Below are 56,799 nucleotides of genomic sequence, written 5' to 3'. Positions count from 1 at the left end.
CCATCGCCTGCTCGTTGCGGGCCTGGTGGTACGGCATCAGGCCCGGCTGGTCGTGGTGCAGCTGCTGCAGCGCCTGGCCGATGCCGGCGACGTTGCCGTGGCCGAAGATGCCATACACGCCCGGGATCGTGCGTTCCCGGTGGTCGCCGTCGACGGTCCATTGATTGGCGAGGAACTCGACGAGCGCCTGCGCCACGGTCATGGTCCGGGTGCGCGGCCCGGAACCCCCTTTTGTGGTCGGACGGGATTCGATGACGGTCATCGTTGCTCCTTCGCAAGATAGGGCAGGCGTGGGTCGATGTCCTGGCCGTCCCAGGTGGCGCGGACCCACGCATGTGCGGGGTCGTCGCTGATCTTCCAGGCCCGCTGCTCGTCCGGGCCCGCCATCACGTTCAAGTAGTACAGGTCGTAGCCGGGTGCGGCGACGGCGGGACCGTGGTAGCCGAACGGGACCAGCGCGACATCCCCGCTACGCACCAGCGCGTTGACGTCGATGCGGCCGGCTGGCGAGCTGTAGGTGGCGAACATGGCGAACGGGTCAGCCGCGGCGGGGGCTTCGGTGCCGCGGGTGACTGCGGTCTCGAAGTAGTAGATCTCCTCGAGGCGACTCTCGGTGCCGGTGGCTTGGTCGTGCTTGTGCGGCGGGAACGATGACCAGTTCTCGGCCGGGGTGATGACCTCGCACACGATCAGTTTCTGCGCGTCCAGCGCTCCGGGGGTGCCGAAATTGTGAACCTGGCGGCTGGAGCGGCCCGCGCCACGCAGCTCGACGGGCACCTCGGCGCGGGGCAGGTATGCAGCAGGCCGGACGGCGGTCGCGGGCGCTTCCGCCACTGCGACACGACCCGAGCCGCTGATCGTTGCGGCCGTGCCCACGGGCAGGTACATCACATCGGTCGGCCCGTCGAAGACGGAGGCGCGGCCCTCGAGCTGCACCACCCCACCAGGGCCGGTGACCGCGAAGGAGCCGGCGAGCGGAACCACCATCCGCTCGACCGGCCCGGCTTCGAGGTCGACTGACGTGTCATCGAGTTGCGCGATGCGCAGGCCGGTGTGCTGCCAGCCCGTCACGTGGTCGTCGACGACCGTCTCCCATGGCCCGCGCGCGAGTGCGCCGCGGGGGTGGTACCACTCGCTCATCAGTTTTGCGGGAATCCGAGGTTGATACCGCCGTGGCTGGGGTCCAGCCAGCGGGAGGTGATGGCCTTCTGCTGCGTGAAGAACCTCACACCCTCGGCGCCGTGGGCTTTGGTGTCGCCGAACAGGGACGCCTTCCAACCGCCGAAGGAGAACGTCGCGACCGGGACGGGGATCGGCACGTTCACGCCGATCATGCCGACTTCGATCTCATTCTGGAAGCGTCGTGCCGCTCCCCCATCGTTGGTGAAGATGGCGGTGCCGTTACCGAACGCTCCGTCATTGATCAGCTGCACCCCGTCCTCGTAGCTGGGCACCCGAACGACCGAGAGGACGGGGCCGAAAATCTCTTCGGTGTAGGCGCGAGAACTGGTCGGCACCTGGTCGAGCAGCGTCGGGCCAAGCCAGAACCCGTTGGCATCTCCGTCGACCTCGATGTCTCGGCCGTCGACCACGACGGTCGCGCCGTCGGCGGCGGCGATGTCGATGTAGGAGGCGACCTTGTCGCGGTGCTGCGCGGTGACGAGCGGGCCCATGTCGCAGTTGCGGCGCCCGTCGCCGATCTTCAGCGATGCCATCCGGGCGGTGATCTTGCCGATGAGTTCGTCGGCGACCGGTTCGACGGCGACGACGACGGAGATCGCCATGCAGCGCTCCCCCGCCGAGCCGAAGCCGGCGTTGATCGCGGAGTCCGCCACCAGGTCCAGGTCGGCATCCGGAAGCACCAGCATGTGGTTCTTCGCCCCGCCCAAGGCCTGCACCCGCTTGCCGGCTTTGGTGCCGGTCTCGTACACGTATTGGGCAATCGGGGTGGAGCCGACGAACGAGATCGAACGCACGTCGGGGTGGTTCAGCAGCCCGTCGACGGCGACCTTGTCGCCGTGGAGCACGTTGAACACGCCATCGGGCAGGCCTGCTTCCTTCCACAGCTCCGCGAGCCAAATCGCTGCGGAGGGGTCCTTCTCGCTGGGCTTGAGCACGACCGTGTTGCCGGCGGCGATCGCGATGGGGAAGAACCACATCGGCACCATCGCGGGGAAGTTGAACGGGCTGATGATCCCCACCACGCCGAGCGGCTGCTTCGTGGAGTAGACGTCGACGCCGGTGGATACCTGCTCAGAGTATTCGCCCTTGAGGTGGTGGGCGATGCCGGTGGCGAACTCGACGACCTCCTGGCCGCGGCTGATCTCGCCGAGAGCGTCGGAGAGGACCTTCCCGTGCTCGCTGGTGATGATCTCGGCCAGCTCCCCCTTGCGCTCGTTGAGCAGTTCGCGGAAGGCGAAGAGGATGGTCTGCCGCTTGGCGAGGGACGTGTCCCGCCAGCTGGGGAACGCGGCCGTCGCCGCAGCCACCGCAGAATCGACATCGGCCTGATCGGCCAGAAGGACCTGTTTTGTTGCCACGCCCAAGGCCGGGTCGTATACGGGTGCGGTGCGTGTGCTGCTGCCGGCGGCGGGGGCGCCGGCGATCCAGTGCGGGATCACGGCGGCGGTCGTCTGCCGGGCGGTGGGGCTGGGGGCGGTGGTGGTCATGTGTTTTCCTCGGTTGGTGGCGGACGGGTCAGGCGACCCGGGACGTGGAATGGACAAGGGATGCGACGGTGTCAACCGCGGAGGCAACGTCGTCGTCGTCCGGGTACAGCAAAGTCCGACCGGCGACGATGCCTCGGACGCCGGGCAAAGCGAGTGCGGCGGACCAGGTTTCGAACAGCTCGACCTGCTCACTGGCGGGATCCCCGCCCAGCAACAGTGTCGGCAGGGTCGTGGCGGCCATCACCTGCTCCATGTTCGGCACGACGGGGAGCTTCAGCCACGAGTAGGCAGAGCTGGCGCCGAGCCCGGAGGCGATCGCGACGGACTTGATGACCGCTTCGGTGGTCAGGTCGTTGTGGACGGCGTTGTCGCGCCATTCGCTGACGAATGGTTCGAGCATGATTGGCAGGCGCGCTTCCGACGCCGCGGTGACGGCGCGCGCGCTGGCTTCGAGGGTGTTGGCGGTGCCAGGGTCGGCCAGGTTGATGCGGATCAGCAGTTTGGCGAAGTCGATGCCGTCGCGCAGCATCGTGGGGACGTCGTAGCCGGTGAAGCGGTCGTCCATCTCGAATCGGGCCCCGCGCAGACCTCCCCGGTTCATCGAGCCGACCACCACCTTGTCGTCCAAGACGCCCAGGATGGCGAGGTCTTCGATGATGTCGGGGGTGCCGAGAACCCCGTCGACACCGGGGCACTGCAGGGCGATGACCAGGCGGGAGAGCAGGTCGTACCGGTCTGCCATGGCCGTCTCGCGGCCGCCGGCGGCCAAGGCCCCACGTGCCGGGTGGTCCGCGGCGACGATGAACAGTCGGCGCGAGTCTCGGAGGATTTCGCGTCGCGTTCGGCCGCGTAGCAGCTCCCCTATCAGCGACGGCTGTTCGGCGCGCACTGCCCGCAGCCGTTCCGCGTCGAATGCGTCAGTGAACATGGGCAGCCTCCTCGAGCACCGCGGTGACCTCGTCGGTCGTTGGCATTGCCGTCGAGCATTCGCGACGGCCGGCGACGATGGCGCCGGCGACGTTTGCGAAGCGGAGGGTGCGCTCAAGCGACCAGTCCTGCAGCAAGCCATAACACAGCGCCCCGCCGAAACCGTCGCCGGCGCCGAGGCCGTTGACGACGTTGATCGTGTGGGGCGGGACTTCGACCCGCTCGGTTCGGGTCTTTGCGAGCACGCCACGAGGTCCTTGCTTCACGATCGCGAGTTCGACGCCGCGCTCCAGCAGTGCGTCGGCTGCCCGGTCAGGATCCGTCTCCCCGACCGCGATCTCGCACTCCTCGCGGTTGCCGACGGCGACGGTGACCTGCTCGAGCGCGAGGGCAACCTCCTGGCTCGCCTTTTCCGGGCTCGGCCAGAACATGGGGCGGTAGTCCAGGTCGAGTACCGTCAGTGGGCTGCGCCCGCGAGCCTGCCAGGCGACGTGGTGAGCAGTCCGGCTGGGCTCATGGCTCAGCCCGGTGACCGTGGACCAATAGATCCTTGCGCGGGTGATCGCGTCGAGGTCAAGTTCATAAGAGTTGATCACCAGGTCGGGGGCGAGCGGCTGTCGGTAGAAGTAGAGGGGGAAGTGGTCCGGGGGGAAAATCTCGCAGAACGTCACCGGGGTCATCAGCCCGTCCACCGCCGATACGAAGCGGTCGTCGACGCCGAGCCGGGTGAGTTCCTTGTGAATGAAGCGGCCGAAGGGGTCGCCGCCGGTGCGGGTGATCACGGCGGCGCGCAGGCCATGACGCGCGCCCGCGACCGCGACGTTAGTCGCGCTACCACCGAGATACTTGCCGAACGTCTCCACGTCTTCCAGCCCCACGCCGTCCTGCAGCGGGTACAGGTCGACGCCGACTCGTCCGATGGTGATCAGATCGAAGCGGTCGCTGCTGGTGTCGGTCATACGTCGATGTATTCCTCGCCGAAGGTACGGATGGGCTGGCGGGTGGACAGGCGCGCAATCCTCCCGGACACCCTTTGTTCTAACATATACCCAAGCTTACAGAGCCGTCGAGGCTGAGGCAAACTTTGTACTGACATACTCACCTTTGGTCGGTAAGGTTTTCTTCTGACGGCACCAAGCAGCCGATCACTTTGAGTTCAGAGGAGAACCGCCATGCCCATCACCGCCGCAGGGACGAAGCGCGCGAAGGGGGCTTCCCACCTGCCTCTGCGTGTGGCGTCGGAGACGACGCCGACCGCTCTCTGGAATGACTCGGCGGATCCGGATGAGCTGGCGCGGTCCATCGGCTTCGGCGCGGTCGGCGCCACCTGCAACCCGGTGATCGCCTTGGCGGGAATCACCGCTCACCTGGCGGAGTGGCGCCCCCGCATCCAAGCGCTGGCGAAGCAGAACCCCACAGCCGGCGAGAGCGAGATCGGCTGGCTCGCCGTCGAGGAGATGTCGATCGCTGCGGCGAAGCTGCTCGAGCCGATCTTCCACGAGACGGGGGGTCGCAACGGCCGCTTGTCTATCCAGACCGATCCGCGCCTGCACCGGGACGCCACCGCGCTCGTCGAGCAGGCCGTGCACTTCTCGACTCTTGCCCCGAACATCATCGTGAAGATCCCGGCGACCAGGATCGGCATCTACGCCATCGAGGAAGCCACCTACCGCGGCGTCTCGATCAATGCGACCGTGTCGTTCACGGTCGCGCAGGCGGTCGCTGTGGCCGAGGCGATCGAGCGCGGCTTCGGTCGTCGCGCCGCCGAGGGACTTTCGGTCGAGGGCTTCGGGTCTGTGTGCACGATCATGGGCGGGCGCCTGGACGATTGGTTGAAGTCCTGGGCGGCGAGCAATCGCATCCTGGTCGAGCCCGGTTATTTCGAGTGGGCGGGCGTCGCGGCGCTCAAGGAGGCGTACCGGATCTATCGTGAGCGCGGCTACCGGGTGCGCATCCTGTCCGCCGCGTTCCGCAACGCGCTGCAGTGGAGCGAACTGGTCGGCGGCGACCTGGTCGTCTCTCCCCCGTTCGATTGGCAGGAGCGCATCAACGAGAACGACATCCCCGTTCGCCCCCATGCGATCGATGAGCCGGTCGATCCGGTGATCATTGAGACCCTGCTCACCCACGTGCCGGAGTTCGCCAAGGCATACCGTGAGGACGGCATGAAGCCGGAACAATTTGAGGAGTTCGGCGCGACGGTACGCACCCTGCGCCAGTTCCTGGAAGCCGACGCCGCGCTCGACGCTCTCGTGCGCGACATCCTGGTGCCGCCGAAATGAGCGCCCCGTTGCGCGTGGTGATCGCCGGCTACGGCGCTGGCGGGCGCAGTTTCCACGCGCCCTTTATCGATGCCGTTCCCGACCTGAAGCTGGTCGGCGTCGTTACCCGGTCCGCAGAGCGACGAGCACAGCTCGCCGCCGACCGGCCCGGAGTTCCGGCCTACGACGATCTGACCTCGGCTCTGCCGCACGCGGATCTGGCCGTCATCACGACCCCGCCCGAGACCCGACGCCAACTCGTGCTCGAAGCGGTCGCCGCAGGCGTCTCGGTCGTGGCCGACAAGCCGTTCGCACCCGACGCGGCGACCGCCCGGGAGCTGCGCGACGCGGCCGCAGCGGCAGGAGTGCCGCTGGCGGTGTTCCACAACCGACGCTGGGACGCTGACGTGCGCACGCTGCGCCGCGTCATCGAATCCGATGCCGTCGGCGACGTGTGGCGTTTCGGGTCACGGTTCGATGCCGACGACCCGGGCACCCTCGAGGCCACCCCGGGCGGCGGGCTGCTACGCGACATCGGCAGCCACCTCGTCGACCAGGCCCTGTGGCTCTTCGGTCCCGCCCACCACGTCTACGCCGAGCTCGACTGGGTGCCGGTCGACGGTGGCCGCGTCGATGCCGGCTTCACCCTCGCGCTGACCCACAATTCCGGTGTGAGGTCGCTGCTGACCTCGAGCAAGATCAACCACGCCGCCCAACGGGAGCTTCGCGTGCTGGGCTCCCAGGGCTCCTACCGTTCCAACAGCGCCGACGTACAGGCCGAGGCATCTCTCGCCGGCCTCACGCCGGCGTCCGAGGGCGACCGCTGGGGCTACGAGCCGGAGGATCACTGGGGCGAGCTGCGAACTGCCAGCGGAACGGAACCAGTGCCGTCTGCTCAGGGCGACTACCGCGACTACTACGCCAGGATGGCCGCCGCGGTACGCGGGAATGGTCCGGTCCCGGTAACGCCGCAGGAGGCAGTCGACACTCTCGAAGTGCTTGACGCCGCCCGTCTCAGCGACGCCGAATCGCAAGTCGTCACCCTCGAAGCCTGACCAGGCGATGGCATCCCAGTCCTCCGACGCTGCGATCAACTTCCGAACACGGAAGTGGGTGCGTCCTGAGGATTTGAACGCCAACGGCACCCTGTTCGGCGGGAGCCTGCTGCGCTGGATCGACGAGGAAGCCACGATCTACGCCATCGTCCAGCTTGGAAATCACCGAGTTGTCACCAAGTTCATGTCCGAAATCAACTTCGTCAGTTCGGCGCAGCAGGGAGACATCATCGAAATGGGCTTGCGCGCAACCGATTTCGGCACCACCTCCCTCACCATGATGGCCGAGGTGCGCAACATGTTCACGCGCCAGAAGATCCTCACAATCAACCGGATCGTGTTCGTGAACGTTGATGGGAATGGGCGCCCCCTTCCCCACGGCTACTCCGAGATCACCTACGCGCGCGACCGTCTGCCCCAGACTCACTAGGCCAGTTACGCCCAGGGCCACGGTGTGGCAACGAGATCCGACGACTCCAACGACTGCGGCCGAGCCGACCCTGCCGCCACGTCCGTCGACAGCATGTCGAGGACAGTCAGTAGCGTGTCCGGTGTCCGCCAGTTCGACGCCGCCCCACTTCGGGTCTTCCTGACCGCGCGCCACTACCTGCCGACGCGAGACCACCCCAGCCTCGGCCCCCGTTTGGTCTAGTCGCAGCGCGCAACTTGGAGTCCGGGATGTGAGCGCGAGCCCAGCCAGAGCAATTGAGTACACCGTGGTCGCCGCAGGCTGAATTCACCGCACTACTGCATGATGTGAGAATGTGCTTACATTAACCGCGTGCATCACGCGTTTTCAAGCGAATCGACCAATGTGACTCGCGTCTGGCCAACGGAGGGCCGTCAGAGTTCGCCGCGGGACTCGAAGAAACTCATCGACCTAGGCGTCGACGGGATCGTGCTCTCCAACCACGGTGGCCGCCAACTCGACCGCGCGCTGGTCCCGTTCCACCTGCAACCCCACGTCGTCCGCGAAGTCGGCAAGGACGCCAACATCATGATCGACACAGGCATCATGAACGGCGCCGACATCGTGGCAGCCATCGCCCTCAGCGCGAGCTTCACCCTCGTCGCCCGCGCGTATCTGTGTGGGCTGATGGCGGGCGGCCGCGCTGGGGTCGACCGCACAATCGCGATCCTGCGTGTCGAGATCGTACGCACGATGAAGCTCCTCGGCGTCTCGTCGCTCGAGCCGAAGCATGTCACGCAGCTGCAGTGGCTCGCTCCGCGCGCAGGATGCGAAAGCGGCCCCGAGGGGTAGCGATGATCTCGGGGGACGCCGAACTCGATGACGGGCATCTGCCCGCCGTCTCGGAAGCTCCCGGCCTCAACGCCGTCGCAACGGGGCAACTCCTCCAGGGTCTTGAACGGTCAGACCTCGCCGATCGCCTGCCCGAGTTGCAGATACATGCGGCTGACGCGCTCCTCGTTGACCGAGTACTTGACCCACTGTCCGCGGCGCGGATTCGGCGGGTCCACGAGCAGCAACTGGGCCTCGAGCATCGGCTTGAGCGAGAAGCTGACGGTCTGCGCCGGCAGGTCCAAGGCGGCCGCGATCTCGGCACGCGTGGCCGGGCCGCGCTGGCGCAGATGGCCGATGATGCCCGCTCTCACGAGGCTTCCCAAGGCTTCGATGGGGTCCTCCAACCATTCGGACCACTCACCCGCGTCGACGCGCTTCGGCATGCTGCTCCTTCCTTCACGGAGGGAACGCCTCGTCCCGTCCACTCGAAAAGTGAATGGAAAAACTCTACACTTCCGAAGTGTATGGCTATACCATTCACTTACGCAAGGCACGCCGCACCCGGCAAACGCCGCCTGACACGGGAAGGGAGACCAGCAGAATGGCCGATGCAAGACCGCGCAAGGCGCGTATCACCTGGGCTGTACTCGGGGGCATAGTGCTGGTAGCCGCGCTGATTGCCGGCATTCTGGCGATCCAGCAACGTCCGAACAGCAGCCCGACGTCTGCGCCCTCGACGACCGGATCGAGCCCCTCTCCTTCTGCCCCTCCGCCGTCTTCCGGTGATGTCGTTGACCCGACGGTGGCCGAGCGGGGGTGGGTACCGGAGCCGATCACCCGCGATCAGGACGCCTACGCGAGAGCAGCACTTGAGGCGGCCGGCTCCTTCGACACGCGCAAGGCCACCCGCACCGAATGGTTGGCGTGGCTGGACACCTGGTTCACCCCCAGCCCCCTGTACGAGAAGCCGCAGGATGCGCTCGATCAGATGGCCGGATACCAGGCGGAGCTCGACCAGTCGGTCGTCCTCCCGCAGGACATGTGGGACAGCCTGACCAGTGAGGACGGTCGCGTGACCGCGCAGGTGAAGGGCGACATCAGCTACCTCGACCTGCCCGAGACCTCGGCGCAGCACATGTGGACGGCTTCCGCGGACATGGTCATGCACTACACCCGCACCGCCGACGGCCAAGATGTCAGCTACGACGAGACCGTCCGCGCGAGCGTGCAGGTCGTCTGCGGCGGCAAGTCCGTCCCGACCCCAGGTTCAGCTCAGCGGGCAGGGGACTGCAAGGTCGTCCGATACTTCGACTCGGCGGTGGGCTGAGCATGGCTGCGCCGGCTCTGCTGATCGCAGCACGGTCGAAGACTGTCCGCCGCCTGGTCCTCGCGGTGGTCGTGTTCATCGTCGTGCTGCTCCTTGCGGTGCTCTCGCCGCTGTTTGCGGTGCCGTCGATCCTCGGCGGAGCCAGTGCCGCCGGCGCCGCGGCCGGAGGGCCGACCGTGGTCGGCCAGTGGGGATACCCGCTGGCCGGCAACTACACCAAGAGCGACGGCTTCGGCCCCAGACATGTCCCCAACTGCGCGCTCTGCAGCACGTTCCATCAGGGCTACGACATGTACCAGGGGTGCGGAGCGACGATCTACGCCGCCGGCCCCGGCACCGTGATCCGGGCCGGCGCCTGGGGCAGCTTTGGCAACGCCGTCGAGATCGACCACGGCGGCGGAATCATCACGATCTACGGCCACATGATGTGGGGCTCCCTGATGGTCTCCCAAGGCATGGCTGTGGTCGCCGGGACGCCCCTCGGCTTGGAAGGAGAGACAGGCGTCGCCACTGGTTGCCATCTCCACTTCCAGGTCGACGTCAACGGCACTCCGGTGGATCCGGCGCCGTTCATGGCCGCGCTCGGCCTGCCTCTCAAGTAGCCCTTCGAATCTGACAGGAGACACCATGACCAGCAGACCGGTTCCCACCGTCGACGTTCCACCGATCAACCCGGACTTCAACGCGCCGTTCTTCCACGGGCTTCAGGTTGTCGCCTCGTACCTGCTCGGGGCCGCACTCATCGTCGTGTTCATCATGCTCGTGATCGCCATCGGCGCCCTCGCCTTCCGCGGCCTCGCCCCCGAGCGGGTGCGCACCTGGGCCGGCGAGAACATCGCGTGGATCTTCCTCGCGGCAGCGCTCCTGGGCGGCGCGAGCGGCGTATTCCAGTGGTTCGTCAACTTCGACTTCGGCTTCTAAGACCATGACTCGGCTTCCGCTGCTCTCCGCGCTCGCCGCCGCGATCGCGATCACAGCGATCCTAGGCGGCGCTCAGTCAGCGGCGGCGGACGCCGCGACCACGATCGGGGCTGCCCCGGCGAACGCTTCCACGATCCAGGCGCCCCAGGCCAACGATGACGGCCCAGTGACCGGGATGCCCTGGTCGGCTCCCGCGTTCCCCGTCGACTGCTTCAACGCCAGCGGGCAGATCAGCTGCACACCGCAGAACCCTGCCGACGTGCATGAGCAGGAATGCTTCATCGGCGTCCCGTTCCACGGCAGCACGGCGATGGTGTGCACCACTTACCAAGGCCACGAGGACGCCCTGCGCGCGGTCGGCGGCCGCGCCGCGACCGTCTCTTATGGGTGCAGCATCGGCGACCTGGTCTGCACCACTTTCGAGAACTTCGGCCGAGGGATGGCGCTCGGCGCGACCGCAGCCGGCTATGCGATGGCCAGCAGCATCTCCTTCAACACGGACTCGACCCTGTGGTCCGCCGCGGTGGGCGAGTGGTCGTTCTGGCAGTGGGCGGTGCTCGTTGTCTTGTTCGGCGCGATGGTGTGGTCCATCGCCGCCGCAGTCGTGTCTCGGGATCGCGAGCAGCTGGTGTCGGCTATCGTGCGCTCGTTCATCGCCGTACCGGCCGTGCCGTTGAGCTTGTGGACCATCGGGAACTTGGTCAACGCGCTGGACGGGATGACCTGGTACATCCTGAACCGCGACGGGCCTGGCTCGCTGTTCATCACCCTGCAGAAGGTGATGTGGGCCGGCGGCCAGGCGAACTACTTCTTCGCGTTCCTGATCGACGGACTGCTGCTGCTGGGAATGCTGCTGCTGGTGCTCGTGTTCATGTTCCGCAACCTCTCCCTCGCGGTCCTGATCGCCGTCGGCCCGGTGGCGTGGATGCTGTTCCCGGTCCGCTCGATCGGCTCGCAATGGGTCATCCGCTACGTCTCCGCCGTCGTCGCCCTGCTGCTCACGGGCCCCCTGACGATCGGATTCCTTGCTCTGATCGTCGATGGGCTCGCCGGCGTGAAGACCATCTGGGATCCCCGGTCATGGCCACTGCTTCTTGGGCTCGTGATGGTCTCCTTCGCCCCGTTCGCCGTGTTCAGCCTGTTCAGCTTCATCGGCGGCGCCGCCGTCGACTCGGTGGGATCGCGGATCGGTGCCGGCGGCGCCAGGGGAGCCAACTCGATGGCCCGGGGGCTGACGAGAATGCCATCCCGCGTGAGCTCTCACCCCGCCGGCCGCCCCGTGAGTGGCGGCGGCTCGGGCGGCGGACAAAGCGCCCCGCCGACGCGGGTGGCGTCCGCGCCCGCGTCCCGCCCGTCACCCCAACCCAAGCCCGCTACTCCCGCGCCCGCGACATCGACCCCGAGGAGGTCCTGATGAGCTCGACCGCGCACTCCCCCGCCGACCCGACGCGTCCGGTGCGGCTGCCGCACCGATCCCGGCAAGGCATCGTGCTGGGCCTGGACGGGTGGCAGCTCACCTTCCTCATCGCCGCTGCAGCTGTCCTCCTGATCGGCGTGAACCGATTCGGCCCGCCCGGCCTGCTCTACGCAGTTCCGATCTACGTCCCGCTCGGTGCGACCGCCCTGATCACCGTGCACGGTCTGTCCGCGCCGAAGATGCTCGGCCTGTGGCTGTCCAAGCAGGTGCGCCATTCCGCCGGCGCCACGGTCCATCGGTACCGGCCGGAGCAGCAGCACCTGGAGGGAACGCTGAACCTGCCCGGCACCCGCGCGTCCGTGCAGTTGTGGGGCGTGGACGGTATGGCCTCCGCCTATCACGCGGGCGAACGGACCGTGTCGATCACCGCCGAGCTGGAGGTGCAGGGCTTCCTCATGAAGGACGCTCCCGAACGCCTCGACCTGGCGCAGCAATGGGCGCCCGTGCTGGCCTCCCTCACCCAGCGACCGGGGATCAAGCGGGTCACCCTGCAGGAGCGCACCACCCGCACCACGATCCGACCGGCACGCGACCACTACGAGGCCGCATCCCGAAAGCGCATGGTCGACCCGGCCGGTCCCGCCGCGGCGAACTACCGGGAGGTGCTGGACGCGTCGGAGCAGTTCGCGGTCGGGCACCGCAACTACCTCACCCTCACCCTCGACCTGGTCGCGCTCGGCGCGCAGCTGAAGGCACTCGGCGGCGGCAAGCAGGCCATCCAGGCACTGTCGGCGGTGGAGGCCGGCAACCTCGCCGAGGCGCTGCGCGCGGCGAGGATCACCGTGCGCGCCTGGCTCGGCCCGCGCGAGCTCGCGGAGCTAGCGCGCACCGCCTTCGACCCGGAGTCCATCCCGGTGCTGCGAAACCGCACCGGCGACCAAGCCGGCGTGGACCCGTCGGCGATCGGGCCGATGTACCTCGAGGAACCCCGCGGGCGAAACGGCATCGTCTACACCGAGTCGGCCGTGCACACCACAATGTGGATCCACGAATGGCCCCGCTCCGACGCACCCGTTGGTTTCCTCGCCCCACTCGTGTTCGCCCGCCACCCGGTCACCAACGAAGCGGTGACGCACATCCTGTCCATCGTGGCCGCACCGATCCCGGTCGGACGCGCACTGAAGAACATCCGCGACGAGAAGAAGGTCTGGCGCGGCAACGAACGCCTCCGCGCCAAGCGCGGCACGCACGGCTCGATCGTTGACGAGTCGGACTGGCTCGCTCTCGAGCAGCGCGAGCAGGAGCTCGTCGCCGGGCACGGCGAGTTCTCCTACGGCGCATATCTCACGGTCTCGGCCGACACGGAGCAGCAACTCGAGCAGGCCATCGCCGGGGCTCGCAACGCCCTGTCGGTGGTGGGGATGGAGGCGCAGATCCTGTACTGCCAGCAAGCCGAGGCGCTGCTACTGAACGCGATCCCGCTGGGCTTGGGGATGAAGTGATGACCCGCCGCATCGTCCAGTTCACGCCGCCGAAAGAGACCCGCGCACAGCGGCGCGAGCGGCAGGCCGCCGTCCGCCAGCTCGAGGACGCCGTGCGCCCGCAGCCCGTCTCGAAGCGCGAACGCGGCCTGCCCGAGGCGCCCGTGCCCGGCCCGTTCGGGCCGGGATTGCTCGAGGGCGGTTACTGGAATCTCGCCCGTCTGGCCGTGCCGCCTCACCGAGCGACCAGCCAGCACCTCGCCGGGATCTACCCGTTCGTGGCCGACACCGGGCTCGGACACGTAGGGCCAGTGATCGGGGTGGATCTGAACGCGGACGCGCTCTGGCACTTCTCCCCCTGGGACGCCTACGCCGACACCAGCGAGCGCGGCGCGTTCTCCACCAACGTGCTCGTGCTCGGCGCCTACCGATCCGGCAAGTCCGCAGTGGTCAAGACGCTCGCGGTCCGCTCGATCGCGTTCGGACACCAAGCCGTCGTCCCTTCCGACTCCAAGGGCGAATGGGTCGTGGTCGCGGAAGCGGTCGGCGGAACCGTGATCCGGCTCGGCGGCGGCGGGCAGGCGCGACTGAACCCCCTGGACCGGGGCCCACGACGTACCGGCGCCACTGACGAGCAGGACGAGCAACTCGTACGCCAGCGCCGCGCAGCGACCCTGATCTCGCTGGTGGAGATGACCCTCGAGTCCGGCCGGCTAACCGCCGCAGAGCACGCCTGCATCCACCTGGCCCTGGAACGCGCCGTCGCCGGAAGCGAGGGTGAGCCGACGTTGCGGCGGGTCCACGCGGAGCTGGAGGCCATCGCCGCCGGCAAAGCGGCGGGGGATCCCGATCTGAAGGCGGCGGTCTCTGGGCCGCGGTTCGCCCTGCGCCGTTTCGTCGACGGGGACCTGTCCGGCCTGTTCGAGGACGAGTCCACCGTCTCCTTCGACGAGGACGCACCGATGGTGGTCGTCGACACCTCGGAGCTGTTCGCCCGCGGCGACCTCGTCGCACAGCTCACCCAGGTGTGCACCACGGCGTGGGTGCAGGCCGTCATCTCCGACCGGAACGCGCGGCGCACCCGATACGTGATCCGCGAAGAAGGCTGGCGGGACATGTCGTCGCTGGCCGCGTTGCAGATGTATCAGCAGTGGCTCAAGCTCTCCCGCCACTACGGGATTAGCAACATCGTGATCCTGCACAAGATGGGCGACCTCGACGCCGTCGGCGACGCCGATTCCCAGGAACGCAGCCTCGCCTACAGCGTGGTGGGCGACATCGAGAACAAGTTCATCTTCCGCACCAACACCCAGGGCGCCGGCGACCTCCGGACCCGCCTGGACCTGCCCCTGGTGCATGTGGATATGGCGAGGCAGCTTCGGCAGGGCCAGTTCATCGGGTACGTCGGCCAGTTCGCCTACCTCGTGGACGCGTTCGCGACCTCGACCCCGTGGGAGTACGAGCTGTTCAAGACCGACGAAGCCGTGCTCGGCGAGAAGGCCGACGCCGCACCGATCACCCTCAGCATCGACGACGACGAGCTCGACGCGATCTGGAACATCCCCACAGGCGACACAAGACCGGCCCGGCCAGCCAACAACAGACAGGAGGCGCAGTGAACGGCAGTAAGGCTCCCCAGGCATTCGCCGAGATCACCGGAGGAAACGCCACGTTCCAGAGCCCTGGCGCGGCGAAGTCCGACACGCTCATCGTCCCGCTGGGCGACGACGCGCGCGCGTTCGTGCTGCGCCGAGCGGTGTGGGAGGCGCGACGGCTGGGCGAGCCGATCCAGCTGACCACCGCAGGCGACCACGGTGAGCACCGCATCCTCGTCTCCCCGGATGGCACCATCGCACCTGGAGGCACAGGCCAGGACATCGACGCGTTCGTCGAAGCCGTTCCCGAAGCCGCGGAGGGCCCTGGCACGGCTTCCCATTCCACCCGCCCGACGTCCCGCCCGTCTTTCGTCGACGCAGAACCAGCGCCGCGGAGAACCGGGATCCCTGCCGCTCTCGCTCGCCTGGGGATCCCCGTCCGGCCCTCCAATGCGCAGGCGCAGCACGACGAGAACGTGCGCGCCACCTCGAGGCATTGGGGCGGCTGCCGTGTCGTCGCGGTCGTGAATGGCAAGGGCGGCGTCGGAAAGACGATGACCAGCGCCATGCTCGCGGCGGTATTCGCCCGCAACGGCGGCGGGGGCGTGCTGGCCTGGGACAACAACGACACCCGGGGAACCCTGGGGTGGCGGACCGAGGCCAGCCACCACGACGCGACCGTGCAGGACGCCCTCGCCGCCGCCCCACGACTCCTCGACACGGCGGCGGGCGCCGGGGACATCGCCTGGTACGTGCACCACCAAACCCAAGACCGGTACGACGTGCTGCGCTCCAACCCGCAACTGCTCGCCGCCAGCCAACGGATCGGGCAGGCCGAATTCGACCAACTGCTCCAAGTCGCCGCTCGTTACTACCGGTTGGTGATCTTCGACTCCGGCAACGACGAGTCCGCCACCAGGTGGCTGCGGATGGTCGACTCGGCCCAGCAGCTCGTCGTCCCCACCCTCGCCGCGCCGGAATCGGCGGAATCCGCCGCGCTGCTGTTGGAAGCCCTCGCCGGCCGTGACGAACACTCGGCGGAACTCGCCAAGGGCGCGGTCGTCGTGCTCACCCAGGCCGAGCGCGGCACCAACGCAGAGGTGCAGCGCATCGCGGACGCGTTCGCGCCGCTGGTGCGCGCCGTCCAGGTGATCCCCTTCGATCCCGCGCTCAAGTCCGGGCCGCTGCGGTTCGATGCCCTCCGCCCGGCGACGCAGCGGGCCTGGGTCGCGGCCGGCGCAGCGATCGCCGCCGGGCTGCAGTCGTAGGAGCTCAGGGATGGCGCGAGACGGGTTCTGGCCGAAAGCCCTCGCGGTCCTCGTGGCCGCGCTGGTCATCCTGAACCTGCTGTTCGCCTTCCTCGCCGAATCCATCACCGCCGCCGCCTGCGGCGCCCGCCCGAGCGCAACCGCGCCCCTGTCCGGGACCTGGCTCGCGCTCTCCGGCGACCCCTCCACCTACCTGCCGCCCGCCGGATGCGCGATGCCGGTCCTGCCGATCCGCCTCGCCGACGCCGCCGCGCTCGTGGTCCTGGCTGTCCTCGCCGTGTGGGCCGGGATGGTCTGGGCGCGCTACCAGCAGTCGGACGCGAAATTCGTCGCCGACCTGCGTCAACGGCCCGGATTCGCTACCGCGTCCGAGATCCGCCGACACCTGTCCGCGAAAGCGGTGCTGCGCCGGGCTGGAATCCTCCTCACCGGGCGCCGCAACCCGGCGCCCGGTGAGGTCGGCTGGAAAGTCGGTCGCTCGCGCGGCCTGGACGTCTACGTGTCCATCGAGGACTCGGTGGCGCTCGAGGGAGCCCCGAGATCCGGGAAAGGCTACCGGATCCTGATCTCCGCAATCCTGGACTGGTCGGGTCCGCTGATCACGACATCGACCACGAACGACAACCTGACCGCCACCCTGCAGATGCGCCGCCGCCGCGGGGAGGTGTTCGTGTTCGACCCCCAGCAGCTCTCCGGCATCCGCGACACCCTCCGCATCAACCCGATCGCCGGCTGCGAAGACCCGCTGGTGGCGGTGCAGCGCGGCACGGCGATCGTCACCGGCACCGCCCTGGGCGCATCCGCGACCAACCAGGAGTGGGCCGCCGCGGCCGGCACGGTGCTGTCGCGGCTGCTCCACGCCGCCGCGGTCGGGCACCGGAATGCGGCCGAGCTGTACCAGTGGGGCTCCACGCCCGCGCTGGCCCGCACCGCGGTGGAGATCCTCCGCTCGGACGGTGCTCCCGGCTGGGGCGACGGACTCGAGGCGGTCCTGATCGGGGACGAGAAGCTGCTGTCCTCCACCTGGTTCGGGGTGCAGGCCGCGGTCGCCCCGCTGGCGATCCCGCAGATCCGCGAGGTGCTCCAACCCACCCCAGGCGGTCCCGTGTTCGACGCCGAGGCGTTCCTGAACGGCGAGAACACCCTCTACCTGCTCGGCTCCGGTTCCGGGGCCGGGGCGATGGGCGGGTTCCTGTCCGCGATCCTGGACGACACGGTCGAGGTCGCCCGACGCAAGGCGCTCGCCTCGCCGGGAGCTCGGCTCGAGCAGCCGCTGGGCCTGATCCTGGACGAGATCGCGAACATGATGCGGTGGGCGGCGCTGCCCAAGGTGATGGCGGACGGTGGCGGGCGCGGAATCTGCACCTTCGTCGTCTTGCAGGCTCTCTCGCAGGCGGAGACAGCCTGGTCCCGGGCCGAGGCTGACACGATCTGGGCTGCCGCGACCGCGAAGGTGCTGCTCGGCGGCGCATCCCAGGTCGCCCACCTGCGCGACGTGGAAGCGCTGCTCGGCTTCCGCGAGCGCCGCCGCACCCAACGGTCCTGGCACACCCAATACGCCGGCGTGAGCACCTCGGAGCAGCAGGAGCGGCTGCCGCTGATGACCGCCGATGAGATCCGCCGCCTCCCGCAGGATGTCGGGCTGCTCACCTACCGCAACCGCCGCGGCGTGCTGCTGGACCTCAAAGCGTGGGACGAGCGGCGCGATGCCGCCACCATCCAAGCCGCTAAGCGGGGCACCGAGGCCGAGCAGCACGAGGTGTTCGCCCAGCGCTACACGCGACCGACCAACACTGCGGACGCGGCAGGGTCGGCACCGGCCGAGGAGGAGTCGTGAGCAACGCCCGCAAGCCCGGCGCGGCGACCGCCTACCGCAGCGGCTACCTGCGCTCCGCGGCGTGGTTCCGTCGGCGTGACACCTGGTTCGCAGAGCAAATCCAGCGCACCGGCGCACTGCGGTGCGCGGTCTGCTTGCATGTCGCGACCGGGCGCGAGCTCGAGTTGCATCACCTCGACTACAGCCGCGTCACCCACACTTGGCGAGGCTGGGTCGCTGGTGAGGAGCACGAGGATCTGTGCGCGATGCATCCCAGCTGCCACGAGTTCGTGCACCGCATCCTCGACGCCGACCCGGTCCTGCGGCGACACCGCACTCGGCCCGTCGCGACGGTCCAAGCGATCCGGATCGCCCGCGTCCGCATCGCAGCCTTGCAGAGGACGGGCCGGTGAAGAGCGAGTACGACGACGGCGAGGAATGGGGACCGATCGAAGAGCTGATCGGCAACCTCGACCTCGACCCGTTCGACCCGCTCGCCCGCGGCGGATCCGACGCCGCCCCCGGCAGCCGCGCTGTCCGCTGGCGCGACCTTCCGCCAGAACAGGCGAGGGTCGAATGGGACACTCTGCGACAGTGGGTCGAATGGGTCACCGCCCGGTTCGACGTACCCGTCACTCTCGTACCGGACTGCTGGTGGAGACATCCCGCGTTGGTGGAAGAGCTCTCTGCCCTCCATGTCGCTTGGCGCACCGCCTACGACAAGCAGGACACCGGCCTCGGTCCGGTGATGTGGCTGGAGCGCTGGCACAACGCCAAAGCCCGGCTCCGCGCCGCCTATCCCGGGTCCTGCACCAACGGGCACCAGCCCCACAAGAGGCGTTCTTGGGAGGACACCACCTCTCAGGACGAATGGAACGCCTGGGCGAGCGACGCCCATGGCGACTGACACAAGAAAGGAAAGAAGCACATGAGCACGAAGATCCCCGTGACCATCAAGGGGAACCTCACCGCCGATCCCGAGTTCGGCGCCAGCGACGACGGGACCGAGTACGCCCGGTTCTCCGTTGCGGTCAACGACCGGCGACTCAATGAGCAGACGGGCCAGTGGGAGGACGGCGACACCGTCTTCCACCGGGTCGTCGCGTTCAACGAGCAGGCCCGCCACGTCACCGACAGCCTCCACAAGGGCAACCAGGTGCTCGTGAACGGCGACCTGCGGTTCCGCAACTACACCGACAAGGACGGCAACGCCCGCGAGGGGCGCGACATCATCGCGGACACCGTCGCCGCGTCGCTGCAGTTCGCGAATGTCACCATCGAGCGCAGCCCAAAAGCTAGCGGCCCCGACGCATACGCGGAGGGGCCGGTAGCCGCGCCGGAGGCAACCGGCGCAGGGATCCGCTGACGGCTCCACAGCCGAGAAGCGGGCGAGAGTCAGCGTACTCGCGCCCGCTTCTCGCATTCCACCCTCGCGGACGCCCGGTGTCCGAATGCGCGGGTAGGTAACCGATTCTGTTACCTACATCCACGTTGCGACACCACCCACCTTAGTGTCAGAATGGTGAGGAAGGTAACCGATTCTGATACTAAGGAACGCAGAATGACACGCTCGATCGCACCGTCGCTCGCGGGGGTGCTGGAGCGGCTTGAGCTGGACCAGCCCGAGCTGGTCACCAGCGACGATCTCGCGCGCCTTGTGGACGAGGCAGGGCTGCGCACTCCCGCGAAGGTCGTTGCGGGACGGCTGCGGGACGCTGGGTGGCTGCTTGCCACTGGTCGGCGAGGCGTGTGGGAGTTCGCGCCGGCGTCCGTGGCCGGGCCGTACTCTCGCCGCGACCCGGCGATGCCGCTGCGCGCATTCCTTTCGCAGCGGCCGCAGGCGCGCTGCGCGCTCACCTTCCAGGCGGCGGCGTGGGCGCACGGCATCGCTGACCGCGCACCGGCCAGACTGGAGGTGGCCGTCGCCGATCGGGAGCTGGTCCGCCAATTGCCGGAGGCTCTCGCCGCATCCGTGTTCGCCCCGCATCTGGAGTACGTGCAACGGCGGGACGTGCCGACGCTGCAGCCGGAGAGCGTGCTCGTTCACATGGTCAGCCGACCCGCTGCGGTGCGCTCCTGGGAGAGCGCGCGCGAGTGGCTGCCGGGGCTGGCCGCCGAACTCCAGTCCGATGCGCTCGCACGCGAGCTCGACAAGCGGCCTGCGGCCGTGTGCGCGCGCGCCGGCTATCTGCTGCAGGGGATGCGCCCGGAGCTGGCCGATCGGATCTTCGCGGCAGACCCGCCGCGCGGCAAGACCTGGTTCGGTGCGCACGGGCCGCTGCGCCGCCACGACAACCACTGGCTGATCGCCGACACCCTGCTTCCCTTCGACCCGCGCCGGCTTCCCGTCGCCGGATGAGCGACATCTTGCTGACGCGCGGGCATATCGCGCGGCACACCCCGCGCGGCGCCGGCGCGCAGGGCCAGGACGCCGCCATCGTCGACATTGCCCAAGATCTGCTGCTGCGCGACCTGCACGCTCGCGGCGTCCTCGATCCGCTCGCCTTCAAGGGCGGCACGGCCATCCGCAAGCTCTATGCCGGCAACGCCGGCCGCTTCTCCCTCGACCTGGACTTCTCCACCGTCCCCATTGGCGAGGATCCCGACGATGCACTCACCGGCCTGATCGCCGCGATCGACGGGCTGGAGGTCGGCCCGTTCCGCTACTCGGTCACCGAACGGCGCGGCAAGTGGACGCTCGGTTACGAGCACCCCTTCGGAGGTCAGGCTCTGCACAGCAAGCTCGACCTCAACCCGCCGCCCTGGCTGGAGCCGACCGCGCGCGGCTGGCAACCGCTCCCAGTCCACGCCCAGTACGGGGCACCGCGGTTGCCCGAGCTGCAGGTCGTCCGGCTCGAGGAGAACATCGCCGAGAAGATCGCCCGCCTCAACCGCGCCACCCCCGCCCGAGACATGTACGACCTGAGGTGGGCGATCACCACCCCGGCCATCGCTCGTTCGCTCGACCTCACATTGATCCGCCGGCTGGCCGTTTTGAAGATCTGGGTCGACGCCAACGGCGCCCATGCCGGCAACACGTGGTGGAAGCCCGGGCACGAAGGCCCGGCGTTCGACCCCGACCGCTGGCTGCGAGATCGCAGTCACGGCGAGTTCGACGAGGAAGACATCGGCGCCCTCGCCGTCCCCGTTCCTACCGCGGCTGAGCTGTCCGAGGCGCTGCGCACTCACTTCGGCTTCCTAGCCGACCTCGACCCTGACGAGCAGATTCTCGCCGCGGCCCGCGAACAGGATCGGCCGCTCGCCCTCCGCCTGCTCGCCTCTCTCCCCGGCGCGCGCCTGTCCGGCGTCGGGCTCTACTGATAATCGGCGCAGCGTCGGCACGCCGTCGGACGCCGAGCTATCGCCCGATGGTCGGCCCGCGGGAGCCAGGTTCCGGTGCTGCGAAGGGATCCGTCTCCCACGGATTGGCCGATGCCGTGACGTCCTCGCGATTGCCAGCACGAACCGTGCGAATGCCCCGCACGAGGGCTTCCCTCCTGACGTGCGCGGCCGCAAAGGCGGCGTGCAGGATCTCTCGATCCGCAGCGGTCTCCTGGATCACGTCGTCGAGGGAGTCGGGTCGGCCGTGGCCAGCCGCCTCGAGGGTCGCGGCGCGCGCGTCGATCTCGCGCAGCGCATCCTGGAGCGCACGAGCGCGCGCGTCCGCCTCGGCCGCCTGCGCGGCGAGCCGTTGCCGTTGCGGTTCGCGCGCGGCGTGTCCGAGCTCACGGTAAGCGGCGCGGCGGGCGTCGTCGAGGGTGACTTCGAGTCGGCCGCGCAGCATGGTGTCGGCGAGCTGCTCGATCGCCTTCTCCGCGTCGCGGGCGATGGTGAGGGCCGTGTTGGAGGCGCGGCCGCGGGTCATGCCGACGTACAGGCCGGCCGCGTCCACGCCCGGGCCGGTGTAGGCGGCGTGCACGGTCTCGCCTTGGATGCCGTGGACGGTGGAGGCGTAGGCGAGGTGCACATGCTCGGCCGCATACGACGCGGTGATGGTGCGCCGGTCGCCGGAGTCGCCGACCGCGGCAAGCTCGATGCAATCCTTCCGGATGCGGGTGATGGTCCAGGTGGCGCGATTGTCGACGCCGGTGTCGGTGTCGTTGCGGCGGGTCTGGACGATGTCGCCGACCAGCAGGGCTTGGCCGTGCTGTCCGATCGCGACCTGGCTTGCGTCGAGCTGGCGGCGGTCGAGGCGCTCCTGCTGGATGCGGTCGTTGATCTGCTGCGCCTCAGCGTTGGTCGCCGTCACCAGTGCGATCCGTTTGCCGCGGGCGGCGTGCTCCAACCAGGCCGCCACCATCCGTTCGCGCGCCTCATGCTCACTGCCGAAGATCTCGACGTGTCCAGCTGCAGCAAGTTCGCGGGCGGCGGCGACCGCTTCGGCGTGGTCGGCCGGGTTGCGCAACCGAAGCGTGAGCGCAGCGTAGTCGGGGTCGCGGAAACGGTGGACGGCGGTGAGCTCGACGACGCTGCCGGAGCGGCGCTGCATGGTCGCCATCGCGCCGGAGTGCCCGACCGGCAGGGCCTGGAGGTGGTCGCCGATCATCGCGATCCCCGCCCCCGTGTCCAGGGCAAGCTGTGCGAGCGCGTTCGCGGCCTGCAGGTCGACCATTCCGGCCTCGTCGACCACGATCCGGTCCCCAGCCCGGATCGGGTACCGGCGCGGACCTCGGAAGACCGCCGCCGTCACGGGGTCCGTGTCGCCCGGGGCGAGCCGGGTCCACACGGTCCGGCCGGTGGCGTCGTCGGCGAACCGGTATCCGTGGTCGACCAAGAGGGCGTGCAGGCTGGACGCGGCCGTGCCGATGTCGCGGCCCGCGACGGTGGCGCCCTTCCGGGTGGGGGCGACCACGATCATGCTTCGACCCTGCTCCTGCAGTCCGCGGCGGGCGACTCTTAGGAGAGTGGTCTTGCCGGTGCCAGCCGGGCCGGTGACCGTCACGAGGCGGCTGGTGCCCGCGACCGCGGCGGCCGCTGCGGTCTGGCCCGGGTCGAGCGGAGTGTTCTCTTCGAGGATTTCCGTGGCGAGCTGGCTGATCGCCTTGGCGGGCACGTCGAGACCGGATTTGTTCAGGTGGTCGAAACGGTCGGCGAGGTCGAGCTTATCCTGGGCCGTCGGCAGCGACATCAGATGCTTCACATGCGACGGCACGTCCGGTTCGCCGTCGAGGAAGTCGACGACGTTTTGAAGGGCACGCCCGACCACATCATCGACGACCTCGCCAAGCACATCGCGGTCGGCGATCACGCCGGAGGCGGCGATCGCGCGGACTGCGCCGGCGCGCACGTCGTAGCGGCTGAACCGACCCCCGCAACCGGCGGAGCGGCGATCCGCGTCCGCGACCGCTCTGGCGGCGAGCAGGTCCCGGTCTAGCTCCCCCACGCGCACCGCCTTCACCTGCACGGGACGACGGATGCCCGCCGCGTTCGGGTCGAGGACGGCGATCTCGGAGCGGATCAGGTCCTGCCATGCTGCCTCGTCCAGATCCTCGGGTTTGCCGGGTCGGTGCTGCGCCCACGCCCAGCGGTCGATCGCTGCCAGCACAGCATGGTCCGGCTGTTGCCCGGGGTGGGCTTGCCGCCAGTGGGCCAGCTGCAGGGCACGGTTCGCCTCGATCTGGTTGGAGCGGCGCGACAACGGCCGCACCAGGTGGGCGAGCTCGGCGATCTCCCCATCCGCGTCCAGGGTGAAGCCGTGAGCTGCGAGCGACGCGATCCAAGCGGGGTCAGTGCGGGAGGCGAGGTCGCCCTCGGCGTTCACGACGGTGTGCAGCTTCATCGCCACTCGCGAGTCCACGTTGGACCATTGGCCGTCGTCCCCGAGCACTTTCACCCCCAGCCACAGGTGTCGGTGAATGTGCGGGTCCAAGGCGCGGGACCGCTCGTGCCGCAGCTCGACCACCTCGAGGCGGGCGATCGGCTCGCGGATCAGTCCGCCCGCCCCGCGGCGCGCGTTCAACTCCCGCTGCCAAAGAGTGAGCGTGCGGTCCCGGATACGGTCCTGCATGGCCTCGAATGAGTCGCGCAGTTCCGGGTCGAGGAGCACGGCGAGGCTGTAGGACTTGGGCATGTTCATCGTCGCGTCCAGGAACAAGTCCGCGTCCGGGCTGGTCAGCACCCGGCCGCGCGGCTGCCCGGTCTCGGGGTCGGCGCCGTCGACCCAACGAGCCAGCGACTGTGCATCCAGACGGTCCTGGTCGATGCCCGAGCCCGTCACCGTGAAGCGGTCAACCGTCCCGGTACCGGCATCGCCGTAGCCCACGGCATGCTCGACACCGAGGGGCCGATGCCCGCGAGCCGCGTCACAGATTCCCTCGAACGCGTAAGACACCGCCTGACGCACGCCGTCCGACTCGGCGCCGCGCTTCCATCGCTCCAGCCCGCCCCTCATACCCCCACGCTAGGCGCGCACCACCTCGCTGAAGGCGAGTGCCTGCGTGCATCACCCCAACTCTGTTCCTGGCGCCTCAACTCTGTCGCTGCGATCCAGTTCGTGACCTCGCTCGGAGGTGAATGTTGTCGGATTGGTGCCGTATGGCCGCGCCTTATGCGGCGACGTGCCGAGTATCGCCGCTGCGCAACTCGGCAGGTTTTTCCATCATGTCCGCGAACACGTTGCAATATTCTGTGGGGATGACACCGAAACCCGAGTTCGACCCCGCCGACTATGAGAACCCCGACGCTCCCGAGGACCAGCGGCGGCTCCGCGCCGACCACTTCCAGGTCCGCGACTTGTCCTACGAGCGCAGCCGAATGCGACAGCTGATCGACCTCTACAAGGGCGCTGTGTTCGATCCCGGCTGGGAGAAACGCGATGACCTGGACCCAGAGGATGAGAGCACCTGGCAGACCGAGCGGCTCGAGATTTACATCAAGGAGCGCGCTCGCGGCAAGGGCTATGTTGCCGACTTCGTCTACGACAGCAAGGAGCTGCCGATCACCGTCTACGGCATCCTCATCAACCGTGGCCGCGGGCTGGAGGTGGCCGAGCTCGAGCTGTTCCGCAGTAGCTGGGGCTACTTCGACGGATGGAGCACCTTCATCGACCCCGGCACCGATGGCGCTGGCGATATCGATGAGGACGACGACTTGCCGGAGGCGGAGCAGCTGATCACCAGCGATGTGCTGCGCCGGATCCCGATCGGGCGGATTGTTGCGATGGCCCAGCAGTCGCTGGCGCAGGAGGGGTGGCGCACCGACGGCATCCAAGTCCTCATGGGGGCAGATCGGGGTGCCGACGAACTGACGCTGCCCGAGACCACTGCGCTCGAGTCCGCAGTCCTCGCCGCGAAGCAGACCCGGAGGGGTCGCCCGCCGATCCCCGACGAGACCTTGGCCGCGGTCGCGCACGCATACCTAGAGGAGGCCCCCGCCGGCGTGGGTCTGCTGAAGCGGCTCTCGCAGCGGTTCGCCCGGCCCGAGCCCACCGTGCGGGACTGGATCGCGACTGCGCGTCGGGAAGGCTTCCTCACTGCGGCCGCGCCCGGCAAAAGGGGAGCCGCGCCGGGGCCACGATTGACTACCGCTCCCGCAACCAGCGCCGCTACCCCGGGCTGAACACATCTGCTCCTCCGGTCGCATCCACCACTGATCAGAGCGCGCTCAATATCCGGACGCTGACTACTTGGGCGCGGCGTTCAAACGCTTGCAGATGAACTCCCCGGCGGCGCCCTCGATGATGAACTCTTCGCCGGGCAGGTCCTCGTAGGCTTTCGCGATCGCCTCGGCGGGACCGGACATCCGGACGTGGGCACCGTCGCGCTCGGTATGGACCAGATAGGCCTCGCCGCACGCGCACGTCGTCATGAACGCATGGGAGCGTCCGCGGAGGCCCTCGAGCGCGAGCGTCCGCGGGTAGTAGACGGCGTGCTTGCCGCAGAGCGCCGGGAGCCTGATCGTGTCGCCGACTTCGACGCTCTCAGGGAGATTCGCAGCGGGTCCCCACGGCACGATCCGCACGCCGTCGTTGAGAACCAAAAGGTCCTTGCCTGCGACGAAACCGAGGAGGTCGTCGTCGGAGATATCGCTGCCGGCGGGCCATCCGATCGGGGCATTGGGCGGCCAGAGTCTCGGCATCCCTTGTCGGGTCATGAGCTCCAGATCCATCGCGGGCGAGGTGAAGCGCACGCCCTGCACGACCAGTGCTCCGACAGCAATCGTCTCGATGTAGCCGTGCGGCAGCGTCGGTTCAGGGAGCCCGTTCAGCTGCACGACGAAAGGCGTCACCCAGGTTAAAGATTGCCTAGTCCCGACATAACGGCCGATCCATAGGGAGGAGGCGGGAAGCGGCTGTGCCGTGCCGCGCTCTTCGTAGAGAGCTCGGTACTCCGAGGCCGGCAGCCCGTATCCGTCGTCGCGATCGGCCTCGCGTGAGAGGAGCATGGCCGTCAGGGCTGTCTTCTGCGCCCACATCGCCACCGCGCCCTGCCGATCCAGGGGTAGGGTTCCAGGCTCGCCCAGGATAAAGGGGGTGAGGACCTGCTGGGCGGTCGCCTCGACGTCGCCCATCCACCCGTTGTTGCAGGTGGCGCAGACGTCGCGGACTGTGCGCGTGTAGGGCGCGCTGACACCGAGATCGCGACCGAGCCGGTTCAGGAAGCCGGTCCGATGCTGCGCGGGCGTGGAATCCAGTCCGAGACGTCCGATCCAGGCGCCGAACACGTGCTCCTTGGTGAGGTTCCCGACCGTCCCGCAGAACACGCATGCCCGGCCCTCTGCGGCGAGATCGGTCACAGGCCTATCCCCACCGTTGGTAGCGGACGAGCACCTCACGATGGGCGATAAGCGCCTCCTCGAGCTCGTCGGTGCCCCCGTAGTAGTCCGACCAGACGTCGGATCCGCTCCGCGCGAGCTCCCGTCGAAGCGCATTCTCCGTCCGAGGTACATCGCCGTCCCAGGCCCATTCCCCGACGTACTCGCCGTCGATGGCGTGGTAGCCGCGGGTGCGCTCCTGGATGAGGCCGAGCCGATACTCGAAGTCGCGGTAGGCCTGAACGAAGTCCTCGTCAACCGGGATGAAGTCGGCGAAGTACACGCGCAGGTCGGTGACAAAGAGGTGGCTCGACGGATACAGCCACTGGCTCTCCCAGCGCGGCAGCTTTTTGATCCAGTCCGGGTCGGCCAGCCGTCGGTAGTGGAGCAGTTGCGCGGCCTGCATGAGCTCGTCGGCCCCGATGCGGTCGCGTCCTTCGACCTGGGTGGCGAGCTTGATGAGCAGTTCGTCGCGTCCCCGACGCATCCCAGCCACACCCATGACGGCGAGGGCGATGAACGCAGGGAACCGGCGAGCCTTCAGCAGGGCGTCATTGAACGCGCTGGTCGGCAGGATGAGGGCTGCGTCCGTCAGCCGTTGCAGGACGTCGAGCCACAGCCGATCGTGAACACCGCTGTCGTCGTGCCAGACACCGGTGATCAGCAGTGCCGCGAGCTGATTCATCGCGCGGAAGTGTGCCTCGTAAGTCGACTGCAACAGTTCGAAGGTGACCTGACCGGTCACATTCATCGGCTGGGCCGCGATCTCGCCCACGACCTCGTCGACCGTGCGCATGACGAGGTCGTGGAGGTCGATGCGTCGCACCGGGTCAGGTAGGTAGCGCTTCAACCGGGCCACGGCCATCGCGGTGGATAGCGGCGGGTCAGCCAGACGCTCCAGTGCGTCCAGGCTCCCCAAGAGTTCCGTGAACAAGTCATCGGCGCTCGCGGTCGGGATGGGCAGGCCCGCGCGACCGGCGAGGATCCGCTGCGCCGTTTCGCCCCGGCTGCTGCGGCCGTCCCAATACAGCGGGTAGCGCCGACTGGGCGTGGACTCGATCGCGGCGACGAGCGCGTCATCCCACTCGGCGGACCATCCGGCGATCACCACGCCGTATTCGTCGAAGACCTGGGCGAGCAGCCGAGTCCACTCCTCGGGGTATGCGCCGAGCTCCTCCGGCGTGTTGCGGGTGCCGAGGTCCTTGTAGTCGCCGTGCAGCTTGATCACCGTGGCTGGCGCATGCGCCAGCGGTGCCATTCCGTTCACAGCCTCCGGTCGGGCGATGACCTGCGGAGAAACGCCGACCGCCTCCAGGGCCTGTTCCATGAGCCGGTCGAAGTTCGTCGTGATGACGACGCGCACATAGCCGCGCTTGACCAGTTCGGCGATCGCGATGTGCGCCTTGGTCGGCTGCTTGAGTCCTTCCTCGCGTTCCTCGTAGCTGGGCTCGAAGAAGGCTGCCAGCAGGCCCTGACGTGCAGCGGCGGTCGGTCCGAGCTGCTCGAGGAGCGTCGCGTAGCCAAGCTCTCCCTGCCCGTGCTCGGCCCACCAATCAGCCGGGTCCTCCCACGCGAGCTGGGGAGCGTCGTCATCGTCCGGCGTCGCGGCGGCGACACGTCGCACGAGCTCCCGCACGACCCCCCAGCCCGTCGGGATGCCAGCCGCCGTTGACACGCCGGATCCGAGCAGCACCGCATAGACGCCGGGCTGCGCCTGCATCGAGGTCGCAAGCGCGACCACCGGCGACAGCGGAACAGCCATTCTGCACCTCCCTCATCCAAGCCTGGCACGGCGGCCAGCCACACTACGGACGGGATGCGATCCGGGTTCGTGTGGCGCGAGATGCATTTCTTCGGAACCGGGTGGTCGGCGCGTTCGCGGTACGAGCTCACCCCTTCTCGCGGGCACTCGAGAAGCTCGAGCACGGAGGGGCTGGCGTGTCACGTAGATGCGGATTACCGTAGGCGATCTATCGAACATACTTTCGAGAGTCGGAGGCGACCATGCCAGAGCCGGTCATGCTCACAATGAGCCACGACAAGCCCTCTTCGATGCAGTGGGATGGCCGCGATTTCCGCGTGCTGGACGAGCCGACGCTGCTGGACATGGAATACGGGTCGATGACGCATCTACTGCCGAACTCGGCATGGCGGTTCACCGCGGCTTGCGCCGACGGCGACGTCCGGGTGTTCGATGTCCGCTTCGACCAGGCCGCCGAGCAGTGGCGGATGGTGCGCCGCTATGTCTGAGCGGGAAGAAGACGACGTCCAGGTGCGTCGACTGCTGGCGGCCTCACGGCGGGTGAGCGAGCCTCCGCGCTGGGAGGTGTCGGTGTCGGGCCGCGTGATCGGATGGATCGATGCACATCAACTGCGGGGGGCGTCCGCAACCTTCTACTTCGCCACCGGCATCCATCGCGACACCGGCAAGGGGTACCGGCTGGAGTCCTCGACGGACTTCGAGGAGCGGGTCGAAGTGCTGCGGCAATTCCACGAGGATCCGATGAGCAGCCGCCAACACCTCGGCCTAGGGCTCATGCCGCCATTCGTCGAGCGCCGCGGACAAGCCACGCCCGAGTCCTAGCCGAGCTCGAGCCCCGCGGATGCCGTCTCGGGGAGCAGCCCCTGGTCGGAGTCGAGCTCCACGGGTGCGGCGGCTCGGCGCAAGGCGACCAACTGCTCGGTGACGGACTGCTGCAGGAGCCGGGCCTGTGCAGAGTCAGGGTCGATGCTGAGGTTCGGCACGACCTCGGTGAGGGCGAGGTCGTGCGCCTCGATGAGCAGCTCGGCGGTGTCGTGGGTCAGCTGACCGGAAGCGATGGCGTAGCGGGTGATCTGCTTGAGCTCGCCCAACAACTCGACCGTGGAGTGCATCCCCCAGGACTGCGGGTGCCGCCCCTCCTCGAGGCTGGTGACGGCGTCGGCGAAGGCGTCCTGCCGATCGAAGAGGGTGTTGCCGTTGCGGCTGATGATCGTCACGCGATCGGCGGGCGCGGCCTCGCCGAGGTTGCCGATGAGTCGGGTGGTGCCGTGGTAGCCGCGGTCGTGGGCGGACAGCCGGGTGAACCGGGCGGGGTTGCCGGCCTGACGGTCGCGCAGGTACCGGGAGGCCGCGGAGACCACGCTGAGCACGCGAGGGGACGCGATCGCGACGATGCGGACCTGGAAGCCGGCGTCGCGGAATCGGGCGGCGGTCGCCAAGGTCACGTCTGGGTCACCGAAGGTGCCCTCCAGCAGCAGACTGCGGTGCTGCTCGAGCGCGTCCGTCAGGGCGGCTCGGACCCACACTCGAGTCGACTCCGCCAGCGCTGCTCCGACCTGCTCCGGGTGCTCGGCGACGAGGGTGCGGTAGCCGGAGTGGAAGATCCGCAGGTCGTCACCAGTGACCGCCGCCATACCGGGGTGCTCAGCGAGGATCCGGGCAGTGGCGCGAGACTTGCCGGCTCCGGGCTGACCGCCCAGCAGCACGAGCGTTGGCTTTTCCTCTCCGCCCGCTGCGGCCTTGAACAGGACAGGACGGATCTCGGTCCGGTAGACGGCCTCGAGCTCGTCCGGCGTGAGCGGTTCGGGCTCAGACGCCATCGGCTACCGCCTGCGCGAGTTGCGCGTCGCGGCGCTGGAGCTGCTGCGTGTAGGCGTCGACCGCGGCGCGGTCGTAGCCATCGATGGCGAGGGTCGCGCCACGCACCTCGAGCAGTTCATCGTGAGCGGCCGCGTCGCCGCGCCGCCGGTTCTCGACGAGGCGTGACTGGACGGTGCTGGAGAGTTCGCGCATCAAGTCGTAGGCGACGACATCGTTGACGTGCCAACTCGACTGCTCGGCGGCCATGCGCTGCTCCCTCCGTTCGGCTCCGATTCTACCGGCAGCGTCCCTCACCCGTTCCGGGCTCGTCAGGGAAGAGGGTGATCTCGGTGCGGGGGTCGAGCCAGTAGTCGTCGCTGGTGACCACCACTCGCCTGCCGTCGAGAAGGGTCGCGCGGTATCCGGGTGTGTCACGTCCGGCGGGCTCGATGAAGGTGACGCCGATGACGACGGCGCCTTCGCTGTGGCTGATCCAGTCGAGGGTTCCGATCGGGGTCTGTTCGTCGAACAGAGCTTGAGGGTCGGGTACCGCCCAGCTAACCTGCGACCCGATGTGGTCGTAGGCGAGCCGGGCGGCTGGAAGGGCCTCGGTCATGGTGGTTCTCCTTGTCGGGATGATCGGGACCGACGGGCCGGATTGCGGTCAGTCGGTCTCGGGTTCGTCGTGGCGAGCGATGAGGTCCGCAACGCGGTCGACGAGCGGGTTGGTGGGGCGCCACTCGTGATGCTCAGGTCGGAACTGCCCGAGCTCGAGGCGGGGCTCCCCGTCGACCGTGTAGATGAACAGTTGCCCGTACTCGTGTCCGTCGACCTGGAGGTACAGGTTGCCGCCGGTGGCGGACATGTCGCCGTTGTCGAAGAAGCCGATGCCCTCCGAGGCGCTGGGCTCGTCGAGGTCGATCGGGATCTGTTTCCAGCCGAGGTCGAGGGTGAGGATCATGGTCGTGTTCCTTAGTCAGTGTGGGTGTCGGGGTTGAGGGCTGTGTGGGAGAGGTCGAAGCCTCGCCACGGGCTGCGGCGCGGCACGTGTCGGGTGCCGTAGCGGTCGCGTTCGGTGATGATCGGTGCGCCGGGTAGTTGCCAGGCGGCGGGCTGGTGCTCCTCGATCCAGGCGGCGAGCTTCTTGGTCGGCCGGCTGCGGTCGTCCCACTTGGTGATGCCGAGCGGGGCGACGGGCAGGGTGCGCCAGCCGGGCCATGCGTGGTCGTGCCATGCCTCGACGGCGTGCTGCTCGGTGCCGTCGGCGTGCCAGCGGCAGGTTTCGCAGATCGCTCGGGTGAGCAGGGTTCCGACGCATTGGCAGCGCTCGCCATAGTGGTCGCAGCGCAGGTCCGCGGTGAGCACGGCCAGGTCGTGGCCTGCGGTGTCGGTGTTGGCATCGCCCATCGTGATCGCGGGGTGCCACATGTGGGAGCGGGGGATGCTGCCGAAGCTGCCGTGCTCGAAGCACCACCTTTCGAATGCGGCCGCGAGTTCGCCGGGCGTGTAGTAGTCGGTGGTGAAGTGCAGCGGCGCAGGCCCGCCCCACGCAGGGGCGGCTCGGAGGTCGGCGTCGTGGATGAGGGCGTCGATGTCGAAGGCGATCTGCCCTGGGGTGTTCGCCGTCATCGGGTGCCTCCGGTGATCGCGGTGAGCTGGACTCGGATCGTGCCGTGGGTACGGGCGGTGTGGAGAGCGAGCGCATCGGTGGCTGCGGACAGGTTCATCCCGTCGGGAGTGATGAGCCACCGACTGCCGCAGTAGTCGCATTCCAGGGCGCGGACTTGTTCCGGCCGGAGATGCCCGGTCTTGTTGCCTCTCACCGGCCGTTCTCCTGGGTGTTGGGCGCTTCGGCGAACGTGTAGTGGTCGTCGGCGAGAAGGTCGGGCAGGGCCTTCAGCGAGAACTGGTCGCGGTCGGTAGCCACCGTCCACGTGTCCAGGACCACGCGCCCTTCCCAGATGTAGGCGATGAATACGTCGTCGTCGCTGCGCTCGGTGGATGGCCACAGGTACTGGCGGTAATGAGCGTCGGCGCCGGTCCAGGCGTCGAGGATCGCGCACACCTCGTCCACCCCGATGCACGGCTCGAGCTCGTCGCGCCAGGTGGCGGCATAGGTCGCGGTGACCGTGATGCTCGCGCCTCCGGTGGCGGTGAAAGTGAAGTCGCGGCGGTCGCCCTCGACGGGCTGGGCGCTGTGCTGCTTGGTCATGGTCGTGTTCCTCTCGATTTCGCTGATGCCGTTCCGGCACCCCTGCTGGACCCGGGACCGGTGGTGGCCCGCTCAAGGGCCTTCAGAGCGAAAAGTTCTCGGAGGGAGCGCAGCGAGCGGAGGGAAGTTTTCGCGTGCCCTTGATGGGCTGCCGGCGGTCTCGCACAATCGGGCCTGCCGGACGGCTCCGACGTTGGGGCGCGTTCAGGCCAGGGACGGTCCGGCGCTGGGCTCGTTGCTCGGGGGCGCGTAGAAGTCCGGTGCCGTGGTGACGGCTGCCGGCGTGGCGGCCTCGGACGGCACGCTCGTTGGCGAGGGGGTGTCCTTGGCGAGACCGGCGAGGGCTTCGTCGACGCGGGCGAGTTCGGTTCTGGCGGCGTCGAGGGCGTCGCGGTGCTTGAACGGGGCGCCGAGGTTGCGTTCCGCGTCGGATCGTGACTCCTCGGCGGCGGTAATGCGCTCGATGGTCTTGTCGATGAGGTCTTGGATGTTCGTGGCGCGGTGTTCGAGTTGACGGATCAGGCCGAGGCCGTCGTCGAGCACCTTGTCGACGGGGCTGGATGCAGTGGACCCGGGCACGCCCTCGAGGTTGAGTTCGAGCAGAATCTTGCCGAGGTCGGTGCGGGTGCGGGCGGCGATCGGGAAGCCGCTGATCTGCCCGATGGTGCCGTGGCCGCGGTCGTCGCGCATGGGCCGGGCGTATTGGAGCGAGCGGCTGCGCGCCCACCCTGCGATCGCGACGGCGGCGCCGGTGCGGGAGGTGTATGGCGTAGTGCCGATGGTGATGTGGAATCGGTCGCCGGAGAGGTCCTGCACCTTCGGCAGGGCAAGTTCGAGGGCGGACTGCTCGCCGCGCAGACGTTCGAGGGTGCGGTCGGCGAAGTCGATCGTGCTGCGCAGCGTGGATTGCGCGCGGTGCCAGGCGCGTTCCAGCCGTTCCAGCCGGGTCGCCTCGTTCAAGGCGACGGACCGCTCCAGCAGGAGCGGGTTCCCGGAGGCGAGCGCCTTCGCTTCGGCGGCGGAGAGGCTGTCGGATCCGAGGTCGTCGATCTCGCGCACGTCGAGGCGGCCGCGCATGACCTGGCCGATGAACTTGGATTTCCGTTCGATGGCTTGCCACATGTAGGCGGCGAAGGTGTGCTCGGTGACGTACTGGATCACCTCCACCTCCGCGTTCTGATTGCCTTGCCGCAGGATCCGGCCGTGTCGCTGGGCCACGTCGGCGGGCCGCCACGGGCAGTCCACGTCGTGCAGGGCGACGGCGCGGGCCTGCACGTTTGTCCCGACGCCGGCCTTGGCGGTGGAGGCGATCAGGATGGCGACCTTCCCGTCGCGGCAGGCGGCGAACAGGCGCGCCTTCTCGGCGTCGTTGCGGGCCTCGTGCACGAACCGGATGCCGCCTTCCGGCACCCCGCGGTCGGTGAGTTGTGCCTTGAGGTAGTCGTAGGCGTTCCACTTGTCGGGGTGGGGGGTGCCGAGGTCGCAGAACACGATTTGCAGCGCGCCGGGCAGAGGGGAAGGCTGCCCGGTGCGCGTGTCCAGATACCGGTTGTCGGCGTGGTCGTGGTGGATGGCCGCGATCCGGTCCGCGATGTCATCAAGCGGCACGAGCGCGGGCCGTGCGGTCGGGTCGACCATGCGGATGTCGAGGGCGGCCTTGCGTCCGTCGGTGGAGATGTTGAGCATGTTGTCCTCGGACGGCTCGACCGCGCGGTTGGCGACGAACTCGGCGCGCTTTCCGAGTTGGACCACGTAGTCGCGGACTTCCTCGCCGGGGGTGAGGACGACGGTTTCGGGGATGCGGCGCCCGTCCGGGCGCTCTTTGATGAGGGGGGTGGGCAGGTCGAGGTCTTCGGCGGTCTTTACGTCCGCGAACACCCGCCACATGCGCAGCATCTCGGGGACGTTCTGGAACTTCGCGAAGCGGGTCTTGACGCGGAAGTTGCCGCCGCCGGTGGGAGCCATCTCGACCTCGGTGACGGTCTTGCCGAACGTCGCCGCCCACGCATCGAACGGGAGCACGCCGGCCTCGTCCAGCAGGTCCGGGCGCAGATACCGCTGCATGACGTGCGCTTCGGTGACCGAGTTCGCGATCGGGGTCGCGGTGGCGAACGTCGCGTAACGGGACGGGTAGGTGCGGCGCAGGTAGTCGATCTTCAGAGCCAGGTCGAATGCGCGCGCGGACCCTTCGATGACGGCGTCCGGGATGTTGCTGGTGGTGACGAGGTTCTTGTAGTCGTGCGCCTCGTCCACGATCGCGTAGTCGATCCCGGTCGCCTCGAACGTCACGCCCGGGTCGCGCGGGGTGTCGAGCAGCTTCTTGACCTTCTCCTCCTCGCGGGCGATGGTCTTCTCGATCTGCTTGAGGGTGCGGCGGTCGTCTTCGGCGGTGAAGTCCAGCGCCTGCTTGAGCACGCGCAAGTGGGCGTCGGTGAACGTGGTGAGGTTCTCCGGCTCCAGATTGAGCCGCTGGAACGCGGTGCGGGTGAAGATGATCCCGTCCCAGTCGTTCGCGGCAGCGCGGGCGACGAAGATGCGCCGTTTGTCGCCGGCGAGGGTGTCGCTGCTGGCGGCGAGGATGCGGGCCTGCGGGTAGAGCTGGAGCCATTCGCGGCTGAACTGCTCGAGCATGTGGTTGGGGACGACGATCGCGGGCTTGCGGGCCATGCCGAGCCGTTTGAGTTCCATCGCGCCGACGACCATCTCTGCGGTCTTGCCGGCGCCGACCTCGTGGAACAGACCGACCGCGGGTTCGGCGATCATCCGGGCGACCGCGGCGCGCTGGTGCGGGCGCAGCTCAAACGCGGTCGTCATGCCCGGCAGGGAGAGGTACTCCCCGTCGGCGGTGTAGTCGCGCAGCGTGATCGAGTTGAACCGGCGGTTGTACTCGGCGGCGAGGGCCTTCGCTCGGGTCGGGTCCTCCCATGCCCATTCCTCGAATCGCTCCTGGATGAGGGCGGCCTTGTCCTGGGCGGCAGCGGTCTCGGTCGGGTTGAACACCGTGGGCTCGCGGCCGTCGACATCCTTGTAGGTGTCGTCGACCCGGATCGGGGTCTGGTTCGCGATCAGCTCGAACAGGTCCGGGGCCGGCCGCCGCTCGGTGCCCCATTCCTGGCTGGCGCGGACGGTGAACCGCATCCCGCCGCGCACCTTCCAGGTCGCCGGTAGCGGGCACGCGACCGTAACGCCCTGGTCGCCGAGCAGTTCGCGGAGGAACTGCTGGTGGATCTCAGGGCTGATCCAGACCGCGCCGATCTTCGCGACGATCTCCTCCGGGCCCAGAGGGTCCGGTAGCGCCTGTTCCAGCGCGGCGACGTTCACCCGGAAGCGGTCGTCCGTCTCGGCGGCGACGCGGGCGGCCTCGAGCTTGGGGTAGATCGACCCGGACAGGTAGGCGGGTGCGTGCACGAGCTCGCCGTCGCGTTCGGGGTCGTCGTAGACGAGTTCGCCCAGTAACTGGCGGGCTTGCTCGGGGGTCTCGCCGAGCAGGTCGGCGATGGTCGCGAGGTCGATGCGGCCGTGCCGGTCCAGGCAGATCTGCACGGCTTCCGCCGGGGTGTCCGCTCCGAGGCGTTCCGGGCGGGGTGCGACGACTCGGCGGGTCAGTAGCGCGGCGGGCTCTGCTTCCTGGGTGTCGTCGTCGAATACCTCGAGGGCGAACACCAGCGGGCCGAATGGGTCGCCGCGCAGGATGCGTGTCGCGGCCGGGGTGCGGCGCGCCATGATCGGCTCGCCCTCGTCGTTGACCTGTCCGGTCGCGGTGGGGGTGAAGCGGTTGATGGCACCGTACCGGCGCACATACGACTGCCACTCCGCCCGCAGCCTCGCCCGGCCGCTGCTGATCTCCACGGTGTCGTCCGGGGTGGCGCGCTCCAGGGCGAGCTGGCGGGCGGCCAGGTCGCGCAGCCGCAGCAGTTGCCGAAGTTCCCGACCCGCGGAGGCGGGCACCCGAAGCGGTTCTCTTCGCCCGCCGGCGACGACGGTGAAGCCGCCGTCTGGCGGCGCGTCGATCGTGCCGTCCCACGCCTCGGTCGATTCGGCCATCTCGTCCTCGACGGCGGCGGCTTGCTCGGGCGTGCGTCCAGCGACCCGCAGCCCGGCGGGCTCGGCGTCTGCGATCACCCGGTCCAGGGCGTCGCGGAGCTGGTCGGCGGCGTCGCCGAGATCACTGACGTGGACGTGAAGGGTCTGGGTGCCGTGCATCCCTGTGCCGAGCTGGAGGGTGCCGAGCACGTTCTCCGGATGCGCGTCCAGGTAGGCGTTCAGCTTCACCGTCCCCCCGTCGACCTCGCGCGGCACGACGCTCTCCCAGGCAGTGTCATGCGGGGGCCGGCCATCTTCGCGGCGGCGCAGGATCATCAGGTCGGTGACCGCCTCGGTCCCGGCGGTGCGGCGGTGCGCGCCGGTCGGCAGCCGGATCGCGCCGACCAGATCCGCATGGCGGGACATCTCACGCCGCGCCGCCGGATTCGCGGCATCCAGGGTGAAGTGCGAGGTGAGCGCGGCGACCACCCCGCCGGGGCGGGTGAGGCGCAGCGCCTTCAGCAGGAAGTGGTTGTGGATCGAGTGGCCGTTGGGATTGTCGACCGGGTCGTGCAGGGCGATGTCGCCGAAGGGGACATTGCCGATGGCGGCGTCGAACCAGCCGCCCGGGAACCTGGTGTCGGCGAACGACTCGGCCCGTACCTCGTGCTGCGGGTAGAGCGCCTGCGCGATCTGCGCGCTGGTCGCATCCAGCTCCACCCCGACGACCTGCGCGGTCTCGGAGGCAAGGCCGAGGAAGGTGCCGGAGCCGCAGCCGGGCTCCAGCACCCGCCCGCCCTCGAAGCCGAGTTGCTGAAGGGCATCCCAGATGGCGGCGACATAGGCGGGGTCGGTGTAGTGCGCGTTCAGCACCGTCCGCCGCGCCTGGGTGTACTCGGTTTCCGACAGCAGTTGTCGCAGTTGGGACCGCTCGGCTGCCCATACCGGGTTGCGGTCGTCGAACACAGCCGGGATGGCGCCCCAGCTTGACCAGGCCGCGAGCATTCGCTGCTCGTCCGGACGTGCGGGGCGGTCCTCTTCCTGGAGGGTGCGCAGCACGCGAATCGCGGCGAGGTTCGCGTCCAGGCGTGCCCGGTCCCCGGACGGGACCAGCGGGACGCCGGGGTCGGGGCGGAACGGGACCGCTACCGGTCGGTCGCGTCCTCGTTCAGGTACCGCTCCCAGCGCGCCTGCGCTGACGCCTCCCACGCCGAGGGGTTCGCCTTCCAGAACTCCCAGGGAGAAGAGGCCGTCGCTATCTGCTCCAGATAGTCCCGCGGCAGCATCCAGTCCGCTGCCGCCTGGTCGAAGTCCAGACTCGTGTCCGAGAGGTCCTCCAGCTGGGCTTGCATCCGCCATGCCCAGTCGATCAGCGCGTCCTCCTGCGGGCTGGTCTGCTCCCACTCCTGCCGGGTCGCCTCCGGCGGCGGGAAGAACTCCGAGTCCGCCAGCATCAGTTCCTCCGCGCTCGCCCGCGCTCGGCTCAGCCGGGCGACCTTGTCCTGGTAGTCCTCGCCCGGCAAGTCCGGGCCGGCCAGCTTCGGGATCAGGTCGGAGATCTGCGCCTGCATCTCCTCCCCCGCCAGTGTGAAGTACGCCTCCGGGTCCTTCAGCTCCCGATAGGCGTTTGGCAGGTTCTGGCGCCAGTGCCGCATCGCTCGTGCCCCGTAGGTGTTCATTCCCCGCCCACTTTCTCTGATCCTTGCCACTACCGCCAGCGTCCCCGCCAGCACCGCCGCCCACATCGGGGTCATCCCGTTCACGGTCCTGCTCCTCGTCTCCGTCCGGCTCCTCGCCGCCCCACAGGTCGAACGCCAGCTGCGTCGGGGACGGCTGCGCGCGACGCCGCGGCATCGCTACCGGCCTGGCGCTGTGCCCGGCTCGTCGCCGAACTCGAACAATGCGGGGCCCGCCCACCCCGGCGTCGCGGGCGCGGCGTCGAGCACCGAGTCGCGCAGCTCGGACTCGGTGTCGCCGGCCAGCCGGTCAGCGCGCTCCAGCAGCAGGTCGATCGCGACCCGGATCAGCGTGTTCTCCGTCAGCCGCGGCCCGCTGCGCACCACCCGCCGCCTCGTCAGCACCTGGACCAGGCGCGACAGGGCGACGTACTGGTCCTCCCGGACCCGTGCCTCCTTGCGCGCCATGCGCCGGTAGTACGGGGTCGACGGGCGGGACCGCGGCGTTGCCGCCGTCCCGGTCGCGTCGTCGATCGCCGACGGCCCATTCGTCTCGCCCATCCTCGACCGCCTCTCGTGTCTTTCCGTGTCATGTATTGACACGATGGAAGCACGGTGTGTATAACCGTGTCAAGGATAGACATTGTGTATCCGTGACGCGGAAGGACAAACTAGGGAGGTGAAGATCGACGTGCGTACCCCCGACGGCCAGCACATGACGTGGCAGCACGCCACGCTGCCGCTCGGGTCCGCGTTGCGGATCGCCCCGGCGTTCACCGCCACCGCCACCGCCGAGGACATCTCGGTGGAGACGACCATCCACACCCGCTTCGACACCGACGCCGGCCGCTACATGGTCACGGCAACCGCGCATCGCCCCATCGAGCCAGCGATCGAGATCACTCCCGCGGTGCTACGCCAGGTGCGACTGGGCGAACTACTGTCCGCCGCCGTCCCCTACTGCGTCGCAGTGGACGACAACGACCTCGGCACCGGCACCGTGCGAGAACTGCGCGGCGAGGGCGAACGACTCCTCCCCGCCTGGATGACGGAAATGATCGCCCAGGCCGGGCCCACAGCGAACACCCTCGAGATCGTGCAACTGCTCTACGGGATCGCCGCGCTCGCCGCTCGGCCCCCGATCGTGGCCGTCGCCGCCGAGCTCGGGATCTCCGAACGCACCGCCCGCCACTGGATCGGCAAGGCCCGCAGGGCCGGGCTGCTCGACGGCATCAGGTACACCGTCGGTCGCCAGCCAGATGGAGCCCACCGACCCGAATAGCACCCGCACCGCGCGCCCTCCCTTCGAGGGCGACACCGGGAGCCTGTTCTACTCCGAGACCGAGGCGGCAGCGCGCCTGGGTCTGCACCGCACCACCCTCCGCGCGCTCGCTCTCGCGGGGCTCTCTCCCGTCGAGCCCGTTGCCATCACTCCGCACCGCCGCGTCTATCGACGCATCGACGTCCATCGGCTCGCCGGCATCGAGACATGAGCATCACCACGCGGCGGGTGAAATCGGGCGCTCTCCGATACGACGTGCGGATCAAGCACGCCGGCCAGCTCGTCGCGACTCGCACCTTCCGGCGCCAAGGGGACGCCGAGACCTGGGAACGCGAGCAGTACAGGGCTCTGCAGCTCGGCGAGTTCCTTCCCCCGAGCCAGACCGCGACGCCATTCGCCAAGGTCGTGGCCGCGTTCCTCGAGGCTCGGCGCGACCAGGTCGCCCCGCACACCTGGCGCACCGACAGCGACAACCTGAAGGCCACGCCCCGCGCCTGGGCCGCGCTCCCTGTCGCCTCCATCGGCAAGGGGGACATCCTCCGCCATCTCACCGATGAGCTGAAGACCAAGGCGCGCTCCACGGTGTCGCGCTCACGCACCACCCTGAGCGCGCTATTCAACTACGCCGTGCAGGAAGAAATGCTGCTGCGCAACCCTGTCCGCGAGGTGAGCATGCCGCCCGGCAAGGAGCAGAACTCGGAGGATGTCGAGACCTTCACCGACGCGGAGCTCGCCGACACCCTCCGGCGGCAGTACGCGCTCAATCCGCTCATGGCGGAGGTCACCGAGTTCATCAGCCTCACCGGAGTGCGCTGGTCCGAATTGCGGTCGCTGCGCGTGCGTAACCTTCAAAACCTGACCCACCCGGCCGTCCGCGTCCTCCGAGCCCAATCGGACGGGTACGAGGAGAAGGGCACCAAGACCAGGAAGGGACGCACCGTCCCGCTGGTCGCACGCGCCTATGCCATTGCAGGGCGCCGGGCCGAGGGCCGCGACCCCGACGAGTACCTCTTCGCTTCGAAAACCGGGCGACAGCTGAGCGGCAACCTCTTCCGCCGCTACCTGAAGTGGGGTGAGACGGCGCACGGCTTCACGATCCACGCCCTCCGCCACTACGCCGCTTCCTCGTGGCTGCGGGCCGGTATCCCCGTCAACCAGGTCTCCGAATGGCTCGGTCACAAGAACCCCAACACGACGCTGCGGATCTACGCACACGTGCTCGGGGAAGCACAGGACATCGCCGCGATCGCCCGCCTGAACGCGATCGCGCCACCACCTCCGCCGCCGTCGGACCCGCGGCTCAACTACCAGTACCCACCGGACGCCGGCGATGGGCTCAGCGGTCCGTAGCGCAGCGGCTTCAGAGTCCTTCGAGGCTCCGCCACGAGGTGCCGTCCCATAGCCAGCCGCGTCGCGATCGCTGGTGCACGACCCATAGGTGCGTCACGGCGGGGTCGATGCGCGGGGCGAGCGAGGGGAGCCCGAACTGGCCATCGTCCCAGGTGGGTGCGTCGCGGCTTAGTGGGCGAGCGATGTCGAACCGCGAGTCGTCATCGAGCCAGACGAACAGGTGACGCTGCTCGGCGCCCGACGAGCTGAGCTTCGCAGGGTTGTCGGGCTTCCGGCCGAGTTCGGCGACGAGACCCGCCAGCGCTTCGTCGCTGCCGCCGACGGACCCACCGCCGCCGAGGGACGGGATGATCCGGTGTGAGTGTGACGGATCCGCATGATCATGATGGGGTGCAGCTAATGCGCGCTCGACCCCGGCTTGCAGCAGCGGAAGGTAGATGTCGAAGAGTGGCCCTCGCTCGAGAACATGGACCTGCGCCGGCTGATCCCAGAAGGACTGCTCACCGGCGGCCTCGAGCTGGAGGAGCAGCGGGTGGACGCGCTGCAGGAACGTCTTGAGTCCGGACTGCGTCTCGGACGCGAACACCAGCCAGCAGTTCTGAAGCTCACCCTCCGGTACACCTGCATCTCGAGATGCGCGCAGCGCGCTGCGACTCGCAGCCTTCCATCCGTCCGTGACGCGCGTGACCTCGAGCGCGATCCGCCCATCTACCGACCGATAGTCGACGCCACCGTACTTGTCGGCGTGCTCGAGCAGGACCTCCAGCACGCGCTCGACGATCTCCTTCGCGTCGATCTCGTCGGGGTGCTCGCGGTTCATCGGGTCCTCGTCTGTCAGGTCGTCCGAACTCGCTCAGCCGGCGGGTGCGAGCAGTTCGCGGATCGGCCGGGACGATGTCAGGACGATAGACAGCGTGCGGACACCAAATCCGGTGCGCCATGCAACGAAAACGCTGGCCAGCAAAAGAGCCGCTGACCAGGCGTTTTCTTGGCGGAGACGGAGGGATTTGAACCCTCGGACCCCGTGAGGGGTCTCCACCTTAGCAGGGTCAAGACACTCGGGACGTGGCCGCAAGACTCGGGAGTGGATGCCACTAGTAGAGCGCCATGCACAAAGGGGAGATGACTACAACTGTCCCCCTGCTGTCCCGGCTCACCGCTCCTTGGACCCGCGTAGGCCGTCGGGACGACGTGGCGCGCCCTCGCCACGGGCTAGAAGCGTGCCGGCCAAGAGAAGCCCCGGACGAACCGCACGGACGTGGCCACCATGGCGGCGGAGTAGCCGAAACGGTGCGCGACCGGAACCCGGGTCGCCCAGCCCGGATGCGGCAGCCCATCCCCACCAGGCCGACTGGGGCCCGCGCCCCTCACAAGTCCCCCGCCCATTTGGTCGCGATATTCGGGTCGGGTGGTTGACCAATTTCGCAATGAATACACCGCGCTGCCTCTTCAAGCCGTTGCCTCCATTGAGTTTTCCGTGCCCACGGACGCCGAAGGCAACATTGGCGAAGAAGCGTAAGCAGATTTTGTAGCGCGTTCGCAGAGAGCGACAGCCCTCCAAGACGGTGCAGAGGAGCTGTAAGGGAGTTGGCCCAGACAACTGCCCCTACCTAGCTCAAGCGACGCCTCCGACGTCAGAGAGGTCTCGCTCACTGACCCGCCCACATTTGCGTTTCTCAAGCGCGAAACGGGATGGAAACCTATGGTTCCGTGCAGCCCGCGAGGCTCGACGCCGGGCGGAGGCCAGGTCACCCAACGGGCGATGCGCCTTTCGGTGTCACCACGAGCCCGCCTCCGGGCTCGCACGACAGCTGACTCCCTCGGCCCGAATGTGTGAGACCGCCCGTTTGCGGTAGCGCGCTACCGAGCGTCCCGGACGAACACCTGAGCCTCCCACGGCCCCAGGCGCCCATCCACTCGCGGCACGTTCGCCCCGATGTTCCCGAGCACGGGCTCCGCATCTTCCCACGCCTCGGCCTCCGGCAGTTCATACGTCGCCGCTGTGCCGACGAGATTCGCAAGCACGAGAACCTGCCGCGCCTCCAGAGTCCGCAAATACGCGAACACGGTGGGATGCTCCCGCAGTAGGAGCTGGAAGCTGCCGTGCGAGATGGCACGTTCGGAGTGTCGGAGCGCGACGAGAGCCTGGTAATACGCGAATACCGACTTGGGATCGCGTCGCTGAGCATCCGCGTTGATCCGGTCGAAGTTCGGGTTCACCGGGATCCACGGCTCGGCCGTCGTGAAACCGGCGTTCGGCTCAGCCGCCCATTGGAATGGTGTGCGCGCGTTGTCGCGGCTCATGATGCGCAGGGCGGCGAGGACCGCATCCGGAGCGACGCCGCGCAGCTGCACGGCCTCGGCGTAGTGGTTGAGCGATTCGATGTCGCGGAATCCGGTGATGTCGGCGAACGGCATGTTGGTCATGCCGATCTCCTCGCCTTGATAGATGTACGGAGTGCCGCGTTGGAGGTGGAGGACGGTCGCCAGGGCGGTTGCAGATTCACGCCAGTGTTCGCCGTCGTCCCCGAATCGGCTCACGACGCGCGGCTGGTCGTGGTTGTTCCAGTACAGGCTGTTCCAGCCGGCCTCCGCCAGGCCGTCCTGCCACCGGGCGAACGACTCTTTGAGATCGCGGACGCTAGCGGAACGCGGGTCCCATTTGCCGCCCGGTCCGTGGTCCAGGCCGACGTGCTCGAACTGGAAGACCATGTCCACTTCCCGGCGCGACGGATCCGTGAACAGTTGCGCATCCTCGACCGTGACGCCCGGCATCTCACCGACGGTCAGGAAGGCGCCCTCGCGGTGCCCGAAGACGCGCTCGTGCATCTCCTGCAAGAACTCGTGGATGCGCGGACCCTGGGCATAGAAGGGGAAGCCGTCGCCGTAGAGGGCGCCGGGTGCGACGACGCCATCCGGCAGCGACGGCACCTTCGAGAGGAGGTTGACGACGTCCATCCGGAAGCCGTCGACCCCCCGATCGAGCCACCAGTTCATCATGTCGTACACAGCACCCCGGACCTCCGGGTTCTCCCAGTTCAGGTCCGGCTGCTTGCGCGAGAACAGGTGCAGGAAGTATTCGCCCGACGACTGGTCGTACTGCCACGCGGATCCCGAGAAGAACGACCCCCAGTTGTTGGGCTCCGCCCCCGGCTCGCCACCGGCGAAGCCCTCCCGGGGTGCACGCCACCAGTACCAGTCGCGCTTGGGGCTGTCGGGCCCGGACGCCGATTCGACGAACCACGGATGCTCATCCGACGTGTGGTTCACGACCAGATCCATGACGAGCTTCATGCCCCGCGAATGGATGTCCGCCAGCAGCTGGTCGAAATCGTCGAGAGTTCCATAGATCGGGTCGATCTGCTGGTAGTCGCTGATGTCGTAGCCGTTGTCGTCGCCCGGCGAGGCGTAGATCGGCGACAGCCAGATCACGTCGACACCAAGCTCCTCCAGGTGGTCGAGGTGCTGGGAGATGCCCCGCAGGTCGCCGATGCCGTCGCCGTCCGCATCCGCAAAACTCTGCGGGTACACCTGGTAGACGACGGCAGAGCGCCACCACGGATCTTCCTCGGCCGTCGTGCGCGGCGGAACCGCGGTCGGCAGGAGCGTGACGTCGGTCATTCCATTCCGTTCGGATCGAGATCGATGAGCACGAGCTGCCAGGTGCCGGGGACCGGCAGGGTGACCGTCGCGTGGGTGGTGCCGGCTGCGACGGGAACCTCGACGAGCCGCGGGGAGAGATCCGGGTCGGCGACGCGGACGCGGGGCGATGAACCGGCCACGCTCCGGATGCGCAAGACACCCTCGCCGATGGCGACCGGCGCTTCCTTGGGTCCGTCCCAGAGGGTGTCCGGCTGGCCGGCGAGGTTGATCAACTGCACCACGAGCCCGCGAGGGGTGCTCGTGACACGTCGCCAGACCGCTCCGGCTACGGGCTCGCCCGAGACCGGCGTTGCTGCATACGAGACGTCGATGTCGTCGTTGTACGGCCCCGCGTAGGAACCGGTGACATCGACGATGCGGGGGTCGAACAGCAGCTCGTCGTGCTCCACCATGAAGTCGTACCAGCGACGGAGTAGCTCAGCGGTCGAGGGCTCCACCGTGTGGTTGCGGACATAGTAGGGGTCCACCAGGATGCGGTCGGCCTCGCCGGCGAGGAGCTGGGTGGCCCCATGGGAGAACAGTGTCGCCATCGTGAACGCGGTCGCCCTGTCGGCCGCATCCGCTGGAACGGAGTCGTAGACATGCTGGTAGGCGGCGATGGCGACCGGTTTGCCCTCACCGGCCGCGCGGGCGCGTGTGGCGACCGCCGCCAGAGCGCCGAGGGTCACGTGCGGGTCCCACACCTCCACATACACGGCGTCTTGCGGGCTTGCGCCGGTCACCCACGTCGGGAAGTCGTTCACGTTGTTGAAGACAAGGTGCGCCTCCGGGAGGCGGTCGCGCACCCCGGCGATCAGCGCCTCGAACGAGCTGCCGACGTCGACCACCAGGCCGTCCGCGCGACGAGCGTGCTTAGGGTAGCCGTACTGATCGAGGTGGAATCCGTCGAAACCGACCGTCGCGATCGAAGCCGCGAGCTCCTCACGGAAGTGCGAAAGCCACGACACGGCCGCCGGATCGACGATGAACAGGAAGTCGCCGAGGGCGTACGGCGAGCCCGTGGCGTCGAGGAGCGCCCAGTCCTTCCACTGGTCCCACTCCTGCGGGCCGACGGCGTAAACGGCGGCATAGCCGAGCGCGCGAGCTCCGGCCGCGCGCACGGCGTCGGCGAGGCGGCGGACGGTCCCCAGGGCGACGGGCTGGCCGAGCGCATCCTCGTACTCCTCGCCACCGCCGAGCAGCTCGGCGTGGCGATAGGCCCAGTCGTAGAACTGCACGTCGGTGAGGTGGAGGCGGCGGACAGTGTCGGCGAGCCCCCGTGGATCCCGCCCGGGCGAGTAGTCCACGGTGAAGCCGTAGCGGATACGCGCGCCTGGGTCTTCGGTCACTTCGACCGCGGTTCTCGTGATGGATGCGCCATCCGTCCACTCGACCCCGTACCCGCCGGGAGCGAGCGAGCCGAGCGAGAGATAGCCGGCGCCCTCGGTCTCCCAGCTCCCCGCCTCGACGCCCAGGTGCCACAGCGTCAGCGTGCCCGGGCTGGAAGCTCCGCACAGTTCCACGCGGACATCCTCGCCCGCCTTGAACGAGGAGCGCTCCGGCAGCAACTCGGTGCGCACGATCGTCTCGCTCATCCCTTCACCGCCCCCGAGGTCAGGCCCTGCACGAAGTACCGCTGGAACACCAGGAAGACGACGATCACCGGGACGATCGCGATGATGGATGCGGCGAAGACGAGGCCCCACTGGGTCGCGTTCTCGCCCTGGAACAGCGCGATGGCGATCGGCAGCGTGCGGTGCTGCGGCGTGTTGATGATGGTGAGGGCCCAGGCGAACTCGTCCCAGCAGGCGAGGAACGTGAAGATGGTCGCCGTCGCCAGGGCGGGCTTGGCCAGAGGGATCGCTAGACGCCAATACCTCGTCCACGCATTCGCGCCGTCCACCTGCATCGCCTGGTCGAGCTCGTCGGGGATGGAGGCGAAGAATCCGCGCAGCAGGAAGGTGTTGAGCGCGAGCGACCCGGCGACGTAGAAGACGATCAGGCCGCCGAGCGAGTCGATCAGGCCGAAGAACTTCGCGATGACGAACTGCGGGATGATCAGCATCATCGCCGGCACGACCAGCCCGAGCAACAGGATGCGGAACATCCATTCGCGTCCGGGAAACCGGAACCGGGCGAACCCGTAGGCCATCATCGAACTGATCAGCAGCGACAGGGCCGTGGAGATGACCGCCACGATGACGGAGTTCACGAAGTAGAGTCCGAAGTCCTGCGTCGTCAACGCCTGGGTGTAATTCGCCGTGGTCGCCGGGTTCGGGATGAACTGCGGCGGAACCGTCAGCACGTACGCCTGGCTCTTGAAGCTGGTGGAGAGCATGTAGAGGAACGGCGTGACCATGACTACCGCCCCGACGATCAGGATGGCGATGCGAGCGGCGGTGCCGAGGGACCGGGCTCGGCGGGCGCCGAGCCGCCTGCCTGCTGGGGGCCCGGCTGCTGCAGCGGCGGCGGTGGCGGTCATGCGAGATCCTCTCCGCTGCGGTCACGGAACACGCGCAGCTGGACGATGGCGAGCACGAAGACGATCACGGACAGAATCACGGCGAGAGCGGAACCGTAGCCGAAGTCGAGGAACTTGAACGCCTGGCTGTACATGTAGGTGAGGACGACATCGGTCGCGCCGCCTGGTCCACCGCCGGTCATCAGGAGCACCGACGTGAAGACGTTGAAGCCGCCGATCACGAGCATCACCGTGACGAACAGGAGCGTGGGCCAGATGGCCGGGACGGTGACGGTACGGAAGCGTTGCCAGCGGCCGGCGCCGTCCATCATCGCAGCCTCCTCGAGCGCGCGGGGCACTCCCTGCAGCGCGGCGAGGAAAATCATCATCGACCAGCCAACGCCTTTCCAGACGCCCAGCGCGCAGATCGCGACCAGGGCCGTCCATCGGCCGGAAAGCCAGGAGACGTCGGAGTTCATCAGGTGCAGAAAGTCGTGCAGCGTGAAGTTGATGAGGCCGCCGTCGGCGAAGAGGTACTTGAAGAGCAACGACACCACGACCCAGCTCGTGATGACAGGCAGATAGAAGAGCACCCGGAACACCGGCTGGGTCGGGCTCTTCTGCTTGAGCAGAAGAGCGATGAACAAGCCGATGACGATCTGCGGCGGCACTGTGAAGAGCATGTAGATGCCGCTGTTCGCGAGGCTCAGCCAGAAATGCCCGTCCGAGAACGCCCGGATGTAGTTGTCCAGGCCGATGAACTGGCTTACCGCCCCGGCCACGATCTTCCAGTCGTAGAAGCTCATCTGCACGGCCTGAGCGATGGGGAAGAGGATCAGCGCGGCGAAGAGGAGAAAACCGGGGGCGATGAAGAGGTAGGGCGTCGCGCGCCTCAGCACGCGGCCGGCCGTCATCGGCCGCCGCGGTCGCGGCGATTGCGGCGCTGGCGGTGCCGAGTGGCGGCCGGGAGCGGTGGAGGGCCGCGGCGCGGCGGGGGTGCTCCCCGCCGCGCCCGCGGTGTCTACTCTGGTGGTGCTCACGAGGTCACTTGCCGGTCAGCAGCGGGTCGATCTGCTGGGCCGCCGTGGTGAGCGCATCCTTGACGCTGGTGGATCCCGTGAATGCCGGGGTCAGCGCGGTGTTGAGGATGCTGTCGACCTTCGCCCCCTGCGGGATCGCCAGGCGCGCTTTCGCCGTCTTCAGCTGGTCCGCGTACATCGTGTAATACGGATCGATGGCGGCCTGCTTTGACGCGTATGCCGGAATCACCGTCATCTGACCTGTCTTCGCCATGTCGATCTGGAACGACTCGGACTGCGTAAACCGGATGAACTTCTCGGCCGCGGTCTGGTGCTTCGAGGATGCGGTGAGCACGATGTCCTCGCCGCCCACGACGCTGGTCGACGGTCCGTCACCGTGGGGCACCGGTGCGTAGATCGGCTGGAAGTCCTTGTACTGTCCGCCCCAGATGCCCTTCATCCACGGGCCATCGAGGATGGTCGCGTACTTGCCGGTCGGCAGGCCGTCCGACGTGGAGGTCGCACCCTGGTTGCCTGTGATGAGGTTCGGGATTTGTCCCTCCTTATACAGATCGACGAGCATCTGGATGGCCGCCACCGACTTGTCGCCGTTCAGGTAGCCGGTGGCCTTGGTCAGGCTGGAGTTCGTGATGCTGCCGCCGTTCGACCAGATCCACGGGTAGATGTTCCAGCCGCCCAGCCCCCCGTCGGCGAAGACGGACATTCCGGTGCCCTTGAGTTTCGCCGCCATCTGCTTTAGGTCGTCGAAGGTCGCCGGCGGGGTGCTCATCCCGGCTGCAGCCAGAGCCTTCTGCGAGGTGATCAGCACGCGGGTGTTGGTGTCGAGCGGAAGCCCGTAGTACTTGCCGTTGTACTTGTTGGTCGAGAGCGAACCCGGGTAGGTCGCCTTCGAGAGGGTGCCGAAGTCGCTCATGCTGTCGGACAGCGGCGTGAGAACGCCGAGCTGGCCCAACTGAGGCACCCAGCCGATGTCGGACCGGACCAGGTCGGGCAGCGTGCCGCCGGCTGCGCTCGTGGTCAGCTTCTGGAGCAGGCTGTCGTACGGAATGTCGACGTAGTCAACCTTGATGCCGGGGTTGGCCTTCTCGAACGCGGGGATCAGTGTCTTGTTCAGTGCATCCTGCTGGGTCGAGTTGCCGCCGTTTCCATAGGATCCCCAGAAGGTTAGGGTGACGGGGTTGCTGGACGAGCCGTCGCTCGAGGATCCGGCCGAGGTGGATGAGCAGCCGGCCGCCACCAGCGCGATGGCCGCGGCCATTGCTGCTGACGTGGCCAGTGCGGTGGAACGCTTCATTGCAGTTCTCCTGTCAGAGGGTGACCGGAGCGCTCAACTCGAGCGCTCATCATGTGAATTATTTCTAGAGCAGAAAGAAGTCGGTGTCAACTTCGGGTTTTTGTCCACGTTCGTCCACCCCATTCGTTGATTGACGAAACAATCTGGCTATGCCACAGTGGGGGGACACAGAAAGGGGTCGGCGTGACGATTAGCGCTCCCTCATGGACACCCGGGACGGGTGCCTCCCGTTCGGTCGCACTCGAAGTGCTGATCAATGGGCCCCTCTCACGAAGCGACATCGCACGTCGGCTCGATCTCTCCCCAGGATCGCTGACGCGCCTGAGCGCTCCTCTCATCGAGAGCGGGCTGCTGGTCGAGACCGGCGAGCTCACGGAGGGTCGCACCGGTCGCCCATCCCGCCCGCTCGACATCGTGGCGGACTCCCGCCACTTCATCGGAATGAAGCTCACGGCCGATGACGTCCAGGGCGTCGCCACCGATCTTCGCGCCAACGTGATCAGCGCCGACCGCGCATCCTTCAGCTCGCGCGACCCGGAGTCGGTGGCGGATGCGATCGCCCAGGTCGCCGACCGGCTTGCCGGCACAGTCCCGGGGGTCACCGCGCTCGGCGTCGGCCTTGGCGGCCGCATCGCCCACAACTCCACCGTGGCGAGTGCCGCCTTCCTCGAATGGGAGGGCGTCCCGCTCGTCGACATGATCGAGGCGCGCACCGGCATCTCGACGATCATCGAGAACGACGTCGTCGCCTTCACCGAAGCCGAGCACTGGTTCGGCTACGGGCGCGGGCTCGACCGTTTCGCCGTCATCACCCTCGGCGTCGGCATCGGGTACGGCCTCGTCATCCACGACGGCATCGTCGCCGACGAGGACACCGGCATCGGACTCATCGGACACTGGCCACTGGACCCATTCGGCCCGCTCTGCCCCGCAGGCCACCGAGGATGTGCACGCAGCGTTCTCACCCAAGGAGCCATCACCCACGAAGTGAGCGCGGCGCTCGGACGCGAGGTCGGGTACGACGAGGCGCTCGACCTGGCCGTGGCCGGTGAGCCCGCCGCTCGCCGCGTCGTCGACGATGCCGGCCGGGGCCTCGGCCGCCTCCTCGCCGCCATGGCCAACCTCACCGTCCCCGAACGCATCATCCTCGGCGGCGAAGGCGTCCGCCTGTTCGAGATCGCGCGCGAGGCCGTCGACCAGGGAATCGCAGCCGACCGCGACCCGCGGGCGAAGCGCCTCGACCTCGTCGCCACCTCCGGCGACAACCTCGAATGGTGCCGCGGAGCCGCCGTCATCGCCATCCAGACCTACGTGCTCGGCACGCATCCCGGAGCGGAAAGGCGCTGACGCGCTGACGCGCTGGAGCGTTGACGCGCAGGGGCGCTGAAGCGCGCTCTCGCGCTCCAGCGCCCCGTCCGGAAGGCAGCCCACGGACGAAACCGCGGGCTGCCTACGGACTCGCAGTCAGGGTCCGACCGTGATGTTGTCGAGGTTGATCGCTCCCACTCCCCCGGTGCACCAGATGACGACCGTATGGAGGCCCGGTGTGAGGGTGACCGGTACGGACAGGGTGGTCCAGGAGTCCCAGGTGCCCTGCGCAGGGAAGGTCGGCGTGGCTACCTGCTGGCCGTCGACGGCGACGATTCGCGTAGCCGTGGAGCCACCGTTGCCGTACCGGAGCGTGAGGTGGTAGTTGCCACTCGTCGCTGCGTTGACGGTGAAGGACACGCCGCTGTTGGTCTGATAGAAGTTGTCGACGAATCCGTTTCCGGTGTAGCCGGCGTGGTTGGTGTTGGTGGTGACGTTGGTCAGCACAGCGTTCTCGGCCTCGTATTGGTTGCCGCTAGGCGTGTTGAAGCCGCGGTCGATGTAGATCATGTCCCAGGCATTCAGCTTCGGCACGGTGAAGCTGATGTAGCGGCCGTTGCCATCGGTGCCGATGGTGTAGCTCAGGTTCGTGCTGGCATCGTTGTTGCTGTCCGGCGAGGCGACATGCACCGCCGTCGGGGTCTCATCCGGCCCGATGTAGTACTTCACCGCCAGGTTCGTCTGCGCAGGCGGCGTGGCCTTACCCGCTTCGCGCCAGGTGTTGTCGTTTCCGAGCAGGTTGACGAGCTGAACGACATCGTCGCTGGAGGTCTTCTTCAGGTCGGTCCAGACAGTGTTCGCCGAAGCGTCGCCGGAGGTCGCTATGCCTGCGATCGAGAGGAGCTGCGACCCGGAGTCGACGGAGTGCACATCCGGGCCGTAGAGAAGGTTCTCGTATGCGGTGATGAAGTCGTAGTAGTTCTTCTCCCACGCGCGCAGTGCGTTGGTCATCTGCTTGTCGTGGTCGGGGAAGTAAGGCGCAGACAGCATCGAGTCGCCTTGCGCCATCCCGATGTTCGTTGCACCGGAGGCGGCGATGGCGGCGTCTTCGAGTTCGACGGAGTTGGTGTCGAGGGTCCCGAGGACGAGATTGTCGAGGTTCACGAATCCGGTGTTGCCGCTGCCGACGGAGATGGTGACCGTATGCGTGCCCGCTGTGAGAGTGGGCGTGACGATATCCGCGTCGTAGTGCCAGTTGTTCCAGTTGCTGTCGGTGGGCATGGTGACGTTGCCCAGGGTCGTTCCGTCGACGGCGACGCTGCGTGTGGCGTCGCCCGCTGCGCCGTTCGCGTACCGGAAGACGAGGCTGTAGCGGCGGGTCTCGGGGGCGGTGATCGTGAACGTGACCGTGTCGCCGGTGTTGCCGTAGTTGGCGACGAACCCGGTGCCGGTGTAGCCGGCGTGGTCGGAGTTGACGGTGAGTCCGCTGCTCAGGCTCGCGTTCTCGGCTTCGTACGTGGGGCCGGCGTCATCCTTCGTGTTCGGGTAGGCCGCGATGACCGAGGGAATGCCTGCCGACTCCTGCTTCTGCGTGTCGAGGTAGGTCTTCATCGCCGAATAGGTCTCATGGTTGTCCCAGAGCTCGCTGTACAGGTAGTCGGTCTGCTTTCCACTGGCGACGTTGTCGCCGCCGTATCCGTCGACAGCGTTGAACCCAAGCGCCTTGCCCGTGCCGAGCGCGGTTCGGGATGCGGCCACGAGTGAGGCGAGGCCCGACGGGAGATCGACGGGGTTGTTCGAGGTGTCGGTCATCGCGCCCCAGTTGCCAAGCTGGTCGAGATGCACTCCGTCGAACCCCATCGTGTTCGCCTCGTCGACGTACTTGGCGGTGATGTAGTTCTGCCAGCTGGTGTTCGCGGGGTTGAACATGTAGAGGTTCGTGTTGGGTTGGTTGGGCTTCATCTCGAAGGCCCACGGCTGGCCGGTGGACGCGTACTTCAGAGCCCAGTTCGGGTCCACCCCCGACACACTCTGGTAGTTCTGCAGGGCTGCATACGACATCGAGTACGGCATCGCCGCGGCGCCGTCGTTGTGGACGGCGGAGATGTAATTCTGGACGGTCATCGGCGAGATGACGTCGCCGTTCCAGGCGGTCCAGGTCGACGCGAGGGTGCCGTTGGCGTTGCGTTGGATCGGGTTCTCGTGGCGCCACATCCAGTCGTAGAACTGGAAGGCGTTGATGTGATATTCGCGGACCAGCTGATCGACGTCGGCTTGCGCTTGCGCCGTGGTGGTGCCGGACGGATACGTGGTGAGGGCGGCGAATCGGGGGAAGTGCTTCCAGTCACTGGACACGTCGATCGCGGTCTGGGTGGTGGATGCTCCCGCAGTTACTGTGACCAGGTATCCGGTGAAATCCGTGCTCGGGGCCGTGGTGTTCCAGGTGACCGATTGGGTTCCATTGGCTACCACATTCGCTGTCGCTGTCCCGGTGGCCACGGTGCTGCCGAGGTGCGACACCGTAAAGCCGACAGGACCAGACCAGGAACCGGCACCACTGGTCTCGGCGACGACTGCTGTCACGGTGACGGACGAGCCGGGCGCGTACCGGGCCTGGTTGACGTAGGCGCTAGTGAGAGTGGGGGTTCCCCCGGATGCGTATGCGGCGGACCCGACGAGGAGGGAGGCAATGGTGGCGGCTGCAACGAGGCTGCCTGTCAGGACGTTTCGAAGGCGCCGTCCTCGGACAGCGTGGGTGTGTGACATTTCGTGCTCCTAAGGCGTGACATCGTTGTGCTCCTAAGGGGGTCGAGCAGTTCACATCATGACGGCGTCAGTTAGTTCTGTCAATCAAATATGTCTGGACCGCCTCCTCGAGCTTCTCCCGCCCCAGCAATCGGGCATTGGGGCATTTATTTGCTTGACAGAACTAACCGACGGGGTCAAGACTCGCCCTGTTCCCATCCCCAGTCGACCAAGGAGGCGTCGATGAAAGACAAACTCACCTCACGACTAGCGCCCGTCGTCGTGCTCGCCCTGCTCGGCTCTACCGCGCTCAGCGTGGTCGCGGCACCGACCCACGCTTCAGCAACGTCACCTACGCAGCCCTCCACCGAGACCGCTCGCAGCCTCTACATGAACAACTGGACGGACACGACGGGCATCTGGATGGCCCCGCAGCTGGCCCAGACCGACTCGAATACGCAGTACGGCCCGCGACTCGGCGAACTCCACTACTCCCCCACCGGCGCGACCTCCGCCTCCGCGGTCAACCAGATCGTCGACTACACCGGGTTCTTCCGCGACGAGACGAACGGCAACAAGTACGACCAGGTCCACAATTTCGGTAGCGCGACCGGCTACCTCGACTCGGGCGGCGTCCTCCGGAGTGACTACGGCGCCTACAATGGGTCAGCCACCACCGTCACCATCGGCCGGGACTACGCGTTCGTCCCGAACCAGCATTTCGTCGTCGTCCAGTACCGTCTTCACAACCCGGGCACAAGCGCGGTGAACCTGAACGTCCTCGACGCCGTCCACCTCAACAACACCGGATCTTCCGGCCAGAGCGTCGCGGCATCCTGGGATGCGACACGCAACGCCGCCGACGCGGACATGTCGGCCAGCGGTCAGTACCACGTGGCTCTCGGCGCGCTCGACGGCGCCGACGGGCACCAGGTCGGCGACGACACCAACTCCACCCTGACGAGCGCGACCGTCGCTCCCTGGTACACCTTCGACAACAACGGCACACTGGCGAACAACAGCTCTGTCAGCGCGATGAACGTCGACCTGGCCATCAACAAGAAGGTCAACGTTCCCGCCGGGGGCGACGCAACCGCCTCCTTCTACCTGGCGATCGCGGACACGGCCAGCAACGCGAACGCTGCTGCCGACGCGGCGCGGGCACAGACCGGAACCTACTGGCTGAACAACACCACGACGGCATACTCCAACTGGCTCGCAGCAGGATCCCGTACGACTAGCAACTTCACGGATACCGGACTTTCGACGGCATTCGACCGGGCGCTGGTCTCGATCAAGCAGTCCCAGAGCCCGGTTCTCGGCGTATGGCCGGCCGCGACGAACCCGATCGCCTACGGCTACAAGAGCTGGGTTCGGGACTCCGCGGTCACCGCGCTCGCTCTGGACAGCTCCGGACATCACGCGGAGGCCGACAAATACTTCCGATGGCTGGCGAGCGTCCAATACGCCGACGGCTCCTTCGGGACGACCTACGACAATTGGACCGGTCAGCACGTGAGCTTCGTCGAGCCGGAACTCGACAGCGTCGGCATCTTCCTCATCGGCGCGTATCGGCACTGGATCCAGACCGGTGACACCGGATTCCGGGACGCCGTCTGGCCGGAAATCCAGAAGGCCGCGAACTTCGTATCGAACAACATCGCGAGCAACGGGCTCGGCCCGAAGGACGCGTCCATCTGGGAGGAGACGCAGGAGTACAACGCCTTCACCCAGGCCCTCTACGTCAGTGGCTTGTGGGCTGCCGAATCCGTCGCGCAAAGCAAGAGCGACACCACGGATGCGGACACCTGGAGCCATGCCGCAGGATCTATTGCCACCGCACTGCAGACGAGTTCGCTCAACTCGCCCGCCGGCATGTGGAACTCGCCGGACGGCTACTACAACCGAGCGGTGAACGCCGACAACACGGCCCGGACTACGATCGACTCGTCGTCCGACATGCTGATGGTCTCGGGGGTGGTCGACCCGAGCAGCAGTCGTGCCGTCTCGCACTTGTCGAAGATCATCTCGACCCTGACCCACGACACCTACGGGCTGGCGCGGTACCAAGGAGACAACTTCTACTACACGTCGCCATACAGCCCTGCGGGCAACGAAGCGCTGGCCGCTGAACCGTCCTGGCCGCAGATGTCGATGTACGCGGCGATCGACGACACGTACACGGGCAACACCACCGACGCTCTCAACCGGCTCACGTGGTACGTCACGCGCACCGCAGGGGGCTACATGCCTCCCGGGGAGGCCGTCTCCAATGTGAGCCAGAAGCCGATCATCTCCACGATGGTGGAACCGGTCACCGGCGCCTGGTACGTGCTTGCGGCACTCGTCTACACCCACCAGGCGGACACTCGGACCTACGCGCCCATCAGTGACGCCGGCTCCAACGCCAGCCTCACGGTGAGCTCGGGGACAACAGGAGACTGGCCCCAGTGGAACCCGATCCCGTACTTCGTCTCGAAGGTCGGGAACGAGGCCAGCAGCGATGCGAAAACAGACATCAAGAACGTCGCCATCGCCAACGATGCCAACAACATCTACATCCGCATCGACAACGCGTCGGGGACGCTCCCCGGCTACAACACGACGCCGAAGTTCGCCGTCAACGTCTATGCCGGCGACTACTCGGGCAACAGCTCCACGGCGACGAGCACAACCGCGATGTACGGCGCGACTCTCCCCCGACCAGCTGCGTACATGGTGGGACGGTGGTCGGACTCGACGAACTACGCCCACTTCTCGGTCAGCGGAGGAGCGTGGACGGCCGACTCTTCGATCACGTCCGTCATCGCACCGCAATGGGATCCGACAACGGGACGCATCGAGGTCGTCATCCCGCGCAGCGCGCTCACCAGCGGAGCCGCCGCCGACGGTTCGGTCCAGCCGATCACGATCGCGCTCGTCCGCCAGAATCCGACGACCGGTGCGTGGTCGGAGGATGACCAGCTCAGCCTGCGCTACCGACTGACGCCGACGAATACCGCCTGGATCTACGGCAACGTCCGGTAGCGAGTAGGTAGCGAGGTGGGCGAGGTGCATTGCACCTCGCCCACCTCGTGTTTCAACGGCCTGCGTTGATGTCCGCCTCAAGGAAGTCGTGGATGCTGCGCCTCGAAGGTGACGATACAGCCTGGCCCTACGGTGGTCTCAAGTCGGATAACCACCCGGGACGAACTAGGGGGGTTCCGTGACCAGTACCTCGCGCGGCCACAGGGGCGGCCAGTGGATCCATCTGTTGTGGTCGATGGCGAGCGCCCTCCTCGACGTCCGCAAACCCCTCACCGAAAACCAGATCACGACCATCGCGGGATGGCGCCACCTTTGAGGCATGAGTCGTGTTGAGCCTTGATCCTCGGGGCCGTCTAGCGATCGCCCAGTGGCCCGATGATGCGCCTCGAGGGTCGGTGACGACGTTCTGTCTCGAGCACGGGATCGCCCGGAATACGTTCTATGCG

Annotated in this window: 52 protein-coding genes, 1 tRNA gene and 1 pseudogene (2 of these 54 only partly in view); 26 read left to right on the top strand and 28 right to left on the bottom strand. The window is 67.8% G+C overall.

Features of this window, described 5'->3' with window-relative positions; genetic code table 11:
• The 5 genes in view from iolD to iolC are tightly spaced (at most 28 nt apart) and all read right to left on the bottom strand, a layout consistent with a single transcriptional unit that may run on beyond the window.
• Positions 1-262, bottom strand: the start of a protein-coding gene (gene iolD, locus JNB50_RS18770; RefSeq protein ID WP_243768667.1) for a 3D-(3,5/4)-trihydroxycyclohexane-1,2-dione acylhydrolase (decyclizing). The gene continues 1,682 nt to the left of window position 1, outside the view; 262 of the gene's 1,944 nt are visible here — the first part of the coding sequence; its start codon is at positions 260-262; its stop codon lies off the left edge, out of view.
• Positions 259-1,140 (bottom strand): 5-deoxy-glucuronate isomerase, encoded by an 882-nt coding sequence (gene iolB / locus JNB50_RS18765; protein WP_208041672.1) that lies wholly within the window; start codon positions 1,138-1,140, stop codon positions 259-261. Before iolB ends, iolD begins: the two co-directional genes overlap by 4 nt.
• Positions 1,140-2,669 carry a CoA-acylating methylmalonate-semialdehyde dehydrogenase gene (locus tag JNB50_RS18760; RefSeq protein ID WP_208041671.1) on the bottom strand — a complete coding sequence of 510 codons (1,530 nt, stop codon included), beginning with the start codon at positions 2,667-2,669 and terminating at the stop codon, positions 1,140-1,142. Before JNB50_RS18760 ends, iolB begins: the two co-directional genes overlap by 1 nt.
• A gap of 28 nt (positions 2,670-2,697) precedes the next feature.
• Positions 2,698-3,597 carry a deoxyribose-phosphate aldolase gene (locus JNB50_RS18755; protein WP_208041670.1) on the bottom strand — a complete coding sequence of 300 codons (900 nt, stop codon included), beginning with the start codon at positions 3,595-3,597 and terminating at the stop codon, positions 2,698-2,700.
• The gene (gene iolC / locus JNB50_RS18750; RefSeq protein ID WP_208041669.1) at positions 3,587-4,555 is read right to left on the bottom strand and encodes a 5-dehydro-2-deoxygluconokinase; all 969 of its coding nucleotides are present in this window, start codon (positions 4,553-4,555) and stop codon (positions 3,587-3,589) included. The genes JNB50_RS18755 and iolC overlap by 11 nt, the downstream gene beginning before the upstream one ends.
• 213 nt (positions 4,556-4,768) lie before the next feature.
• Here iolC and JNB50_RS18745 point away from each other — a divergent pair, with 213 nt between their 5' ends.
• From JNB50_RS18745 to JNB50_RS18730, 4 genes and pseudogenes are all read left to right on the top strand, one after another.
• Positions 4,769-5,878: a transaldolase family protein gene (locus JNB50_RS18745; RefSeq protein WP_208041668.1), complete on the top strand. Its 1,110-nt coding sequence runs from the start codon at positions 4,769-4,771 to the stop codon at positions 5,876-5,878.
• Positions 5,875-6,912 carry a Gfo/Idh/MocA family oxidoreductase gene (locus JNB50_RS18740; RefSeq protein WP_243768666.1) on the top strand — a complete coding sequence of 346 codons (1,038 nt, stop codon included), beginning with the start codon at positions 5,875-5,877 and terminating at the stop codon, positions 6,910-6,912. Before JNB50_RS18745 ends, JNB50_RS18740 begins: the two co-directional genes overlap by 4 nt.
• A gap of 7 nt (positions 6,913-6,919) precedes the next feature.
• A complete protein-coding gene (locus tag JNB50_RS18735) occupies positions 6,920-7,342 on the top strand; it encodes an acyl-CoA thioesterase (protein WP_208041667.1) in 423 nt (140 codons plus the stop codon).
• 423 nt (positions 7,343-7,765) lie between these two features.
• Positions 7,766-8,173, top strand: a pseudogene (locus JNB50_RS18730) (alpha-hydroxy-acid oxidizing protein); the annotation flags it as partial.
• A 110-nt stretch (positions 8,174-8,283) separates the two neighbouring features.
• Here JNB50_RS18730 and JNB50_RS18725 read toward each other — a convergent pair.
• Positions 8,284-8,598 carry a helix-turn-helix transcriptional regulator gene (locus tag JNB50_RS18725; protein WP_208041666.1) on the bottom strand — a complete coding sequence of 105 codons (315 nt, stop codon included), beginning with the start codon at positions 8,596-8,598 and terminating at the stop codon, positions 8,284-8,286.
• 359 nt (positions 8,599-8,957) lie between these two features.
• Between JNB50_RS18725 and JNB50_RS18720 the strand changes: the two genes are divergently transcribed.
• The 13 genes from JNB50_RS18720 (at position 8,958) to JNB50_RS18660 (ending at position 21,301) form a co-directional block, all read left to right on the top strand.
• The gene (locus JNB50_RS18720; protein ID WP_208041665.1) at positions 8,958-9,482 is read left to right on the top strand and encodes a hypothetical protein; all 525 of its coding nucleotides are present in this window, start codon (positions 8,958-8,960) and stop codon (positions 9,480-9,482) included.
• Between the two features lie 2 nt (positions 9,483-9,484).
• Positions 9,485-10,084 (top strand): M23 family metallopeptidase, encoded by a 600-nt coding sequence (locus tag JNB50_RS18715; protein ID WP_208041664.1) that lies wholly within the window; start codon positions 9,485-9,487, stop codon positions 10,082-10,084.
• A gap of 25 nt (positions 10,085-10,109) precedes the next feature.
• Positions 10,110-10,403: a hypothetical protein gene (locus JNB50_RS18710; RefSeq protein ID WP_208041663.1), complete on the top strand. Its 294-nt coding sequence runs from the start codon at positions 10,110-10,112 to the stop codon at positions 10,401-10,403.
• 4 nt (positions 10,404-10,407) lie between these two features.
• Positions 10,408-11,817 carry a hypothetical protein gene (locus JNB50_RS18705; RefSeq protein ID WP_208041662.1) on the top strand — a complete coding sequence of 470 codons (1,410 nt, stop codon included), beginning with the start codon at positions 10,408-10,410 and terminating at the stop codon, positions 11,815-11,817.
• Positions 11,817-13,322, top strand: coding sequence for an SCO6880 family protein (locus JNB50_RS18700; RefSeq protein ID WP_208041661.1), 1,506 nt, complete (start codon positions 11,817-11,819; stop codon positions 13,320-13,322). The genes JNB50_RS18705 and JNB50_RS18700 overlap by 1 nt, the downstream gene beginning before the upstream one ends.
• The gene (locus JNB50_RS18695) at positions 13,322-14,920 is read left to right on the top strand and encodes an ATP-binding protein (protein WP_208041660.1); all 1,599 of its coding nucleotides are present in this window, start codon (positions 13,322-13,324) and stop codon (positions 14,918-14,920) included. Before JNB50_RS18700 ends, JNB50_RS18695 begins: the two co-directional genes overlap by 1 nt.
• Positions 14,917-16,164, top strand: a complete 1,248-nt coding sequence (locus JNB50_RS25205; RefSeq protein ID WP_208041659.1) for a ParA family protein — start codon at positions 14,917-14,919, stop codon at positions 16,162-16,164. The genes JNB50_RS18695 and JNB50_RS25205 overlap by 4 nt, the downstream gene beginning before the upstream one ends.
• A gap of 10 nt (positions 16,165-16,174) precedes the next feature.
• A complete protein-coding gene (locus JNB50_RS18685; RefSeq protein ID WP_208041658.1) occupies positions 16,175-18,001 on the top strand; it encodes a type IV secretory system conjugative DNA transfer family protein in 1,827 nt (608 codons plus the stop codon).
• Positions 17,998-18,393 carry a hypothetical protein gene (locus JNB50_RS18680; RefSeq protein ID WP_208041657.1) on the top strand — a complete coding sequence of 132 codons (396 nt, stop codon included), beginning with the start codon at positions 17,998-18,000 and terminating at the stop codon, positions 18,391-18,393. The genes JNB50_RS18685 and JNB50_RS18680 overlap by 4 nt, the downstream gene beginning before the upstream one ends.
• On the top strand, positions 18,390-18,887 hold the full coding sequence (locus JNB50_RS18675; protein ID WP_208041656.1) for a hypothetical protein: 498 nt from the start codon (positions 18,390-18,392) through the stop codon (positions 18,885-18,887). Before JNB50_RS18680 ends, JNB50_RS18675 begins: the two co-directional genes overlap by 4 nt.
• 21 nt (positions 18,888-18,908) lie before the next feature.
• Positions 18,909-19,346, top strand: coding sequence for a single-stranded DNA-binding protein (locus tag JNB50_RS18670; RefSeq protein WP_208041655.1), 438 nt, complete (start codon positions 18,909-18,911; stop codon positions 19,344-19,346).
• A gap of 195 nt (positions 19,347-19,541) precedes the next feature.
• Positions 19,542-20,339 carry a type IV toxin-antitoxin system AbiEi family antitoxin gene (locus JNB50_RS18665; protein WP_208041654.1) on the top strand — a complete coding sequence of 266 codons (798 nt, stop codon included), beginning with the start codon at positions 19,542-19,544 and terminating at the stop codon, positions 20,337-20,339.
• Positions 20,336-21,301: a nucleotidyl transferase AbiEii/AbiGii toxin family protein gene (locus JNB50_RS18660; RefSeq protein ID WP_208041653.1), complete on the top strand. Its 966-nt coding sequence runs from the start codon at positions 20,336-20,338 to the stop codon at positions 21,299-21,301. The genes JNB50_RS18665 and JNB50_RS18660 overlap by 4 nt, the downstream gene beginning before the upstream one ends.
• Before the next feature lie 37 nt (positions 21,302-21,338).
• On the opposite strand, the gene JNB50_RS18655 is transcribed toward JNB50_RS18660, so the two are convergent.
• The gene (locus tag JNB50_RS18655) at positions 21,339-24,371 is read right to left on the bottom strand and encodes an AAA family ATPase (RefSeq protein WP_208041652.1); all 3,033 of its coding nucleotides are present in this window, start codon (positions 24,369-24,371) and stop codon (positions 21,339-21,341) included.
• A gap of 143 nt (positions 24,372-24,514) precedes the next feature.
• Between JNB50_RS18655 and JNB50_RS18650 the strand changes: the two genes are divergently transcribed.
• Positions 24,515-25,537, top strand: a complete 1,023-nt coding sequence (locus JNB50_RS18650) for a hypothetical protein (RefSeq protein WP_208041651.1) — start codon at positions 24,515-24,517, stop codon at positions 25,535-25,537.
• A gap of 63 nt (positions 25,538-25,600) precedes the next feature.
• Here the strand turns inward: JNB50_RS18650 and JNB50_RS18645 are convergent, their stop codons facing one another.
• Together JNB50_RS18645 and JNB50_RS18640 are read right to left on the bottom strand one after the other, a co-directional pair.
• Positions 25,601-26,713, bottom strand: a complete 1,113-nt coding sequence (locus JNB50_RS18645) for a hypothetical protein (protein WP_243768665.1) — start codon at positions 26,711-26,713, stop codon at positions 25,601-25,603.
• 4 nt (positions 26,714-26,717) lie between these two features.
• Positions 26,718-28,493: an SIR2 family protein gene (locus JNB50_RS18640; protein ID WP_208041650.1), complete on the bottom strand. Its 1,776-nt coding sequence runs from the start codon at positions 28,491-28,493 to the stop codon at positions 26,718-26,720.
• 242 nt (positions 28,494-28,735) lie between these two features.
• On the opposite strand from JNB50_RS18640, the gene JNB50_RS18635 reads away from it, so the two are divergent.
• Both JNB50_RS18635 and JNB50_RS18630 read left to right on the top strand, forming a co-directional pair.
• Complete coding sequence (locus tag JNB50_RS18635) at positions 28,736-28,981, top strand: hypothetical protein (RefSeq protein WP_208041649.1); 246 nt, start codon at positions 28,736-28,738, stop codon at positions 28,979-28,981.
• Complete coding sequence (locus JNB50_RS18630; protein WP_208041648.1) at positions 28,974-29,315, top strand: hypothetical protein; 342 nt, start codon at positions 28,974-28,976, stop codon at positions 29,313-29,315. Before JNB50_RS18635 ends, JNB50_RS18630 begins: the two co-directional genes overlap by 8 nt.
• Here the strand turns inward: JNB50_RS18630 and JNB50_RS18625 are convergent.
• From JNB50_RS18625 to JNB50_RS18580, 10 genes are all read right to left on the bottom strand, one after another.
• Positions 29,312-30,313, bottom strand: coding sequence for a zeta toxin family protein (locus JNB50_RS18625; protein ID WP_208041647.1), 1,002 nt, complete (start codon positions 30,311-30,313; stop codon positions 29,312-29,314). The genes JNB50_RS18630 and JNB50_RS18625 overlap by 4 nt on opposite strands.
• Entirely contained in the window at positions 30,303-30,560 is a 258-nt protein-coding gene (locus tag JNB50_RS18620; protein WP_208041646.1) for a hypothetical protein, read from the bottom strand. The genes JNB50_RS18625 and JNB50_RS18620 overlap by 11 nt, the downstream gene beginning before the upstream one ends.
• 28 nt (positions 30,561-30,588) lie before the next feature.
• On the bottom strand, positions 30,589-30,909 hold the full coding sequence (locus JNB50_RS18615; protein ID WP_208041645.1) for a hypothetical protein: 321 nt from the start codon (positions 30,907-30,909) through the stop codon (positions 30,589-30,591).
• Between the two features lie 48 nt (positions 30,910-30,957).
• Complete coding sequence (locus JNB50_RS18610; protein WP_208041644.1) at positions 30,958-31,254, bottom strand: hypothetical protein; 297 nt, start codon at positions 31,252-31,254, stop codon at positions 30,958-30,960.
• Positions 31,255-31,265: 11 nt separating this feature from the next.
• Positions 31,266-31,922, bottom strand: a complete 657-nt coding sequence (locus JNB50_RS18605) for a DUF6349 family protein (protein WP_208041643.1) — start codon at positions 31,920-31,922, stop codon at positions 31,266-31,268.
• Positions 31,919-32,116, bottom strand: a complete 198-nt coding sequence (locus JNB50_RS18600; RefSeq protein WP_208041642.1) for a hypothetical protein — start codon at positions 32,114-32,116, stop codon at positions 31,919-31,921. Before JNB50_RS18600 ends, JNB50_RS18605 begins: the two co-directional genes overlap by 4 nt.
• Entirely contained in the window at positions 32,113-32,505 is a 393-nt protein-coding gene (locus JNB50_RS18595; protein ID WP_208041641.1) for a hypothetical protein, read from the bottom strand. The genes JNB50_RS18600 and JNB50_RS18595 overlap by 4 nt, the downstream gene beginning before the upstream one ends.
• Positions 32,506-32,709: 204 nt before the next feature.
• Complete coding sequence (locus tag JNB50_RS18590; protein ID WP_208041640.1) at positions 32,710-37,737, bottom strand: helicase-related protein; 5,028 nt, start codon at positions 37,735-37,737, stop codon at positions 32,710-32,712.
• Entirely contained in the window at positions 37,674-38,207 is a 534-nt protein-coding gene (locus JNB50_RS18585) for a hypothetical protein (RefSeq protein ID WP_208041639.1), read from the bottom strand. The genes JNB50_RS18590 and JNB50_RS18585 overlap by 64 nt, the downstream gene beginning before the upstream one ends.
• Before the next feature lie 177 nt (positions 38,208-38,384).
• Entirely contained in the window at positions 38,385-38,765 is a 381-nt protein-coding gene (locus tag JNB50_RS18580; RefSeq protein ID WP_208041638.1) for a hypothetical protein, read from the bottom strand.
• A 118-nt stretch (positions 38,766-38,883) separates the two neighbouring features.
• Between JNB50_RS18580 and JNB50_RS18575 the strand changes: the two genes are divergently transcribed.
• From JNB50_RS18575 to JNB50_RS18565, 3 genes are read left to right on the top strand one after another with little or no spacing between them, the layout of a single operon-like run.
• The gene (locus tag JNB50_RS18575) at positions 38,884-39,486 is read left to right on the top strand and encodes a hypothetical protein (protein WP_208041637.1); all 603 of its coding nucleotides are present in this window, start codon (positions 38,884-38,886) and stop codon (positions 39,484-39,486) included.
• Positions 39,464-39,697 carry a MerR family transcriptional regulator gene (locus tag JNB50_RS18570; RefSeq protein WP_208041636.1) on the top strand — a complete coding sequence of 78 codons (234 nt, stop codon included), beginning with the start codon at positions 39,464-39,466 and terminating at the stop codon, positions 39,695-39,697. Before JNB50_RS18575 ends, JNB50_RS18570 begins: the two co-directional genes overlap by 23 nt.
• Positions 39,694-40,836, top strand: a complete 1,143-nt coding sequence (locus JNB50_RS18565; RefSeq protein ID WP_208041635.1) for a tyrosine-type recombinase/integrase — start codon at positions 39,694-39,696, stop codon at positions 40,834-40,836. The genes JNB50_RS18570 and JNB50_RS18565 overlap by 4 nt, the downstream gene beginning before the upstream one ends.
• Before the next feature lie 10 nt (positions 40,837-40,846).
• Here JNB50_RS18565 and JNB50_RS18560 read toward each other — a convergent pair whose 3' ends face one another.
• The 7 genes from JNB50_RS18560 to JNB50_RS18530 all read right to left on the bottom strand — a co-directional run bounded on the left by JNB50_RS18560 (position 40,847) and on the right by JNB50_RS18530 (position 49,273).
• Positions 40,847-41,656: a hypothetical protein gene (locus JNB50_RS18560; RefSeq protein ID WP_208041634.1), complete on the bottom strand. Its 810-nt coding sequence runs from the start codon at positions 41,654-41,656 to the stop codon at positions 40,847-40,849.
• A 169-nt stretch (positions 41,657-41,825) separates the two neighbouring features.
• Positions 41,826-41,976: transfer RNA gene (locus JNB50_RS18555), tRNA-Ser, on the bottom strand.
• Between the two features lie 720 nt (positions 41,977-42,696).
• A complete protein-coding gene (locus JNB50_RS18550; protein WP_179608776.1) occupies positions 42,697-44,457 on the bottom strand; it encodes an alpha-glucosidase in 1,761 nt (586 codons plus the stop codon).
• The gene (locus tag JNB50_RS18545; RefSeq protein ID WP_208041633.1) at positions 44,454-46,073 is read right to left on the bottom strand and encodes a glycoside hydrolase family 66 protein; all 1,620 of its coding nucleotides are present in this window, start codon (positions 46,071-46,073) and stop codon (positions 44,454-44,456) included. The genes JNB50_RS18550 and JNB50_RS18545 overlap by 4 nt, the downstream gene beginning before the upstream one ends.
• A complete protein-coding gene (locus JNB50_RS18540) occupies positions 46,070-46,960 on the bottom strand; it encodes a carbohydrate ABC transporter permease (protein WP_179608778.1) in 891 nt (296 codons plus the stop codon). Before JNB50_RS18540 ends, JNB50_RS18545 begins: the two co-directional genes overlap by 4 nt.
• Positions 46,957-47,979, bottom strand: coding sequence for a sugar ABC transporter permease (locus tag JNB50_RS18535; RefSeq protein WP_307794793.1), 1,023 nt, complete (start codon positions 47,977-47,979; stop codon positions 46,957-46,959). The genes JNB50_RS18540 and JNB50_RS18535 overlap by 4 nt, the downstream gene beginning before the upstream one ends.
• A 4-nt stretch (positions 47,980-47,983) precedes the next feature.
• Positions 47,984-49,273, bottom strand: coding sequence for an extracellular solute-binding protein (locus tag JNB50_RS18530; protein WP_179608779.1), 1,290 nt, complete (start codon positions 49,271-49,273; stop codon positions 47,984-47,986).
• Between the two features lie 183 nt (positions 49,274-49,456).
• Here JNB50_RS18530 and JNB50_RS18525 point away from each other — a divergent pair, with 183 nt between their 5' ends.
• Positions 49,457-50,620, top strand: a complete 1,164-nt coding sequence (locus JNB50_RS18525; RefSeq protein WP_179608781.1) for an ROK family transcriptional regulator — start codon at positions 49,457-49,459, stop codon at positions 50,618-50,620.
• 117 nt (positions 50,621-50,737) lie between these two features.
• Here the strand turns inward: JNB50_RS18525 and JNB50_RS18520 are convergent, their stop codons facing one another.
• The gene (locus JNB50_RS18520) at positions 50,738-53,347 is read right to left on the bottom strand and encodes a glycoside hydrolase family 66 protein (RefSeq protein WP_208041632.1); all 2,610 of its coding nucleotides are present in this window, start codon (positions 53,345-53,347) and stop codon (positions 50,738-50,740) included.
• A gap of 222 nt (positions 53,348-53,569) precedes the next feature.
• On the opposite strand from JNB50_RS18520, the gene JNB50_RS18515 reads away from it, so the two are divergent.
• Both JNB50_RS18515 and JNB50_RS18510 read left to right on the top strand, forming a co-directional pair.
• Positions 53,570-56,353 carry a glycoside hydrolase family 15 protein gene (locus tag JNB50_RS18515; protein WP_179608784.1) on the top strand — a complete coding sequence of 928 codons (2,784 nt, stop codon included), beginning with the start codon at positions 53,570-53,572 and terminating at the stop codon, positions 56,351-56,353.
• 178 nt (positions 56,354-56,531) lie between these two features.
• Positions 56,532-56,669 carry a hypothetical protein gene (locus JNB50_RS18510; RefSeq protein ID WP_179608786.1) on the top strand — a complete coding sequence of 46 codons (138 nt, stop codon included), beginning with the start codon at positions 56,532-56,534 and terminating at the stop codon, positions 56,667-56,669.
• Between the two features lie 37 nt (positions 56,670-56,706).
• Here JNB50_RS18510 and JNB50_RS18505 read toward each other — a convergent pair whose 3' ends face one another.
• A protein-coding gene (locus tag JNB50_RS18505; RefSeq protein WP_179603901.1) for a hypothetical protein crosses the window boundary here: on the bottom strand, positions 56,707-56,799 show its end. The gene runs 132 nt beyond the window's last position; 93 of the gene's 225 nt are visible here — the last part of the coding sequence; its start codon lies off the right edge, out of view; it ends in the stop codon at positions 56,707-56,709.

Source organism: Leifsonia sp. TF02-11 (assembly GCF_017565305.1).
GTDB lineage: Bacteria > Actinomycetota > Actinomycetes > Actinomycetales > Microbacteriaceae > Leifsonia.
The sequence above is the reverse complement of the archived record's forward strand: the minus strand, read 5'-3'. Positions and strand labels throughout refer to the sequence as shown.

Bases quoted from the DNA above. Each gene is read 5' to 3' on its own strand.
- JNB50_RS18605 (WP_208041643.1), bottom strand. From the start codon at position 31,922: ATGACGGCGAACACCCCAGGGCAGATCGCCTTCGACATCGACGCCCTC.
- JNB50_RS18520 (WP_208041632.1), bottom strand. From the start codon at position 53,347: ATGTCACACACCCACGCTGTCCGAGGACGGCGCCTTCGAAACGTCCTG.
- JNB50_RS18700 (WP_208041661.1), top strand. From the start codon at position 11,817: ATGAGCTCGACCGCGCACTCCCCCGCCGACCCGACGCGTCCGGTGCGG.
- JNB50_RS18755 (WP_208041670.1), bottom strand. From the start codon at position 3,597: ATGTTCACTGACGCATTCGACGCGGAACGGCTGCGGGCAGTGCGCGCC.
- JNB50_RS18660 (WP_208041653.1), top strand. From the start codon at position 20,336: ATGAGCGACATCTTGCTGACGCGCGGGCATATCGCGCGGCACACCCCG.
- JNB50_RS18670 (WP_208041655.1), top strand. From the start codon at position 18,909: ATGAGCACGAAGATCCCCGTGACCATCAAGGGGAACCTCACCGCCGAT.
- JNB50_RS18540 (WP_179608778.1), bottom strand. From the start codon at position 46,960: ATGACCGCCACCGCCGCCGCTGCAGCAGCCGGGCCCCCAGCAGGCAGG.
- JNB50_RS18710 (WP_208041663.1), top strand. From the start codon at position 10,110: ATGACCAGCAGACCGGTTCCCACCGTCGACGTTCCACCGATCAACCCG.
- JNB50_RS18665 (WP_208041654.1), top strand. From the start codon at position 19,542: ATGACACGCTCGATCGCACCGTCGCTCGCGGGGGTGCTGGAGCGGCTT.
- iolC (WP_208041669.1), bottom strand. From the start codon at position 4,555: ATGACCGACACCAGCAGCGACCGCTTCGATCTGATCACCATCGGACGA.
- JNB50_RS18550 (WP_179608776.1), bottom strand. From the start codon at position 44,457: ATGACCGACGTCACGCTCCTGCCGACCGCGGTTCCGCCGCGCACGACG.
- JNB50_RS18760 (WP_208041671.1), bottom strand. From the start codon at position 2,669: ATGACCACCACCGCCCCCAGCCCCACCGCCCGGCAGACGACCGCCGCC.
- JNB50_RS18640 (WP_208041650.1), bottom strand. From the start codon at position 28,493: ATGGCTGTTCCGCTGTCGCCGGTGGTCGCGCTTGCGACCTCGATGCAG.
- JNB50_RS18560 (WP_208041634.1), bottom strand. From the start codon at position 41,656: ATGAACCGCGAGCACCCCGACGAGATCGACGCGAAGGAGATCGTCGAG.
- JNB50_RS18595 (WP_208041641.1), bottom strand. From the start codon at position 32,505: ATGACCAAGCAGCACAGCGCCCAGCCCGTCGAGGGCGACCGCCGCGAC.
- JNB50_RS18565 (WP_208041635.1), top strand. From the start codon at position 39,694: ATGAGCATCACCACGCGGCGGGTGAAATCGGGCGCTCTCCGATACGAC.
- JNB50_RS18740 (WP_243768666.1), top strand. From the start codon at position 5,875: ATGAGCGCCCCGTTGCGCGTGGTGATCGCCGGCTACGGCGCTGGCGGG.
- JNB50_RS18695 (WP_208041660.1), top strand. From the start codon at position 13,322: ATGACCCGCCGCATCGTCCAGTTCACGCCGCCGAAAGAGACCCGCGCA.
- JNB50_RS18545 (WP_208041633.1), bottom strand. From the start codon at position 46,073: ATGAGCGAGACGATCGTGCGCACCGAGTTGCTGCCGGAGCGCTCCTCG.
- iolB (WP_208041672.1), bottom strand. From the start codon at position 1,140: ATGAGCGAGTGGTACCACCCCCGCGGCGCACTCGCGCGCGGGCCATGG.
- JNB50_RS18585 (WP_208041639.1), bottom strand. From the start codon at position 38,207: ATGAACACCTACGGGGCACGAGCGATGCGGCACTGGCGCCAGAACCTG.
- JNB50_RS18725 (WP_208041666.1), bottom strand. From the start codon at position 8,598: ATGCCGAAGCGCGTCGACGCGGGTGAGTGGTCCGAATGGTTGGAGGAC.
- JNB50_RS18610 (WP_208041644.1), bottom strand. From the start codon at position 31,254: ATGATCCTCACCCTCGACCTCGGCTGGAAACAGATCCCGATCGACCTC.
- JNB50_RS18615 (WP_208041645.1), bottom strand. From the start codon at position 30,909: ATGACCGAGGCCCTTCCAGCCGCCCGGCTCGCCTACGACCACATCGGG.
- JNB50_RS18625 (WP_208041647.1), bottom strand. From the start codon at position 30,313: ATGGCGTCTGAGCCCGAACCGCTCACGCCGGACGAGCTCGAGGCCGTC.
- JNB50_RS18650 (WP_208041651.1), top strand. From the start codon at position 24,515: ATGGCCGCGCCTTATGCGGCGACGTGCCGAGTATCGCCGCTGCGCAAC.
- JNB50_RS18655 (WP_208041652.1), bottom strand. From the start codon at position 24,371: ATGAGGGGCGGGCTGGAGCGATGGAAGCGCGGCGCCGAGTCGGACGGC.
- JNB50_RS18735 (WP_208041667.1), top strand. From the start codon at position 6,920: ATGGCATCCCAGTCCTCCGACGCTGCGATCAACTTCCGAACACGGAAG.
- JNB50_RS18635 (WP_208041649.1), top strand. From the start codon at position 28,736: ATGCCAGAGCCGGTCATGCTCACAATGAGCCACGACAAGCCCTCTTCG.
- JNB50_RS18705 (WP_208041662.1), top strand. From the start codon at position 10,408: ATGACTCGGCTTCCGCTGCTCTCCGCGCTCGCCGCCGCGATCGCGATC.
- JNB50_RS18570 (WP_208041636.1), top strand. From the start codon at position 39,464: ATGGAGCCCACCGACCCGAATAGCACCCGCACCGCGCGCCCTCCCTTC.
- JNB50_RS18580 (WP_208041638.1), bottom strand. From the start codon at position 38,765: ATGGGCGAGACGAATGGGCCGTCGGCGATCGACGACGCGACCGGGACG.
- JNB50_RS18685 (WP_208041658.1), top strand. From the start codon at position 16,175: ATGGCGCGAGACGGGTTCTGGCCGAAAGCCCTCGCGGTCCTCGTGGCC.
- JNB50_RS18630 (WP_208041648.1), top strand. From the start codon at position 28,974: ATGTCTGAGCGGGAAGAAGACGACGTCCAGGTGCGTCGACTGCTGGCG.
- JNB50_RS18530 (WP_179608779.1), bottom strand. From the start codon at position 49,273: ATGAAGCGTTCCACCGCACTGGCCACGTCAGCAGCAATGGCCGCGGCC.
- JNB50_RS18715 (WP_208041664.1), top strand. From the start codon at position 9,485: ATGGCTGCGCCGGCTCTGCTGATCGCAGCACGGTCGAAGACTGTCCGC.
- JNB50_RS18745 (WP_208041668.1), top strand. From the start codon at position 4,769: ATGCCCATCACCGCCGCAGGGACGAAGCGCGCGAAGGGGGCTTCCCAC.
- JNB50_RS18515 (WP_179608784.1), top strand. From the start codon at position 53,570: ATGAAAGACAAACTCACCTCACGACTAGCGCCCGTCGTCGTGCTCGCC.
- JNB50_RS18620 (WP_208041646.1), bottom strand. From the start codon at position 30,560: ATGGCCGCCGAGCAGTCGAGTTGGCACGTCAACGATGTCGTCGCCTAC.